Source organism: Bradyrhizobium sp. S3.2.6 (assembly GCF_040546885.1).
Lineage (GTDB): Bacteria > Pseudomonadota > Alphaproteobacteria > Rhizobiales > Xanthobacteraceae > Bradyrhizobium > Bradyrhizobium cytisi.
In genome coordinates, this window is record NZ_JBEPOS010000025.1 from 1 (window position 1) to 55,513 (window position 55,513).

Sequence of the window (55,513 nt, forward strand, 5' to 3'; positions counted from 1 at the left end):
ACGCTCAGCTTGTTGGCTGGGATTGATCTGCTGACTGGCAAGGTCCACGCTCTTGTCAAAGACCGCCACCGCAGTCGAGAGTTCATCGAGTTCCTGAGGCTTCTCGATGCCGCCTATCGCCGGACTGTTCAAGCGCATGGCCTTCGGAGGGGTGCGTATCGTCACGCTGTCCGAAGGCGACGTGACGCATCTGCATGTCGGTCTCAAGGGCACGATGAACGCGCTCTTGCTGAAGGACCTGGCCGACAAGACGCGCCGCGGACTGCGCGGCCGCGTCGAGGACGGCAAGTCCGGTGGCGGGCTGTGCTTTGGTTATGACGTGGTGAGAAGCAGTTCGCGGCAAATGGCGAACCGATCCGCGGCGATCGAACGATCGACGAGGCGGAAGCTGCCGTCGTGCGCCGTTTCTTCTCAGACTATATTGCCGGCAAGTCGTCGATCGCCTTTGAACTGAACAAGGAAGGCGTGCCTGGGCCACAGGGCGCCGAATTGGGGCCATCGACGATCCATGGGAATCCGAAGCGCGGCGTCGGCATCCTCAACAACGAACTGTATGTCGGTCGCCTCGTCTGGAACCGGCTCCGCTATCTGAAAGACCCGGATACCGGAAAGCGGGTGTCACGTCTCAATCCTGAATCCGAGTGGGTGATTCAGGAAGTGCCTGTGATGCGCATCATCGACCAGGAAGTCTGGAATGCGGCGAAGACCCGCCAACAATCGCTCGCCTATGAGACGTCTGAGCCCGGCGAGAATGCGCTCAACGAACGGCGGCGTCCGAAGCACTTGTTCGCCGGGCTGGTCAAGTGCGGCTGCTGTGGCGGCGGCTATACGATGATCTCGAAAGATCTGCTTGGCTGCGCGACGTCGCGGAATAAGGGCACCTGCGACAACCGGCTGAACATAAGGCGGGACGCCCTGGAAGCCTCGGTACTGAGCGGCTTGCGGACGCACCTGATGGAGCCCGAGCTATTCAAAGAGTTCTGCGACGAGTTCACCCGCGAGGTGAACCGCTTGCGGATTGAGCGCGGAGCGGGCCTCGCTGCCATACGAGACGAGCTCCCACGCATAGAGCGCGAACTCGGAAAGTTGCTGGCTGCTATCAAGGCTGGCGGTCCGATCGAAGCCATCGTCGGGGATATGAAGCGGCTTGAGGCCCGAAAGGCGGAGCTGAAAGACCAGCTTGCGAATGCGGAGGAGCCGCCGCCCCTCCTACATCCGAACATGGCGGAGATTCACCGCCAACGGATCGCGGCGCTCTACGAGAGCCTGCAAAACGAGGATGGCAAGGCCGAGGCGGCTGAGGTGGTCCGCACCTTGATCGATCAGGTGACGCTCGTGCCCGATACGGAAGAGCTGGGCATCGTGCTGCGCGGCGACCTGGCCGCGATCCTTCGGTTCGCTGCGAACAAGAAAAACCCCGACGTCCTTGCGGAGGCCGGGGTTTTGGGTGCCTTGCTTTCGCAAGAATCGTTGGTTGCGGGGAGGCGCAACACCCGATTCTCGCGATTGATTGAACAAGAGATTCCTGCGCTTGTTGCCTGAGTGGACGCCGGCCAAGCCCCTGATTGAGAGTTATCTGCGCACTGGGCATTATCAATGACTTGCTGGTCGCAGGCCGTGTTTTTTCAGGCCGTAAATGGAGATTCGTCGCACGATCACGATACCTCATTGAGCTGCGTATCGTGGGAGTGGCTGAAGCTAAAGAGCATAGCGTCGGGTGGGCATGGCCGACCTCAGCCCGCTGGCCGGGGCAAGCCGAGCGAATCGCGCAAGGTCGAGCCGTCGTACTCAGTGCGGAACAGCCCTCGATGTTGCAGCTCCGGCACGAGGCCGTGGACCAGCTCCTCCGAGCCGCCTGGCAGATATGGGACCTGCAACATGAAGCCGTCGCAAGCACCCGCCTCGAACCACTCCTGCATGCGATCAGCCACCGTGCTGGGCGTGCCGGCGAAGCCGCTGGTGGTTCTCCCCGCGCCGTAGCGCTGTCCTAGCTCAGCAAGGCTCAAGCCCGAGCGGCGCGTCAGCTCGGCGACCTCACGGTAGTGCCCTTCGACGCCGGGAACGTCGAGATTCTCAGGCAGGACCTCGTCCTGCGGGAAGCGCGAGAGGTCAACGCCGAGATGATAGGACAAAGTCGAAAGACCGGACTCCGGATGCGACAATTCGTGGAGCTGGTCGTGTAGCGCCTTGGCCTGCTTCTCCGTGTCGCCAATGACCGGAACGATGCCGGGCAACACCTTGACTGTATCAGGGTCACGGCCGAAACGGACCGCGCGGGCGCGCAAGTCGTTGCGGAATTCGACGGCGACATCGATGAGGCCCGGCGTCACGAAGATGATCTCGGCCCATCGCGCAGCGAAATCGCGGCCGCGATCGGAGGCGCCGGCTTGGATGAAGACCGGACGTCCTTGCGGGGGCCGGCTGACATTGAGCGGGCCTTGCACGTTGAACCATTTGCCGGAATGGTCGATCCGGTGCACCCGCGCAGGGTCGGCGAACAGCGGCGTCTGGCGATCCCGGACCAGCGCACCATCCTCCCACGAATTCCACAGCTTGGTCACGACCTCGAGAAACTCGTCGGCGCGCTCGTAGCGCCCCTCGCGCGAGAGCTGCTCGGTCAAGCCGAAATTGCGCGCCTCCGCCTCCTGAAACGAGGTGACGATGTTCCAGGCAGCACGGCCACCGCTGAGATGATCGAGCGTTGCGAGCGCCCGCGCCAGCACATAGGGCTGGGCGTAGGTCGTCGAAATGGTCGCCCCAAGCCCGAGATGCTTCGTCGCACCCGCGATGATCGAGAGCACCACCAGTGGATCGAGCCGCAGCGCGCCCAGCGCGCCGTAGCGAAGCTGGCTGTCCAGGCTGCCGCCCAAAGTGTCCGGGATCGCGAGGATGTCCGCAATGAACAGAAGATCGAAGCGCCCCTGCTCCAGCAGCCGGCCGATATTCTGGTAGTAAGCGGCGGACAGCAGGTCGCCATCCGCCTTCGGATGCCGCCAACCGGCGTGGCTGCCGGAAACCGGCCCCGCGGAGACAAAGGCGGCAAGGTGCAGTTTCTTGTCGGGCATGGGTCAGCTCACTGTCCATGAGATCTCGACGGGGCCGCCACGCTTCAGCGTGTTGTAGATCGGGCAGTTGGCGGTGAAACCGGCCACCAGCGTTTCAGCCTCGCCCTCCGTCACGCCGGACAGGCGCACGGCGATGCGAATCCATTCGTACTGCGTCGGATCGGTGGCGTGACGCCGGAACGAGACGTCGGATCCGGCCTCGCGCAGAACGATTCCTGATTCTTTCGCCGTCTTCTGGATGAGGCCGAGCGAGCAACTGCCGAGAGACGACAGCAGCAGTTCACCAGCCGTGATCGCCTCACCTGGGCCGCCGACGGCAACACGTTGGTCCGAAATGAAATGGTTCGTCCTCGCGCTGACTAGATAGCGACCGAACTGACCGATTGTGGCAGAGGTGATCGACACCGTCTCGGCGGTCTGAGCGTTCATCATGATTTCTCTGTTGTTGGTTTAGGCGTCGCCGCTTACGCGCCGAGCTCCAGCGCGACGGCCTTCTTCGCGGCGTCGAACTGTGTGCCGAGCAGGAATGATCGGACGTCGACCTTGTTCGGGAGCACGCCGAGCGCGTGGAAATTGTCGGCGAGATCCTGGGTCGACGCTGCTGCTGCTTCGTCGATCGGCTTCAGCGCAACCGCAGTCGACTCGGACAGCCTGGCCTCGCGGACGAGCTTCTCGTAGACGGCCTGCTCGGTCCCGTTCGACGGAAAGCCACCCTGCGAGGCCCAGAGCGCAACGGATTCAGCGGGATGCGCGAAGATATAGGCCTGGGTTTGCCGGATGATCTTCACGAACTTGGCGAAGAGCTGCGGATACTTCACAGCGACGTCACTCCGCGCCACGTAGAAGGCATAGTCATAGGTCTTCACGTCGGGCAGCAGACGCGCCTTGCCACCGAGCTTGGTCAGCGCGAGCGCCGTGGCCGGCTGCCAGTGAATCCAGCCGTCGATGCTGCCTTGCGCGAACGCCGTAAACGCATCCGCCCCGCTCAGGCTGACGGCCGCGACATCAGACAATCTTAGTCCGGCGGTCTCCAGATACTTGATCAGGCTGTAGGTCCCCGTTGTTCCATTCTGATGGGCGATCTTCTTGCCCTTCAGATCTGCCGCGGTCTTGATCGGGGAATTGGCCTGCACCAAGAAATCAACTTCGTCGACGGGCAACGGATAGGCCGCGAGCGGCACGATCGGGACACGCGCCGGAACAGCATTCACGACCGCGGTCGCGGTTGCGAACGTGAAATCGACCGAGCCGGCCTTGATCGCCTCCATCACCGGAAGCGATGCCGTGAAGCCCGGTTGCCAGACGATCTTGGTTCCGAGTTCCTGCTCGAGATTGCGGCCACCCACGCCTGCCTGCAGTGATGCCCAGACGCCGGTACGGCCGTCTCCGATGACCGCGACGGTCAGTTGCGGCGGCACTGCATCGGCAGCATTCGCGCGCGGCAATACGCGGACGCCTGTCGAGGCTACGGCAAGTCCCGCGCCAACCGACCACAGCGTTCGCCGCGAGATGCCAGCGCGATCGCCCGTCGAGTCAATAAACGTCATGTCTTCATCCTTTCGTCTGTTCATGCAACGGCGGCCAAGTCGCGCTCGGCCGTGAGCAGACCGTCGAGCAGCTCTTCCTTCAGGGTCGCCAGTGCCGGATCGCCGCGATGCCGGGGGCGCGGCTGATCGAAAATCAAGTCGCGCGCGATGCCGCCATCCTTGACCAGGAGCACACGATCGGAGAGCAGCAACGCTTCCTCGACGTCGTGCGTCACCAGCACGACGGTGCGGGGCCGCGCGACGAGCAACTGCTCCAGCAGCAACTGCATCGCGGCTCGGGTGATGGCGTCGAGCGCGCCGAACGGCTCGTCGAGCAGCAACAGGTCCGGCTCGTGGATCAGCGCCCTCGCCAGCGCCACACGCTGGCGCTGGCCGCCCGACAGCCCGATCGGAAACTCGCTTTCGCGTCCCTGCAACCCGACGGCGTCGAGGATGCGCCCCGCGTCCTGCTTCCTGCCCTTGATGCCCAGCAGCACATTGCGGAGGACGCTCCGCCACGGCAGCAGACGATCCTCCTGGAACATCATGCGCACGTCCGCCTTGCGGCCCGTTGCGCGGAGCTCGATGCGACCGCCCGAGGGCGCGTCCAGCCCCGCGACGAGGCGCAGGAGTGTCGACTTGCCGGCTCCGCTGGGTCCGATGATCGAGACGAACTGGCCGGCGGCGATGTCGAGATCGACATCGTCAAGGACCGTGCGGCCGGCGAACGATTTGCCGACCGAGCGCAGGCTGACGCTAGCTCCGCTCATGCCTTCACCCGATCCGCATAGTTCGGATGCCAGCGCAAGAGCCGCCGTTCGATCAAGCGCGTGATGAGATCCGACAGCCAGCCTGCGATGGCGTAAAGAATGATGGCGAGCACGATGATGTCGATGCGTAGTAGCTCACGGGCGTTCTGCACGAGATATCCAACCCCGTCCCGCGACGCGATCGTTTCACCCACGACCAGAGTGAGCCAGGCCACTCCGAGCGCATAGCGCATGCCGACCAGGATCGGCTGCAGCGCCGCCGGCAGAATGATCGACCAGACCAGTTCGGCGCGGCCAAGTCCGTAGGACTTTCCGAGTTCGATCAGTTTGGGATCGACATTGCAGATGCCCCCGACCGTGTTGATGTAGACCGGGAAGAGCGAACCCATCGCGACCAGAATGAGCCGCGGTTCCTCCCCGATTCCGAACCAGAGGATCATCAGCGGCACCAGTGCCAGGTGCGGAATGGTCCGGATCATCTGCAGCGAGCGATCGAAAAGATCGTGCAATGGCTCGAACAGCCCAACGGCCAATCCGAACAGCAGCCCACCGAGGGCGCCAATGCTGAAGCCGATGGCAACCCGGCGAAGGCTGATGAGGATATCGTGCTGCAATTCGCCGCGCTCGGCAAGCTGCTGCGCAGCGTCCCAGATATCGGACGGAGCCGGCACGATCGCCGTAGACACAATCCCCGTCGTCGAGAGGAACTGCCAGACGAAAAGCAGGCCGAGCGGCAAGAGCCAGGGCAGAGCGAACGAGCGCCATGACAGGCCACGTGCGCGCGCTCGTGACGGCTCCGACGGACGCGTAACGTCGGCCACAACCGTCACCACGGATTCGCCGGCACGGGGGAATGGTTCCGTGCGACCGGCCGCAGGCGACGCTGTCGCATCGACAGGCCTGGAAAGTAGCGACGCATCCGTCATGAAATCGAATTTGCTCCGTCTCACCTGAGACGGCGCCACCTTCGCAAACTCCGGCGCGCAATTCGATGGTAGCAAAATTCATTTTTCGCCGTTCGGCATCAGTGCCGTTCTACCGCGCGCGGCCATTTGCAGAATGTCTTTTCAATTTGGCGATGCGCCGCGCGACATCACGTACTCGAGAGGATTGTCTCGAAGCTGAATTCGAACTCATGCGCGACCGAGGCAGCAATCGTTGGCGTGTTCGGTCATGTGCCAACGTCGATCGAGCGCGTTTTATGTCGGAGACAAAACGACTATCGCGCTCATTGCCCCTATCCAGACGCATTTGTTGTCCGTCTCAGGCGAAATTTGGAATGGCCACGCCTCTTCATTTCGCTTCTCCTGTGCATCTTCTCAGATACGCAAACTGTGACCCGATCGACGCCGCCGATCATCAGGAGCTATCCATGACTGCACGCTTCTCCTCGTTCTCGCATTCCCGGCGACGGCTGTTAGTCACCCTCTCCGCGGTGACAGCCGCCGCCTTGACGGCAATGGCGGGATTGTCTCCAGCTCGGAGTGCCGGCGCTCAGAAGAATGTCGGTGACATCACCTTCCTCATCGACTCGCTCGGCGGCACCTGGATTCCGAACAACAGCTCCATCTCCAGCTTCCAGGGCCACATCTGGGGCCACGTGACCGACAAGCTCGTCTATGTCGATGCCGAGGGGAAGGTCAGTCCCTGGATCGCCGAGAGCTGGGAGCAGAGCAGCGACGCCACCCACTTCACCCTGCACCTCAAGAAAGGTGTGACGTTCTCCGATGGCAGCGCACTCGACGCATCGGCTGTCGTCGCTAATCTCGACATCTGGTACGCCGGACGGAAGAGCGAGGGCATCAACCCAGTTGGCCTCTTCCCGAAGACCTACGACCGTGCCGAGGCTGTCGACGCAACCACCGTGAAGGTTGTCTTCAAGGCGCCGACACTCGGGTTCATCCCGACGCTCGGCTACCATGGCTCCATCCTCATCTCGCCAAAGAGCATCGCGCAACCCGCCGCCCAGCAGGCTGATCTGGCCAAGACATCCGGCAGCGGCCCGTATCTGGTCGAGTCCTGGAAGGAGGGCGACTTCGTCAAGCTGGTCAAGCGCAAGGACTACAATTGGGGTCCCGCCGCAGTCGGTCACACCGGCCCGGCCTACCTCAATTCGATCACGTACAAGCTTGTATCGGAGCCGTCGCTGCGGGTCGCCGCTGTCCAATCTGGACAAGCTGATGTCGCCTACAGCCCCTCGCCGCAGGAATTGAAGTCCCTCAAGGACGCCGGATTTACGATTGCGACACCGCGCTATCTCGGCTTCGTGAACGGCCTGGCGATCAACACCAGGCTGGAGCCGTACAACGACGCGAAGGTACGGCAGGCCCTTCAGGCCGGCATCAACCGGAAGGAAATCATCGATACCGTCTATACACCTGACTGGAAGCTGGCGACGTCTTTTATCCAGAGCAACGTCCCCGGTGCGACCGACCATAGCGACCTCCTGGCCTACAATCCCGGCAAGGCCGAAAAGCTTCTCGACGAGGCGGGCTGGACCAAGGGCGCTGGCGGCATCCGGACCAGGGACGGCAAGCAGTTGACGCTGACGCTCTACTCCAATCCTTATCTCGCGACGGCGAAATCGATCGACGAGCTCATCGCCCAGCAACTCGGCAAGATCGGCTGGAAGGTCACCATCCGCGCCTACGACGTCGTGACGTTCGGCGAGAAGGTCAGGTTCGGCGGGCCGGCCGTGCCGGCCTACGAGGTGACGCGCAGCTTCATCGACGCCGGCACCGTGGCCAGCATCCTCACCGACGCCAACAACGGCGAGAACTGGTTCAACCTCGGCGACAGCGACAAGCAGCTCAACGAGCTGCGCGACAAGATCGCCGGCGCTGCCTCGACCGAAATCCGTGATCCGCTCCTCGACCAGCTCCAGACCTACGTCCTCGAGCAGGGCTACTTCATTCCACGCACGCAGATCGTCCAGCGTATCTACGTGCAGTCTCCGAAGCTCAAGGGAGAGGTCTACAACGGCATCGCCTACGCCAGCTATTACACGGCGACGATAGGCGAGTAAGGCGCAGTGCAACCAGGCAATTTAAGGAGGCAACCGGCATGAGAGGCGCCTACCTGTCCTATGCCGCGAAGCGCTTGACCCAGGCCATCGTCGTCATCCTGCTGACTTACGTCTTCACCTTTGTTGTCGTCAGTATTCTGCCCGGCGACCCCATCACCAACGTGCTGCGCGACCCGCAGAATGGGTTCACCGAGGACGAGATAAAGGCAATCGTCGCCGCCCAGGGCCTGGACCAGCCGATCCCGGTCCAGCTCTGGACATCGCTGTCCCACTTCGTGACAGGCGATCTCGGCCTGTCGATGCGGTCCAACCGACCCGTCACAACCCTGATCGCCGAGGTGCTCCCTTCAACGTTGATCCTCGCGTCCGCGGCCTTCGTTATCGCGCTGCTGCTGGCGGTGACGATTGGCTACGGCACGCAATTTCTTCCGAAACGGTTCGGCCAGGGCTTGCTGCGGGGCCTCCCATCGTTGTTCCTGTCGGTGCCCAACTTCGTGATCGGCCTGGCGCTAATCCACATCTTCGGGTTTCAGCTCGGCCTCTTCCGCGTGATTGCGCCGAACAGCTTTTGGGCCACTCTCTTCGCCGCGGTCGCGCTCGGCATCCCCGTCTCCGCGCGGATCGCCGAGGTGCTCATCGCGAACCTCGACAACGAATCCGAGCAGGAGTACGCCGCAGTCGCGCGCGGCCGCGGGCTCGGGCAGATGCGCCTGTTCGCAAAACACCTGCTCAAGCCGTCTTCGCTCCCGGTGGTCACCGTCATCGCCCTCGCCATCGGGGAACTGCTCGGCGGTTCGCTGATCACCGAGACGGTGTTCGGACGCACCGGTATCGGCAGCCTGGTGCAGCGTTCGGTGAGCACGCAGGATTTGCCTGTCCTGCAGGCGGTCGTCTCGCTCGCGGCGGTAGTGTTCGTGCTCGTCAATTTGATCGCCGACCTCGTCTACCCGCTGCTCGACCCGCGCGTGAAGCTGATCGGCGGTCCCAAGTATCGCCCGACCACCGCTGACGACAGCTCCACTGCCACGTCCCAGGCGGTGACGTCATGACTCTCGCATCCGTCTCCTCCGCGTCGCGCGTCGCGGCGATCAGCCGGCTGACGGGCCTCCGGGTGCCGCCGACCGTCGCGCTCTCGTTCGCGGTCATCGCGCTTGTGATCGCCTGGTCGCTGGCGCCGGGCTTGTTCACGAGTCATAATCCGGTCGTCGGTGTCCCCGCTGACAAGCTGCTTGGCCCCGGCACGACGCACTGGTTCGGCACCGACCATTTGGGCCGCGACCTCTACACGCGGGTCGTCTATGGCACGGCTTCCTCGGTGACGAGCGCGCTCATCGCCGTCGTCATCGCCACTGTTGCCGGCGGCCTCATCGGCCTGCTGGCGGGCTTCCTCGGCGGCTGGGTGGACATCGTGCTCGCCCGCCTGGTCGACGTGCTGCTGGCAATCCCGAACTTCCTGCTGGCGGTGATCGTCGTCACCGCGATCGGTTTCGACACCACGAACGCCGCCATTGCGACCGGCGTCTCGGCGGTGGCGGTGTTCGCGCGGGTGATGCGTTCGGAAGTCATCAAGACCCGGCAAGCGATTTTCGTCGAGGCGGCGTTTCTGATGGGCGGCTCACGCCGGCACATCCTGTTGCGACACGTGTTGCCGAACGCATCGCGCTCGGTGCTCCCGCTCGCGGTGTTGCAATTCGGCCTGTCGATCCTGGTGATCGCGAGCCTTGCTTTCCTCGGTTACGGCGATCCCCCGCCCGCCTCCGACTGGGGCCTGCTGATCTCGATCGGCAAGGACTACCTGAAATGGCCGTGGCTGGTGTACGCGCCCGCCTTCGTCACGATCGCGACAGTGCTCTCCGTGAACAGGATCAGCCGATGGCTTCGCACGACAGACTGACCACCAACACACTCACGCGCGCCGAGCTTGTCGCGCCGGTGCCGCTGCGCCCGATTCCGCTTCTCCGCGTCAACGGCTTGTCGGTCTCCTACGGGCCGAATGAGGTCGTGACCAATGCGGAGTTCGAACTGGGCCGCGGCGAGAGCCTCGCCCTCATCGGGGAGTCCGGCTCGGGCAAGTCGACCATCGCCCGCGCAGTACTGCGGCTGCTCCCGAGCAGCGGACACGCAACCGGCCGCGTCGCGTTCGACGGCCAGGAGGTGCTCGGGATATCCGAGCGCGGCTTCCGGCCGCTGCGGGGGCGAGCCATCGGATTCGTCCCGCAGGACCCCGCTAACGCGCTCAACCCGGTGCGCACGATCGGTGCCCAGGCACACGAGGCGGCCGCGCTCCTCGACGAGCCCGACAGGGCGGTCCGCAAGCGGCTCATCCTGGAGACGTTCGCCGAGGTCGGGCTCGACAACCCCCGGCGTGTCTACGACTCCTACCCGCACCAGCTGTCCGGCGGCATGCTCCAGCGCGTGCTGATTGGCCTGGCGATCCTTCCACGGCCGACACTGCTGGTCGCGGACGAGCCGACCTCCGCGCTCGACGTCACGATCCAGAAGCGGATCCTCGACCTGCTCACGCGGCTGCAGCACGACCTCAAGATCAGCCTGCTGCTCATTACTCACGACCTCGCGATCGCCGCCGAGCGAGCGAACGCGCTCGTCGTGCTCAAGGACGGCATCATCCAGGAGGCCGGCCGAACCGCTTCTGTCTTCGCCGCGCCGGCGTCGGCCTACGCAAGGAAGCTGCGCGCGGATGTCCCGGCCCTCAACCCCGACCGCTACGCCGCGCTGCGCGACACCGGCATCCGAGCCCTCAAGACCGGCGCCGGCGCGACACCGAAGATCAAGGTCAGCGCTGTCACCAAGACCTTCACTGTCGATGGCAAGACGCTGACCGCCGTCGACGATTTGTCGTTCACCGTCCCGGCCGGCACCACGCACGCGCTGGTCGGCGAGTCCGGTTCGGGCAAGACCACGGCGGTCCGGCTGCTGCTGGGCCTCGAGCAACCCGACACCGGGACCATCTCGGTCGCAGACGAGCAGATCACCGGTCGCTCGCCCGATGAGCTACGTTCGGTGTGGCGCCACCTTCAGCTGGTCTATCAGAACCCATTCACGTCGCTCGATCCGACCTGGACGGTCGAGCATCTTGTGCGCGAGCCGCTCGATCGATTCGGAATCGGAACCCGCAAGGAGCGCGACGAGCGGGTTCGCGAGGCGCTGGCCGACGTCGGGCTCGGCGAGCACCTGCTCTCCCGCAAGCCGCAAGCCCTGTCAGGCGGTCAGCGCCAGCGCGTCGCCATCGCCCGGTCGCTGGTCCTCAAGCCTGATGTGATCGTGCTCGACGAGCCCACCTCCGCGCTCGACGTCAGCGTCCAGGCTGACATCGTCGAAGTCCTGCTCTCGCTACAGGTCAACCTTGGCCTAACCTATGTGTTCGTCTCTCACGACCTCGCGCTGGTGCGCCAACTCGCCCACACCGTCTCGGTGATGCAGCGCGGGCGCATCGTCGAGCACGGGGCTGTCACCGAGATCTTCGACAATCCCCGGCAGCCCTATACGAGGTCGCTGCTGGCGTCGATCCCGTCAGGTGTCGCCGGCGCCGCACACCTGCCGCACCCGCGCCTTCGGCAGTTGGCGACTGCGGATTGAGTAACCGCAGAGGGCGCCTGCCCGCTTACTTCTCGTCATCCAGCGCAAGCACGGCAAAGCTCGCGAGCCAGTGCTCACCCATATAATGCTCGGCGATATGGGGAAGGCCCGCAGCCAGATGCTCGCGTGCCGCTTCGTGAGCAATGGCGCGACGGGGATCGCCTGCCGGCAACGCGTCGCCGAGAGAACGCCAGCACCAGGCCCGGCTGAGATTAAGTCCGTCGAGATGGGCGATCTTGCCGTCCGTGCGATCGGTGACGGTCGCGGGCCGGAATAGCGTTGCCGGCTGCTTTTCGACGAGCCGCGGCAAAAACCGATCGAACCAGGGCAGGAACGCGTCTGGAGGCAATAGGCGCCGCATGCACTCGGCCTCGATGAGGGCCGAGGACTGGAAGTCGTCGCCGCTCGGCTCGCCCCAGGCCGGGCAGTCGCGATCCTCGCCATACCAGCGCAAGCCGGTCTCGCGCAGCAGCCTGGCGAGCCCGTCATCGGCTTTGATACCGGCGTAGTCTGCCGCCATCCGCAAGCCAAACGCCGTATTGAAATGCGTGCCGACGCGCACGGGATAAGGCGACAGCGGCAGGAAGTCGCGAAAGCGCTGTGCGATGATTTCGGCCAGCGACGCGAGATTGCGGCTCCAACGATCATCGGCGTGGAGCATCAATTCAGTCGCGAGCTTCAGGAGCCAGCCCCAGCCATATGGCCGCTTGAAGCCGCGGGCAGTCGGGCGAGCAAAGTAGGCGCACTCGGCCGCGACCTTGTTGGGGACAAACTGCGCATCGAACAGCGCACGGATATCGGACGCCGCTGCGACATCCGGAAAGCGGCGCAGCAGTCGCGCCAGCATCCAGTAACTGTGGACGCAGGAGTGCCAGTCGTAGCTGCCGTAGAAGATCGGGTGCAGCTCGCTCGGCGTGCGGGCATCCGCAGGTCCAGCAAGCGCGTGGTCAACATTGTTGGGATATTCGCGCCCGACATGGCCGAGCGCGATACGAGCGAAATGCGCGGCGTGTTCGCGGGTGAGACGGGATGTGGTCATGCTCTGGCCCTTCGTTTGTCACGGCCGATCAAGGTCTCGATCAGACGTGGCAGGATGTAGATCGGCAATTGCGTCGCTGCAAAGTATAGGGCCATGCGCGGCGAGGCGGCAGCGCCGAGCGCCGACCAGACCAGGCCGACATTGCGATTGCCGAGGATGAGCCCGACGGTCAGTCGCTGGCCCAAATTGCCCGGCAACAGCACGGCACCCGCAGCTTGAAGGGCAACGTTGCAGGCAAAGGCGAGCCCAAGGCAGAGCGTGGCGGCCTGCGCATCCGCCGCGATCTGCGTGCGAATGCGGGCCATCGTCGCCACCGCAAAGACGAGGAGCGCGGCAACGATGACCCGGTCGACCACGCCGCCATGGGCCACCAGCACTGGCGCCGCATGCCGGCGGAGCAGAAAAGCGACGCCCTCCGCGCTTGATCAACAGCGCCAGACGAAGCGCCAGCTCGTAAACGGCGCACAGCGATCACACTCGCTCACGTCGTCGCGGTGCCGTTCGCGGTCGCAGGCACGGATCTCGTGGCGACCATGGCCGAGCGCGTCGCACGCCGCTTCGCTACAGCCGCCGGCGTATCCATCGTTCCAGTTCCCTACGATGTGGAGGCATTCACCATCGACCTCCTCCACGCGCGCCGCGCCGTGGCCGACCCGGCGTTGCGCTGGTTCATCGAATTGGTCAATCGGGTTTGCAAGGAATTCTGACAAGATAGTTCCAACAAAGGGCCACTCAACAGAGTGTCGCCACTCTTGATTTGCCGAAGAAGAGAATATCGCACTTGTCCGACTATCAACGCATTTGAGACGTAGAACCAATCGCAGTCCTGGGACGTTGACCGAACGATCAAAACGGGGGCGGCACGATGGGTCCGGAGGGGCGGCATGCGATCGTCATCGGCGGGGGCGCCAGCGGCGTCCTTCTCGCTTATCAACTCCTGAAAACCAACCCACCCCATGTCCGTGTCACGTTGATCGAGAAACGGCCCGAGATCGGCCGCGGCCTTGCCTATCATGCAGGCAATCCCGAACATCTGCTCAATGTGCGCGTGACGAATATGAGCGCGCTGCCCGACGATCCCGAACATTTCTGGAACTGGCTGTGTGCACGGCCCGGCGGGCCGCTGTGTCCCGATCCCTACTGCTTCGTACCCCGGCAGACCTACGGGGACTACCTCGCCGATTTGATCGCACCGCTGATGTCGGCGGCCGACCCGGCGCGAGGCTTGACCATCGTGCGCGGCGAGTGCGCAACCATCCGCGAAAATCCGTCCGACGTCGCAGTCACGCTCGCGGACGGAACTCGCATCACCGGCACTACGGCCATTCTCGCGACCGGCCATGATGCCGCAGCACCGCTGCTGGCTGGCCATGCCGAACCCTGGGCCTCACCCACTGACGCCGGCATCGACGCGAACGCGACCGTGTTGATCTTGGGAACCGGCCTCTCAATGGTCGACTATGTCTTGTCGCTGCTCCGACACGGACATCAGGGGCGGATCGTCGCCGTGTCGCGGCGGGGCCTGCTGCCGAGGGCTCATCGACGCGTCGATCCGATGCGCTTCGCCGAGAGCGAGATTCCGTTCGGCGCCGAAATCGGGCCGCTGTTGCGCTGGTTTCGTCATCGGGTCGAAATGCATGTCGCCGAGGGTGGCGACTGGCGCGGTACAATCGACGCGATCAGGCCCTTCACCCAGCGGCTTTGGCACGAGCTTCCGTTGAGATCCAGGCGCCGATTCCTCGAACACGCCCGCGCCTGGTGGGATGTTCATCGCCACCGCACCGCGCCGGAGGTCGAAGCTCGCATCACGGAGGCTCTCGCGACAAGGCGACTGACGATCATCGCCGGCAAACTCACCACCATCGCACCTAACCCCGGCGGCGCTATCGTTCGCTACCGCAGGCGCGGCCAAAGCGAAACGTCCGAGCTGCAAGTCGGAGCCATCGTCGACTGCACCGGCATCGTCCGGGATCCAGGCGCCAGCACCAACCCGGCCGTGCGCAGCCTGCTCGACGACGGCCTTGCCCGCATCGATCCGCTGCGGATCGGTATCGACGTCACGCGCGAGTGTGCGATCGTCAATCGTGACGGGTCTCCCTCTCGCCGCCTCTACGCCGTCGGCCCGCTGACGCGGGCCGCGTTCTGGGAGATCATCGCTGTTCCCGATATCCGGCAGCAATGCGCGGAGCTGGCAGCGCGACTCGGCAACCATTCGCTTTAGGTTCACAGAGGCGGTCAGCCAAATCGCTGTAAGCGCTCTCTATCGCGGTTCAATCACATGTGCGATCTCCCAGACATGACCAGAAGGGTCGGCAAAGGACGCGGTTCGCCTTCCCCAAGGGCGATCGACCGGCCCATTGAGCAGATCGACACCGATCTCCCGAAGGGTCGTGTACACTTGATCGACGTCACGAACCCTGATTGTCAACAAGACCCGCGCTCCTGCAGAAGACTTCCCAACGGGCAACGGCTCAACGAGAGGAGGCGCCTGAGACACGTCGAGAAGATTGATCAGGAGTCCACCAAATCTAAGCACGGATGAGACCGCATCTTCCCAGACGACTTCAGGTGCGAAGACCCTAGCGTAAAAAGCTTTCGACGACGCAATCTCGTCGACGAACAAGGTAATGACTTCAACCTCGTTTGGCAGACCATTAGCCATGTCGCCGTGCTCCTCACCGTTGTCGCGCCGGCTTGCGCGAACGAGACAAGCCGCTGGCTACAATATCTCACGATGTCACGGCGTGGCGCAATTCGGCGAGCCGGGCAACCGTCTCGCTCGGAAGCCTCGATCCTAGTTGAACAGATCCGGCTCCGCCTCGGTGATCCAGTCCCACAGCGGCTGGAAGCTGAAATAACCGCCCTTGTGCGTACCGACCTGCCGCGAGGTCAGGCTCGCGATCTCATGCGGGATCGGCTTTGGCGTGCCGGCGGCCTCGGCAAGCAGCTGGGCGCGTGCGACATTGTCCATCGCGATGTACCACCACGCGGCCGCCTCGATGGTCGGTCCCACCGTGAGCAGGCCGTGATTCTGCAGGATCGCGGCCTTCTTCGAACCCAATGCCTGCGCGATCTTGCGACCCTCTTCCGCCTCCAGCACGACGCCGGAGAAGGGATCGAACAGCACGTGATCCTCGTAGAAAGCGCAGGAGTCCTGCGTCAGCGGATCGAGCAGGCGGCCGAGTGCCGACCAGGCCTTGCCGTAAGTCGAATGGGTATGAGCGGCCGCGATCACCTCCGGATGCGCGGCGTGGATCGCCGAATGAATAACGAAGCCGGCCTGGTTGATCGGCTTGTCGCCGATCAGGATGTTGCCGTCGTGGTCGACGAGCTGAAGGTCGGACACCTTGATCTGGCTGAAATGCTTCGACAGCGGATTGATCCAGAACCGCTCGGGAAACTCCGGATCGCGCACCGTGACGTGGCCCGCGAGCCCCTGATCGAAACCGTAGCGCGAAAACAGCCGGAACGTCGCGGCAAGCCGCTGCTTGCGGTGCAGGCGCTCCTCCTCGAACGACGCGGCCGGCGTGCGCTCGACCAGGGAGTATTTCTTGGGCTTCTCGACGACCTTGTTCATTGTTGCGGCTCCTTTTCTAGTATTCGAGATTCTTGTCGAAGACGTCGGCCAGCGGCACGCCATGCGCATAGGCGTCGAGGTTGACCAGCGTCTTGTCGGCCAGCCGTTTGACGTCCTCTCCTCCCGTCCACGAAACGTGCGGGGTCAGGACGACCTTGGGATGGCTATAGATCGGATCGCCCTCCGGCGGCGGCTCGGGATCCGTGACATCGAGCGTCGCGCCGGCAATTTTTCCTTCGTCGAGCGCTTGCAGCAGAGCGCCCTGGTCGATGATCCGGCCGCGCGCCACATTGATCAGATGCAGCGAAGTCTTGGCGTGCGCCAGCACGTCGGCGTTGATGAGACGCGTCGTCTTCGTCGTCGCCGGCAGAGCGAGGACGAGATGATCGGAAACCTCGACCAATTGCTCGATGCTGTCGACCGGCTGGACGCCCGGAAGGACATATGGCCAGGACGACCGCCGCAGGACCCGGATGTTGACGCCGAACGGCTTGACGCGCTCGACGACAGCGCGGCCGATGGCACCGAAGCCTGCGATCCCGATCGTCTTGCCGCTGAGCGAGCCCAGCGGGGTGATCTTCCACTGCTCGCGGCTGCGCGGCCGGATGTCGTGGATGCGCTTTTCGAAGCCGAGGATCGCCGCAAGGACATATTCCGCGATCGGATCGGCCGAGATGCCGCGGCCGACCGTGACCACGGGACCGTCGAGCAGCCACGCCGGAAAGAAATCGACGCCCGTCGATGCGGTCTGGATCCAGCGCAGGCCGAACGGCCAGCCCGCGGGCTTGTCCGCAGGCGCCTTGTGCCAGCCTGCCAGCGGCCGCGTCACCAGCACGTCCGCCTCCGGGGCAACCTCCCATGGCGCGCGATCGGCAGGATGATCGATGATCAGCGGGCGCGACCAGTGATCGGCCAGCGCGGCACGGATGTCCGGGCCAAGCTGATTGACGATAATCGGCGATCGCACGCTGTTCAGGCGGCTCACGATGGCAATAACGCAGACATGCTAGGCGGTTGCGGCAAGATAGTCTTTTCAAAAATGGCTGGCCCCTTGCAACAACAGGACGACACGCCCGAGTGATGCATAAGAATTCGTCTCTACAGCCGGCTCGCAGACGCTACGTCCCGCGCACGCGCTTGACATCGGAGCGAGCGATCCGATCTTGAGTAGCGATCAAGGAGTTCTCCCATGAAAGTACTCAACATCCTGACCCGGCGTTGTCTGCCACTGGATCAACTGGATGCGGCCGTCGCTTTCTATGAGGCTCTGGTCGGTCAAAAGGCGCGCCTTCGCTTCGATTATCCCGAGTACGACCTGAGACTGGCGCAGGTTGCATCAATCCTGTTCATCGCCGGAACCGAGCAGAGCCTGAAGCGGTTCACCGCAACCCACATGACGTTCATGGTCGAGGATATTGACGCATTCGCCGCCCATCTCCCGACGGTCGGCGCGACTGTGCTGGAGGCGCCCAAGCCGGTGCCGACGGGGCGAAACATGCTGGTGCGACATCCGGACCATACGATCGTCGAATACGTCGAGCATCGCGACAAACATCCGGCGGACGTACTGCCGTCGATCTCTGTCGATCCGGCCATGTAGGATGACTTTTGCGAGCGGCCGCAGCCAGAGCGATTTATTTCCTCCCGATGATGCCAGGCGGCTCCGCTCTCGCCTGTGCCGCGGCCTCACCGGCACGACGGAACACCGTTTCCATGAGCCATTGCTCGTTCGGAAAGCGATCGGACCATTCGTCCCAACCGGAATGCTTGCGGTATTGGCCGAGACGGCCCGAGGCCACCACCTCTTCCGCAGTCACAGCGGCGCGTCGGTCGCAATCCGGCGCCACGTAGATGGCGTCAGCCTGGCAATAGAGCTCGCACATGAAGCAGGTCTGGCAATCCTCGACACGGGCGAGAACCGGCAGGCCATCTTGCCCGGGATCGAGCACGTTGGCCGGACAGACCTCGATGCATATCCCGCAATCCGTACAGCGGTCCGCGACGATGAGCTCGATCATGATGCCGCCTCGAGTTGACCAGTTTCGGTATTCGCGGACGGACCATCGGCGGCCACCCAGACCTTATCTAATCCGCCGCTGAGCAGTCGGGTTGCAAATCCGGAATCCTGCGAGGGAAAATCCTCGCGGCGGTGGAGACCCCTGCTCTCCTTGCGCGTTGCCGCCGTGGCGACGGACCAGCGCGCTGTTGCCAGCAGAGCCGCCGTCTCGCGCGAGGCGATTGTGCCAGTGTCCGCGTGATCGGCGAGCTCGGCCCACAAGCCCTCGAGCACGCGTATGGATGCCGCAAGTCCTTGTCTCGTCCGGAACAGATTCTTGTCGAACGGATGCATTTCGGCGCGCACACCATCTCGAATCGCAGCGAGATCGACGGTCTGCGCGCCGCTGCGCGGCTCGCGCCCGACGCGGCCAAGCGGCCGAAGCCGGCTCTTGCTTCTCTTCACGCTGCGCGACAGGCATGCCGCAGCACGTCCGGCGAACACACCCGACGAAAGAGCCCAGGCCGAGTTGACATTGCCGCCGCCAGAGATCGCCCCGGCAACCTTCTCGCGCGAAGCGTTGTCGCCGGCTACGAATAGCCCCGGAACAGATGTCGTGCCATCCACATCGTGCACACGCACCCCGCCGATCCCGCGAATGGTGCCGTCATTGTGCAGCGTGACCTCAAAGCGGTCGCGATAGGGATCGACGCCCCAGCGATCGAACACCAGCGGCACATTCGGTGAGATCGTGTGCAGCCGCGCCTTGATGTCATCAGGCAGAAGGTGCAGCGAGCAATAGACCGGGCCGCGCTGGAGCGCGCGGGCGAGGCCAATGGTCTGGTCGGGACCAAAGGGAAGATCGAGCTCGTGCCCGTCGGCATCGTAGTAGGTCGCGAATGCATAGGCCATGCTTCGCGTCATCGTCGAATGCGCCGGCGCAATCGTGTAGGCCGCGGTGAACTCCATGCCGGACATCTCCGCGCCAGCCTCCGCCGCCATCAGATAGCCGTCCCCCGTGTTGGTTCGCGATCCCAACAGATGGGACAGGAAGCTGGTCCCGCCGGCGGCGAGCACCACCACTCCCGCCTCAACCTGATACGCGCGGCCGCCATCCTGCCGGCGCTGGCCGCGGGCACCGCCGATCGAGCCGTCGGATCGCGCCAAAAGTTCAAGGACGGGCGAATGATCGAGGATGGTGACGCCGTGGCTGAGCACCTGCTGGCGCAGGGCGCGCATGTATTCGGGCCCCCGCACGGCGCGGTAGTTTACCCGCCCTTCGTCATCGGCCCCGAACTTGTAGTGGCGCGCCAGCGTCGGCAGCGTGCGCCAGGTCTGGTCGAGGATGCGATACATCCACTCCGCTTCGCCAAGACCAAGACCGCTCGCGACACGATTGGCCACGGCTGCATCGCGCGCCGCGGGAGGATCCGGCGGGACCCACCAATGGCCGGCCCCGCCGCGGCCGTGACGCCACTGGTCCCGCAATAGCCCTTGTCGACCAGCACGACTTTCGCCCCGGCCTGCGCGGCGGATGTCGCCGCCCGGCGCCCGCCATCCCGCCGCCGACGATCAGCACGTCGGTCGTTATCAACAGCTCTTCGGTTGGTGCCGACGCCATAATCTCTCAGACGATTCGTTTCACGCTGCTTTGCGCGCACCGGCGCCAGCGTCGGCAGCTGTCAGCGCCTGGCTGAGATCCGCCAGGATGTCGTCGGGGTGCTCGATCCCGACGGACAGGCGCACATAGCCGGGCGTGACACCCGCGGCCAGTTGCTCGGCCGCGGTGAGCTGCTGGTGCGTCGTCGACGCCGGATGGATAGCCAGCGATCGCGCATCGCCGATATTGGCGACGTGATAGAACAGTTTTAGCGCGTCGATGAAACGCCGGCCGGCCTCGACGCCGCCTTTCAGCTCGAAGCCGACGAGGCCGCCATAGCCGCCTTTCAGATAAGCCTCCGCCCTGCGCCGGTTCTCGCCGCTTTGCAGGCCGGGGAAGATCACGTTCGAGACCGAGGCGTGCTTGGCGAGGAAGTTCGCGACCTTGACGGCGTTCTCGTTGTGCTGACGGATGCGCAGCGGCAAGGTTTCGAGACCCTGGATGAACTGGAAGGCATTTTGTGGCGCGATCGACGCGCCGAGGTCGCGCAGCAGCTTGACGCGGGCGCGAAGGATGTAGGCGATCGGGCCGAGCGGCTTCGCGGCTTCCGTCCAGATCGCGCCGTGGTAGGCCTCATCAGGCTTGTTCAGAAGCGGGAAGCGGTCCGCATGTGCCGCCCAGTCGAAATTGCCGCCATCGACGATGGCGCCACCGATCGCGGTGCCATGGCCACCGATATATTTTGTCGTGGAATAGACAACCACCGCAGCGCCGTGCTCGAACGGACGCGCGATCAGGGGCGACGCCGTGTTGTCGAGAATCAGCGGCACGCCCAGCGAGCGGCCGATGTCGGCGACCTCCTTGATTGGAAAGACGTTCAGCTTGGGATTCGGAAGCGTCTCGCCGAAATAGGCCCGCGTCCCGGCGTCCGTTGCGCGGCGGAAGTTCTCGGGATCCGAGGGGTCGACGAACCGGACCTCGATGCCGAACTGCTTCAGCGTTTGTGAAAGCAGCGTCCAGGTCCCACCGTAAAGATCGGTCGACGACATGATGTTGTCGCCGACTTGCGCGATGTTGAAGATCGCGAACGCGGAAGCCGTTTGTCCGGAGGACACCGCAAGCGCAGCCGCTCCGCCTTCCAACGCGGCAAGCCGCGTTTCAAACGCATCCTGGGTCGGATTGCCGATGCGGGTGTAGATCGGGCCGATCTGCTCGAGCGCGAACAGGCGCGAGGCGTGATCGGTATTCTCGAACTGGAATGACGTGGTCTGGTAGATCGGAACCGCCACCGCGCCGGTGGCCGGATCGGTGCGATACGACCCTCCATGCAGCGCCAGCGTCTCGAAGTTCCGGGTCTCCAAAGCCATCTGCAACTCCTTCGATCTCTAGGGCACGCGCGGCGCTCGGTCCGCATCGCCAGTCGGTCGAAGGATGCGTTTTGATTTTTGCGCTGTCGAGCGGGTGCGAAAAATAGCGATGCGCGTGCTGCCTGATCGCGATTTCGGAATTCGTTTGTTCCCAATCGTTCGCCGAATTGGAAACAAACTCACTCGCGCAAAAGAGTCCTAAAGCGGGCGAGTTGCGCTCCCTCCAAACAAGAATCTGAAAAACAACTCCATGCACAGTAGAACCGCCACCGGCCGGTTGCCGGGGGTGGCGCGGCTTAAGCCGAGGTCAGGTTTGGTTGAATCGACACGCGGGCGCAGAACGCGAAGCAGCTTTCCGTGGCGAGGGCGAGCCACCAAACGAGCTTGATTTCATCAAGCTCAGGTCATTTGACCTGTCGGGCAAAACAGTGGCAAGACAGCATCGTGGTAATCAGGTTAGCGAACGATATTCTCGCCCAACCACAGTCCAGCGCAGCCTTTCCCTACCGAGAGCGATCACCGCGCAGCGAATGTTGCGAATTCGCGCATACGACAGTTTTGCGCTTCATTCGACCGCCACGGCACGATATCTGCGTCTGTATCGTAAAGTCACCGACGGAACGTGCCATGTCGCCACGCCAATTGCACCTGAACGTCAACCTGCTTCACTCCGGCGTCTATCCGTCGGCCTGGCGACTGCCGGACAGCGATCCGCGCGCCTTCTTCGATCTCGGTCATTATGTCCGTGTTGCTCAGATTGCGGAGCGCGGGAAGCTCGATGCGATCTTCCTCGCCGACTCTCCGGCCGTGAACGATCGCATCGATTACCGGTCGTTCACATCGATGGAGCCCACCATTGTGCTCGCAACGGTCGCCGCCGCAACCAGCCACGTCGGCCTGATTGGCACGGTGTCCACGACCTATAACGAGCCCTATAATATCGCGCGCCGTTTCGTGACGCTCGACCATGCCAGCGGCGGACGTTCGGGATGGAACGCGGTCACGACGGCAGACGCCGCTTCAGGCCGGAATTTCGGCCTCTCGTCGGTGACGGAGCACAAGGCCCGCTACGAGCGCGCCAAGGAATTCACCGAAGTCGTCCAAGCGCTTTTCGACAGCTGGGAGGACGACGCCTTCGTCGGCGACAAGGCGAGCGCGCGATTTGTCGATACGTCGAAAGTGCACCCGATCGCGCACCGTGGCCCGCATTATTCGGTGGCCGGACCGCTGAATGTCCCGCGCTCTCCGCAGGGACGACCGGTCACGGTGCAGGCGGGCGGCTCGAACGACGGCCGCGACTTCGCGGCGGCCTATGCAGAAGCCGTGTTCACGCTGGCGCAGAGCATCGAGGAAGGCGTCGCATATGCGCGCGACCTGCGTGCGCGCGCCGCGACTTATGGTCGTTCGGGCGATTCCATCGTCATTCTGCCGGGGCTTGCCACAGTCATCGGTAGCACCGAGGCCGAGGCGCAGCGGCGGCAGGACGAGCTCTGGGAGCTGGTGCCGATCGAATACAGCCTGGCGCGTCTTGCCGGCACGCTCCAGATCGATCCGGCGCTGCTCGATCTCGACAAACCACTGCCGGATCCGCTGCCGTTGCCGGTCAACGCCAATCACACGATGTTCCAAGGCACCGTGAATCTTGCCCGGCGCGGCAATCTGACGGTACGACAACTTATCCGCGCGCTCGGCGGCGGTGTTGGCCATCGCATCATCGTCGGCACGCCGGAGCAGATCGCCGACGATATCGAGGCCTGGTTCAGGGCCGGAGCCGCCGACGGCTTCAATCTGATGCCGGACGTGCTGCCGTCCGGGCTCGAAACCTTTGTCGATACGGTGGTGCCGATCCTCCAAAAGCGCGGATTGTTTCGGACCGAATACACGGGATCGACGCTCCGCGATCATTTCGGCCTGCCGCGGCCGGAGAGCCGCTTCGCGAAGCAGGCGCCGGAGGTGGCATCGGCCTAGTGTGAGGGCTGGACCAGCCTCTCGGCGGCTCCTGCCGATTGCCTTGCCCGCACGCGGGGGATCACCTCGTGTGCAAATCGCCGCATCTCGGCCTCGAACGGCTGGAATTGCAGCATGAAGAGCTCGATGCCCGCGGCATGGAACGCCTCGATGCGCGCCGCAACCTCGTCATAGCTGCCGACCAGCCCCGTGGCCGTGCCACCATTGCTGCCGACGCGCGGCGTCTTCTGCATGGTCTGCATCATCACGACCTTGGGGTCGGTATTCTGCTTCTGGATCACCTTCATCGGCGCATCCTTTGCGGCCAGGCTGAGCAGCCGCTCATGGGCGGCCTGCGCCTGCTCCCGGGTTTCACGCGCGACGACAAAGGCGGACAGGCCGAAGCGCAATGGCGCCGCCGCACCGCGCGGACGCGCCACGACATCGGCGATCAGGCCGACCACATCTTCCAGGGGCTGACCGTTGATGAACCAGACGTCGCCGTGCCCTGCGACCAGATCACGCGCCGGTTCAGATTCGCCGCCGACATAGATGGCCGGGCGCTTGCGGTAGAGGCTGGTCGGGCGCAGCGCATAATCGGAGACGTTGAAGTGCTGACCGCTGTAGTTGAGGCGCTCGCCCTCCATCAGGCGGGAGACGACCGAGATCCATTCCGTGCCATAGGCATAGCGGGCGTCATGTTCCGGAAAGCCGATCCCCGCCTTCTCCAGTTCCGGGCGATTCCAGGCATTAACCAGATTGATCGCGAACCGGCCACGGCTGATGTTCTCGATCCCGAGTGCCAGCTTTGCCAGCACAACGGGATGATAGAGATACGGCTTGATCGCGGCGATGATCTCGATGCGCTTCGTCAGCGCCGCAATCGCGGCCGCAGCACTCCAGGCCTCGAGCTGATCGAGGTCTTCCTGATGTGGATTGATCGTGTGCTGCGCGATCAGCGTGGAGTCATAGCCGAGCTCTTCGGCCGCCAGCACCAGATCCCGGTTGCGCTCCCAAGAGGCGTCATAGGGTTCTTCGGGGTCCTGGTGCGCGGCACGCGGGCCATGCACCAGCGCCCAGATTCCGAAGCGAAGAGGCGCAGTCGCCATCGTGCTCTCCCGTAACTTTCTCTCGATCAATCCGGCAATTGTCACGCGTTCTCGCCAATGGCCTGTGCGAGATCAAGCACGACCGAGATCAAAAGATTTTCTTTGTCGCGCACCGGCACTGTGACGACAGCAGATCACTCCGGAGCGAACGACAATTGAAATAGCACTCTATTCCTGTCGGCACGATTCCATGGGACATTTTATGCTGAACGAGGTTTCGCGTCTTGAGCAATATCGAGCTGAGCCAAATCGACCGTACCGTGATCGGTGCGGATAGCGGACCGCCATCGCAAAGCCGCGACAGATCGCTCGCATCGACAAGCAGACTTGGCGCTCGCGGCCTTCAGCTCCTCTCCTGGCTTGCACCCGTACTGCTGGTCATCATCTGGGAAGCGCTTGCGCAGGCGGGATGGCTCTCGCCCCAGGTGCTGCCCGCGCCAAGCAAGGTCATTCGGACGGCGTTCAAGCTGGCGACCACCGGAACCTTGCTGAACGATCTCGGCGTGAGCTTGCTGCGCGCCGCGGCGGGCTTCGCGCTCGGTGCAGCGGTCGGCGCCGCGCTCGGCATCCTCGTCGGCTTCTCGCGGATTGCGGAAGCTGTGATCGATCGCAGCGTGCAGATGATCAGGGCCATCCCCTTCCTCGCTGCGCTACCCCTGGTCATCGTCTGGCTCGGCGTCGGTGAAGCGGAGAAGATCTTCCTTGTGGCGCTTGGCGTCACGTTTCCGATCTACATCAACACCGTGCTTGGCATCCGTCAGGTCGACCCCAAGCTGCTCGAACTCGGCCGGGTCCAGGGCCTGAACTCGCTCCAACTGATCCGCCGCATCATCCTTCCCGGCGCATTGCCGTCGATCTTGACCGGTGTTCGTTATGCTCTCGCCACGGCTTGGCTCGCGCTGGTCGTGGCCGAGACCATCGGCGCGCAGTCCGGCATCGGCTTTCTCGCGATGGATGCCCGCGAATTTCTGCGTACCGACGTGATCATCCTGACGATCGTGATCTATGCACTGATCGGCATCGCGGCCGACGCCATTGCCCGCTTGCTCGAACGGCGTCTGCTCGCCTGGCATCCGAACTACGGAGCGGCACGATGAACGTTCACGTTGCTCCATTGTCCCCCGCATCATCCGAGTCAGGGCCGGCCGTCGTTGTCAATAATCTCGTGCGAAGCTACGGCCCTCGTGTCGTCATCGAAAGGCTGAACCTGCGCATCGAACGCGGCGAATTCGTCGCCCTGCTGGGCGAGAGCGGCTGCGGCAAGACCACGCTGCTACGGGCGCTCGCCGGCCTCGATACGATCCAGGGTGGCCGCATCGTGGCGCCCCGGCGGCCGGCAGTGGTGTTTCAGGAACATCGGCTGCTGCCCTGGGACAATCTGTGGCGCAACGTCTCGCTCGGCTTGCAAGCATCCAACGCCCGCGAACGCGCCGCCGAAGCGCTCACCGAGGTCGGCTTGGGCGATCGTCTCGACGACTGGCCGCGCAACCTCTCCGGCGGACAGGCCCAGCGTGTCGCGCTTGCCCGCGCGCTGGTCCAGCAGCCCGAGCTTCTGCTGCTCGACGAGCCGTTTGCCGCGCTCGATGCGCTGACCCGCATCCGCATGCATGAGCTCGTCCGCGAACTGGTTGCCAATCATCAGCCGGGCGTCCTGCTCGTCACCCACGACGTCGACGAGGCGATCGCCCTCGCCGATCGTATCCTCGTGATGCGCAATGGCGCGATCGCCTTTGAGCATCGCGCCGCGCGCGACGGCTCGACCTCCATCTCGCGCGCCGAGCTCCTCGGCGAGCTTGGCGTGATCTCTCATTCTCCCAACTAGGTTCTCCGGAAGGCCCACATGTCCGACTCCTCGATCGCCAAACCATCCCGGCGCGGCTTCCTCGGCTCCGCAGCCTTCGGCATCGGCGCGCTCGCCGGCATGGACATCAGTGAGTTCGCGCAGGCCGCGCCCGGCCGCACCACCGACACGGTCCGCCTGACCTGGGGCCTGGGCGGCCTCAACCTGATCGCCAAGGAGCGCGGCGAGTTCGAGAAGCTGCTGGCCAAGGACGGCATCAAGGTCGAATGGCTCGGGCCCTTCCCGAACCATGCACCGACCTTGCAGGCGGTCACCGGCGGCAGTGCCGATTTCAGCTTCGGCGGCAGCACCACGCCGGCACTCGCGGCCATCATTGCCGGCTCGCCGCTGGTGTTCACGCAGTTCGTGGTCTACGAGCCCCGCACCACGGCGATCATTGCCAAGGACGGCTCCGGCATCGACAAGATCGAGGATCTCGTCGGCAAGTCGGTCGCGGTCAACCGCTCGGGCCTCGGCGAATTCCTGCTGGTCGCCGCCCTTGAGAAGCACAAGGTCGACCGCTCCGCTGTGAAGTTCGTCTATCTCAATCCGCCGGATGCGGCACCGGCGCTTGCCTCCGGCAAGGTCGACGCCTGGTCGATGTGGAGCCCCGGCGTCGACATCGCCCGGCGCGAATACAAGGCGCACGACATCTTCCTGGAAGGCCGCGATCTCGAGTTCCAGATCGACTACACGTCCTACCTGACCACCCGGAAATTCGCGACCGACAATTCGGCGCTGGTTCGCGCCGTGAACGACGCGTTCCGCGCCGAAGGCAAATGGATCTCGGAGAACAGCAAGGACGCCGAGTACATCGCGCAGAAGGCCGGCAAGTACAGCGACGAGGTTCGCGACCAGTTCATCGCGCTGAAGCGCCAGTATCGCTACTTCGCGGTCAACGACGAGCAATTCATCGGCGAGCTGCAAAAGGCCGCCGACTGGCTCGTCGCTCGCAAGGTTCTGCCCGAGCCGGTCAAGGTGACCGACCATCTCGCCCAGCTCTAGGACCATTCCAACAGGCCAAGACAATGAACAAGACTGTATCCAGCCCCTCCCTGAACACATCCGAGCCGCTCAAGACCGGCTCGCCGGAACTGGAGGCTTTGCTCAACCAGATCAACGAGGGCGCAAGCGATCGCGAGCGCGACCGCGTGCTGCCGTTCGACGTAATTGACCTCATTCGCCGTGCCCGCCTGGGCGCATTGCGGCTCCCCATTGCGGCCGGCGGCGCCGGTAGCACGATCCGCGATCTCTTTGCTTTCGTCATCCGCCTCGGCGAGGCCGACGCCAATGTCGCGCACATCCTGCGCAACCATTTCAGCGTGGTCGAGCGGTTGGTGCGCAATCCCAAGGACGATCAGAGCCGGCAATGGCAGAAGGCGGTCGCTGAGGGTGCCATCATCGGGCTTGCGACGACCGAGCTCGAAAGCCCGCGCGTCGGCAATGTCACGCCGGGCACGACGTTCACACCCGATGGGAACGGCGATTACCTGCTGAACGGCACCAAATATTACAGCACCGGAACATTGTACTCGGACTATGTCCTGGTGCGCGCGGCCGATCCTGATGGCACCAGTGGCGCGACAATCGTCCCGATCAAGCGTGAAGGCATTGAACTGGTCGACGACTGGGACGGCCTCGGGCAACGGCTCACCGCCACCGGCACGACCCATTTCCGCAACGTCAAGGTCAAGCGCCAGGAAGTGGTGTTCGATGCGCCCGATATCGGCTACGGCGTGCCCTACTCCAACACATTCGCCCAGCTGTTTCTGACGGCGATCGTTGCGGGCATTGCGCGCGCGACGCTGCGTGATGCGAGCGCGCTGGTCCGCTCACGCAAGCGCACGTTCTATTACGCGCCGACCGAGATACCGACCGAAGACCCGCTTCTCCAGCAGACGGTCGGCCAGATCGCCAGCGGCGCCTTTGCGGCCGAGACGGTGGTGCTGGCGGCAGCTGAGGCGCTGGACATCGCAACCGACGCGTTCGAGGCTGGCGCCCCGAATGCGGCGGAAGCTGCCCACACTGCCGCGCTACTTTCCGCCAAGGCCAAGATCATCGCGGACGACTTCGCCATCCGCGGCGGCAGCCTGCTGTTCGATGTCGGCGGCGCGTCCGCGACCAAAAAGGTCACCAATTTCGACCGCCACTGGCGCAATGCAAGGACACTGTCCTCGCACAATCCGACCACCTACAAGGCCCGGTCGATCGGCGAATTCGAGATCAACGGCAGTCCGTTGCCCGCCAAAGGGTTCTTCTAGCGGAAGGATCCAAATCCAGTCCCGGCAGGCGCGACGCGAGGAGAGACAGATGGGAAAGTCGGACATTCATCTGGTCGGAGGCGGCAACGAAATCGAGCACCAGTTTCGTGCCGTCATGCGTCGTCTTGCGGGTGGCGTCAGCATCATCACCGCGGGCCGCGACCAGGACATCACGGGCATGACGGTGACGTCGCTGACATCACTGAGCGCGAGCCCACCCCGCGTGCTTGTCAGCGTCAATCGGCAAGCTTCCTCCTTTGCCCCGATCGATCGTCATCGGGTGTTTGGAGTCAACATCCTCGGATCCGACCAGCAGGAATTGGCCAACCGGTTCAGCAGCAGCAGGCTCAAAGGTGCGGAGCGCTTCGAAGGACTATCCTGGACCACCGGCACATCGGGCGTCCCTCTGCTCGGCCATTCGCTGGCAACGATCGAATGCCAGGTGGAGGAGATCATCGAGCGATATTCGCACGGGATCATCGTCGGCAGCATTTTGAGCTTCGAGCTGTCACCCCAGGTGTCAGGGCTGGTCTACTGGAACGGCCAGTACATCGAGATCAACCACGACGTTGACCTCGATCTGCTCGCCGAGATCAGTATTCCCCTGGCCCATGTCAGGTGACATTATCATCCGACATCACCCCGATGGGATTGAGGCGGCATGAAGCACGAAATCCCCCGCGAACCATCCGATGACGAGGCGCGCGCCCCCGATAACCCGGCGCAGAAGCGGTGGCAGCTCGAGCGAGTCGTCGCCGCGCTCCGAGCCTCCCGGGAGGAGACCCACAGCATCCGCCGGGATGGCGAGGCTCGCCGCGCCCCTTCGCGCGAGGCGCTTCAGGCGATCCTCGACGGCCTGACGGAGGCGCTGTTCCCGCGCCACTATGGCCAGTTCGACCTCGACAGCGAGAATATCGACTATTTCGTCGGCAACCGCCTCAGCATAGCGCTCGACGGGCTCTGCGACCAGGTTCATCGCGCCGCGCTCTTCATCGGCGACGAGCTGACGCCCGGCTTCCGGCGCGACGATGCGATCGAGCTGACGCGCAAATTTGCCTCGCAGCTTCCCGACGTGCGCGGGCTGATCATCAGCGATCTCCGCGCCGCGTTCGTCGGCGATCCCGCAGCCAGGAACTTTCCGGAAATTCTGATCGGCTATCCCGGAATGACCGCGATCATCCACCACCGCCTCGCCCACATCCTTCACGGGCTGGGGGCCCGGCTTGTCGCTCGCCTGGTCGCTGAGATCGCGCATACCCGCACTGGGATCGACATTCACCCCGGCGCCAGCATCGGCTCGGGCTTCTTCATCGACCACGGCACCGGCGTCGTCATTGGCGAGACCGCCATCATCGGCGACAATGTCCGCATCTATCAGGCGGTGACGCTCGGGGCGCGCCATTTTCCGACCGATGATGAGGGCAATCTGATCAAGGGTGACGCACGCCACCCGATCGTCGAAGACGACGTCGTCATCTATGCCGGCGCGACCATTCTTGGCCGGATCACGATCGGCCGGGGATCGACGATCGGCGGCAATGTCTGGCTGACCCGGAACGTGCCGGCCAACAGTGTTGTGACACAGGCCACGGCCGGAACGCGATCGGCCTAGCCTCTCGACAACTCTCATTGTCTGCTCGCGGCATCATCTCCATTCCGCAGCCTTTCCGCTAGATTCATGCTCGCATCGCGCACAACAACGTAAATCCATTTCATCGACAATTCTCTCACTGACGCCATAGAGTTCGCTCCAATCGCGCGGTATTGACGGCCGGCACCTGGACATCGAACCATGAGTAACCAACGGCAGCTTGTTCTCAACCTCTTCATCTATCCCGGCGGCCATCACGAAGCCGCGTGGCGATACAAGGGATCGTCGTCGGAGCGCATTCTCGACATCACCTATTACCAGGAGCTGGCGCAACGCGCTGAGGCGAGCAAGTTCGACGCGATCTTCTTTGCCGACGGGCCGGCGCTGGCCGACAACGTCCGTTACGCCCGGCGCTTTCGCTTCGAGCCGATCACCTGGCTCGCGGCGATCGCCGCGGTGACCAAGCGCATCGGCCTGATCGCGACCGCATCGACTACTTATACCGAGCCCTACAATCTCGCGCGCCTGTTCGCCTCGCTTGACCATCTGAGCCGGGGGCACGCCGGCTGGAACATCGTGACGACCAGCGCGCCGCAGGCGGCGCAGAATTTTGGCCTGCCGGAACATCCGCCGCATCACGAACGCTACGAGCGCGCCCGCGAATATCTCGACGTGATCTCGAGGCTCTGGGATAGCTGGGAGGACGACGCGCTCGTCAACGACCCCGCCTCCGGCGTCTTCGCCGACACCAGCAAGATCCACTGCAAGCATTTTCGCGTGCGCGGCCCGCTGAACATCTCACGCGTTCCGCAGGGCCGGCCGGTCTATGTGCAGGCCGGCGCTTCCGATGACGGCCGGGCCTTCGCCGCCCGTTTCGCGGAGGCGATCTTCACCGCTCATCAAACCCTGGAGTCGGCCAAGGCCTTTTATGCCGACGTCAAGCGCCAGGCGCGCACCTTCGACCGTGGTCCCGACGAGATCAAGATCCTGCCCGGCATCAGCCCTTTCATCGGCAGCACGCAAACCGAGGCGGACCGCCTTCAGGACGAATTCAACGAGCTGATCCAGCCGGAATATTCCCTGACCCAGCTGCGCCAGATGATCGGCGTCGATCTCACCGGCTACGATCTCAACGGTCCCGTCCCGCGCCACCTCATCGACACCGCGAGCGCGCGCGGCGTCGCCAGCCGCTTCAAGCTCGTGGTCGACATCGTCGATCGCGAGAAGCCGACCATTCGCCAGCTGGTGCAGCGCCTCGCCGGCGCGCGCGGTCACTGGGTCATTGCCGGCACGCCCGAGAAGATCGCGGACAACGTCCAGTCCTGGTTCGAGGGCGGCGCTGCCGACGGCTTCAATGTGATGCCGCCCTGGCTGCCCAGCGGCTTCGACACATTCGCCGAGCAGGTCGTCCCGATCCTGCGCAAGCGCGGCCTGTTTCGCCAGGACTACACCGGCACGACGCTGCGCGAGCATTACGGCCTCGCCCGTCCCGCCAGCATCTACTCCAACGCGGTCAAGGCGATCGCCTGACACCGCTTCCGCACTCACATTCCTACTCGAGACCAGTAAGAAGACATGAAGACAGCGTTGTTTCTCCTCTCCGGCCTTTTGGCTCTTTCCCCCTTCGCCGCCGGAGATTCTTTGGCCCAGCAATCCGCGAAGCCCGAGCTGCGGGTCGGCTTCGTGCCGGGGCCGTATATCGATGAGTTCAAGATCGGCGTCGAGCCCGGGCTGAAGAAGAAGGGCTACAAGATCCGCTATGTCGGGTTCTCGACCGGCCTTGAAGCCAACAACGCGGTGTTCAAGTCCGAGATCGACGCCAATGTGATGCAGCACACGATCTTCCTCGACTCCTACAACGAGCGCCAGAAGACCGATCTCGTCGGCATCGTCCACGTCCCCACACCCCCGATGGGTCTCTACTCGAAGAAGCACCCGCTGGGGATGCCGATCAAGCCGGGTTCGAGCGTCGCAGTGCCGAACGATCCCGTCAATTTGCAGCGCGCGCTGTGGGTCCTGCGCGACCTCGGCCTGATCGAGATCCGCGACAGCAAGCCGGTCGACGTCACCGAGCTCGACGTCCTGAAGAACCCCGGCGGCATCAAGCTCGTTCCACTCGAAGCCGCGCAGGCGCCGCGGGTGCTCGACGACGTCGATTTTGCCGCCATCCAGGGCAATTTCGCAATCTTCAGCGGGCTGAAGCTGACCAATGCCTTCGCGCTGGAGAAGATGACGACGCCCTACATCAACGTGCTTGCGGTGAAGAAGGCCAACGCCGATGCCGAATGGGCCCAGGACATCGTCGCCGGTTACAAATCGCCGACGTTCAGGACGGCGATCCAGGCCGACCATTTCTATGACGGCTTCACCTTGCCCGACTACATGAAGTGAGGGACTCGCGAAGCAGCGAGGCACGGCGCCCGCATGTTTGAATTCACTCTGGAATGGACCGGCCTTCGCTCTCCCACTGAGCGGGCGATCGAGGCGAGAGCGGTGGCGGATCGCATCGGCAGGCATCAGGCATTGATCCTGCCGCTGGTCCTGCTGATCGCGTTCCTGTTCGTGCTCGGCATCATGACGGGGGCGCACCTGCATGAGCGCGCCGACCGGAGCCTGCTCGATGCACCGTTCGGCAGCATGGGCATGCCCCTGCTTGTCGTGCTGCCAGACTCATGCCGCAAACCGCTTAACGTCGGTTCCACACCGCGCCTGCGGCCCGACGTGCTCGCGCTGCTCGCGAACGACTGATCCAACACCCCCGCGCCCGATGCCCCCCATGAAAATCGTCCCTTGCGAAACGGCGCCATGGAATTTTCTGCTCGGACCGATGACAGCTTCAGTACGATCCAACCAAACTGATCGTCGCCAACGCCCGGCGATGTTGAACGTCTTGTCGCCCGTGATAGCGTTGCCGGGTTCTCGCCCCACAATGTTGTCCGGAGTGAACATGAGCTACGTCGTCTCGCTGCATTCAAGCTTCGCCAGCTGGCTCGAACAGGCACGCGGATGGTTCCGGCGCTCGCTGCGGCCGCAGACTGGCGGTGAGAGCGGCGATCAGGACGACCTTTACGAGATTTTCCTGTTCGGGCCCCACGGCTGATAATTCTGCGTAAGTGCCGGCCGCGCGCCTCCCCTGACACAAAGGTAATGAGACATGACCGACGCTGCGTTGCAGCTCGCCGAGACTGGCCGCCGTCTCGACGCCATCGACCGCAAGATCCTGACGGTGCTCCAGGAGGACGCCTCGCTCTCGGTGGCCGAGATCGGCGACCGAGTCGGTCTGTCGTCGACGCCGTGCTGGAAGCGCATCCAGCGGCTGGAGGCCGACGGCGTGATCCTGAAGCGCGTTGCGCTGGTCGACCAGAACAAGATCGGTCTTGGCCTCTCGGTGTTCGTCTCCGTGGAAAGCTCCGATCATTCGGATTCGTGGCTGAAGCGCTTCGCCGCGGCGGTCAGCGCCATGCCCGAGGTGATGGAATTCTACCGAATGGCCGGCGACGTCGACTACATGCTGCGCGTCGTCATTCCGGACATGCAGAGCTACGACGTGTTCTACAAGAAGCTGATCCACGCCGTCCCGCTCAAGAACGTCACCTCGCGCTTCGCGATGGAGAAGATCAAGTCGATTACGGCCCTGCCGGTCCCGGCCGTGACGACAGAGTAAAACACAACGCTGTCTCGCAGGACGGCTGATTGACCACGACGCGACCACGTTCATAGATCCCGGGGCAGCGACCGCTCGGCCCGCGCTGGGCCATGGATCTGCACGGAGCGCTCGACGCCGGAGCGCTACGACCGGGCGCACGACATCGCGGAAAGATCGTGGATTTCCGATGCCGGTGGTGGCGCAGAAGCGAAATGCCCCTCCAACCGAACAATCCCGTTCTGGTTCTGCGGCGAGCGATACCCGGACAGAACAGGCTGTCCGTTCTGCCCGCCCTAGTATCCCATTCTACGACGAGCACGCAATCGGCCTGTAGCATTGAACATACGTGCTGTATCGCACGGCGCGAAGATACAGGAACCAACGGAAAAGGATAATCGCGCTGCAATCCGACGTACCGTCGTGCGACCACAAAAACATCGCACCATAGCCGTCTTGTTCTCGGCGACCACTCCCGTAAGTTATTGAACAGGAAGAGTTCTTGAGTGGTGGGCGCACCAGGGCTCGAACCTGGGACCCGCTGATTAAGAGTCATGGAGATCAACGGCCGTATCAACGGGATAGGTGCAAACCGGACCAATAAGGTCCCTTTGAGAACGTTGCGATATTGCCGGGCAAGCAAACCGGGGCCATAGCACTCGCTAGTGAAAGTTCGGACTGCGTCGCACAACGTGGGCACTCGTCTTTTAATCACGGGGTCCGCACCATAGTTGCCCCACAATCTGTCGAGAGGAAGTAAGCCGTGAGACCGCCACTCTTCCCGATCCAGACAGGCGGCTCGGCCTGAAGGCCGATTGGTGCAGGCCGTTGACCGCCTCGGCGACCGCTTCGACAAGTTTATGACCGGCACGGCAGGTAAGGCACAATGAGTGTTGCGAACCCCGGTCGTGCCGAAGCGCCCGCCTAGCTCGATGCCGAAGGCTATGGTGTCTTAGGCATCCAAAGGAGATATTTGTGCATCAACTCGGTCTGGGACACGCGAGCGCGAAGATCAGCGGGATTGGTTTCGAAGACATCGCGTATCTCCCGCACTGCGTCGGACGCGAGTTCGACGAGCTTCACCCGACTGATCAATGTCGTTGTATCAGGTCCCAACGTGGATGCTTGACCGTCCCAAGCAACATTCGGCAATTTGATGACGGAGCTTAGTTGCTCTTCGTGTCGGAACACATACCAATTTCCTCTTGTATCTTGATTGACGTACGAAGCGTCGTGCATCTGACCATTTCGGAATGCGTACAGATGTTGAGCTTCTGCGCTTGTAGCACTGATGCCACAAAAGTTTTGGAGTGTCCGCTTAATGCTATTCGTCCCGTTCGGCAACTGCGAAGATGTCCGGTCATAGCAAGTCCCGAGTTGGTCCAGAATTGCGAAAGCACACATGGCTGGACCGTAGAACTGAGAATTTGTGCGGCTGTTTGCGCTTCGCATCGAGCTAACGATTTGTTCAAGCGACGAAATCACAAGGAAGTCACTGGTAACTTCTTGCTGACGACCGGCAACGTGAAGGTACATCACCTCGTTTAGTGTGAGGCCGGCAAACGGCTTGGCCGATAAATCCATAATGCTCATCTTCTAATCCTCTCACGTAACCCGATTTCAATAATGCCGCCGCGACACCGAAGGAGATGGCGGCTTAAACCGCAGCGGGAGCCCCGGTCGATTGGGACAAGGCGTCCCCGCTCTTGATTACAGCCTCGGTTTCTCCGAGCGAATGAGCGGCTTCTTGGTTGGAATCGACCTTACGAAGTGCCGCTACTAGACGAGAAAAAACTGGCATCGAGCGTTTGATGATTGCTTCAAGACCGACCTCTGTCTCTGGATCGAGGGTGAGATTTTCGGTGAGGTGCGCAACGCCTTTGTTGATCATCTCACGCTCGTCCGGTGTTAGAAACGTTTCCCCTACATCGCCAAGCACGCTCTTCGCATCAATGCCAAGGTCAGAGGCAATTAGATTGTCCTTTCCCTTCTTCTCAGCACGAAGGAAATCGTCAACTTTTCGCAACGCTAGGAAGCTCTGCAAACGGGTCGCATCAGAAACAAGTTCAACCGATCTGTGCAAACCCCAAGCCATATCGTCGGGATCGGCGTGGCGGGCGAAGTCTTTGATGAAAATTTCGAAGGCAAAGCAGTGGTCGATGCATTCACAAATCGTTTCGATTTTAGCCGATTGCTCGCTCATGATCTTCTCCTGGCTCTAATAGTGTCACACGTTCCGGCGAGAGCTTTCCTGCGCGAGCCGCAAGCTCGTTCGCTTGATCGGCAAGAATGTCTCGCCGGTCGGCGAGCATCAGCAACATCTTTTCACGCTTGGGCACTTCTTCCCTGATCTGCGAGGACAGATTGCCTATTCCTTCGATTGCCTCTTTGATGTGCGGGTCCCAAAGCATAGCTGCACCCTCGATGGGTACCGATTTCATTGTCGTTTCCTCGAACAAGACATCGCCTATCCGTTGCAGGCGATTGACGACCGTCATCAGTCGGGGACCATAACCAAAGGGAGCGCTGGCAGCACTCTGGCTCAACGCATCGACGCCAATTCGGCGAGCATGGAGCAGCGCCTTGGTCCAACCATCGAGCCTTCCTTGCGGGAATTGCGCGACCAGCCGCCCGAGATAGCCGGAAGCGGTCTTCAGTGTGTCGATGTCGTAGCCAAGCTGATCGACTTCGGCGTTGGCCCGGAGGAAGTTCGCTTGAGCCAATTCGGCCTGCGCTTCACGGATTTGGATTTGCTGAATCGTCATCTGATCCCGAGCAAGAGCGATCTGGTTCTGAGCGAGAGCGATCTGACGCTGGGAAAGGACGAAAGCTCGCCAGCCGATGCCGACCGTGACAACCCAGCCGATGATTGCGACAAAGAGGTTCAGAATCTCCGCGCCCCCGATCTTTTGCCAGAGCGGCCCCCAAAGCCCCGTCCACATCGTGATCGCAAAGCTCAGCACGATTGCGGCGGCAGAAGCCATCCCGGCAAAACGCTCGAAGTTCATGGTCTCGCCCCCTCCCCGCAAGATAGCATACTTGACGCAACTCATTAGCGCTTAGCGGCGCACCTTAAACGTGATGCCGGTATAGGGTGGGTTGGCAACCATCAGGTTTGAAGGATTGTCCTTTGCCTGCCCAATAAGTTCCTCATCGCTTGGCCCTCGCATTCTCCGAGGGTCAAAGACGTGCGGGACAAGGAAGTCGTATGACGCGATTAGCTTGCCGTCGCGGTAGCAATCTACATAAACCGTGGTGCCGTCGCTCATTGCCTGCCCTATCATCTTCAAGCGCTGTAGATGACCAGTTTAGCGGGCGCGAGGTCTCTCAGCCTATCGGGACGATGCGGTTCTGCGCCGCCCACACACAGGACTTCTGCCCCTTCGGCCGGACGCACGCGAGAACCGAGTTGGGGACTTCCACGACGAAGACCTCCGTCCCCTTAGCCTGGGGCGAACAGCCCTCGCCCGCTCCCTTGGCAACAGCGGCATCAAAGTCAGCATCCGCCACTTTAGCACCTTCGCGACGCTGTCGTGGGTTGGATACGCGAGCACCGTCGAGGAAAGGTAGCCAGACTGACCGCGCTCCAATCGATCCGCCTGCGCTATGGCTTCTTCTTTGGATCAGACTTGGGATCGACCGTAAACGTAAAGACATCATCCTTCGTTTCGATCCGAGTTGCGCCCTGCGGCGCTCCTTCGCCCCGCTCGATCGCATCGAGCACTGGCCCTAGATGTTCCATCACCTTCTTGTTGATCTCCGGCGTCAGCTTGATCGGATTTCTGGCGTGCTCTCGCCAACCCGGCTCAAATTGATCGTACAGTCTGCTCGTGAGGTAGTCGCCTTCGAGCGGCGGGTATGCCGCGTACTGCATCGCTCCCGTTGCCCGGACCTCTTCGGGGAGCGCCAGGTAGTACGCATTGAGCTTAGCCAAATCGTCTTTTAGCTGTTGGCCTGGGACAAAGGTCTGATCTTCGCCCATGAACAACGGCGCGATTGACGCATGTAAACGGTCGAACGAAGTGAACACCCTACAGAATGGCAAGTAGAAGAGATAAGCCATGTCATTCCGGTTCGAGGTACGCACCGCATCGATCTTCCCCGTCGCAATCGCTAGGTGAAAGAAGACCTCACAACGGAACACATAGTCGGCGTAGGGCGCGAAGTCGCGCAGTGCCGGGCCGCCTTGCTCCTTCCAACGCCTCAAGATTGCTGGCCGATAGCTCTCCGGGATGTTCAGCGCATCCAGCGCGGCCTTGAAGACCGCGTACCGGCGGCCATTCGCCAGCGCTATGTCATCGGCCGCAGCTTTCGCCGCCGCTAGGTCCGAGAGTTTCAGCGTCCCGCGCGCCTGTGACGCCTTCCGGATAGACGTCAGATCGAGTTTTTCGAGCGCCTCGCGCCACGCCTTGGCATAGTCTCGTTCGACACCGAGGAAGTCCCCTTTTCGCCACCGCCTCACGGCGGCGCTTTCCGGCATTTCGCCGTAGTAGCTTGCGACGCGGCCCCCCGCTTGAATGATTTTCCCTTCAGGAATGACCGGCACCCGGAGCATCTCGACCGGATGTCCCAACAGATCGCCCAGCACCAATGTCCCGTGGTAGACATTCGGGAACGCGCCGAGCTGAGGCACCTTCTTCGATATCTTCGCAACCACGTCCACAGCCGTTCTACCTTCCGGTGGGGGCTTATGGAGATCCGCTAGCACCTCGGTCAGGAAGATCGGGACGACGTTCGCTCGATAGTGGATTCCAAGCCAGAACGCCTGATCCCCATTGAGGCTTTGGATCGTCGATTTGTCGCAGATGATGATCATGATGCAAGGTGGCGGTTGGGAGGCTTCGGACCTATTACGACGACGCGATGGGCGGCGCTGAGGCTATTATGTTTATAGGCGGTGCGGACCACGGCAAGTTGCTATCCTTGGACGCCATCGGCAATGAGTCCGCGGCTCTCATGATTACTAAGCAGGTTCGCTTTGTTGCGACCGATGTTTTGCCGTTCAACCCCGTCCACAAGCCGGCCGAAGTTGGTAGTCTGCTCCAAAATAACGACGGAACGCTAATTGCACGCAGCATGGTTACTCAGCCCGGCGGATTGGCCGTACCGGCCTTTGTCTATTTGACGAGCGAAACCACGAAATCTCCAAAGGGGACATGTGTTGGTTCTTTGAGCATGGTCAACATGCGAGGCATTTCTCGGTCATTCGCCTTGGAGCAGATACCAGAACCCGTGAAGGTATTAGCCCAAGGCTGACGTTTCTTGCCGCTAAGGCCGCAATCTGACGTCAACGTTCTTGCCAAAAGCCCGCAGGTGGTCCTCGATTCTCGAGACCACAGCCACCTGTTCGGGCGTCGCATCTTCTGTAATTGCATGAAGCGAGCCGATCATCCCTTCGATCATACGAAATGCTGACTCTTGGGGGTCCGGGGCTTCCATCGCCCATCTTGTGAAGAGTCCCCGCACGACCATGTCGAGCGCTTTGATGTTCGCAAGCAGGTCGAGATATCTTTCATCCTGGTCCATTTTTTCTCCTCAAAGCTCCGCCCGTGGCCGGGTCGCAGCGTGCCTGACGGCGCATCTCGTGCTAGTCATACGAAATGACGAAAGAACAGAAACAACACTACATCCCAGAGTTCTATCAGAAACAATGGGCAGGTCCCGACGGACGCCTTTGCGAGTATTCTATTCGCCACAAAGGCGTTGAAGGCCGCATGACCCATCCGGCCGGAAGCGGATACAAGCCGGGCGTCTATACAATCCGGGGCGTCGCACCCGAGATCGCGAACCACACGGAGACGGTATTTCTAAAGCGTGTCGATAATGGCGCATCCGCTGCCTTGACGAACATGCTTTCGGCGAACCCGGCGCCGTGGAATACTGAATTGAAGAGCGAGTGGATACGCTTTTTGATGTCCCTCTTGCATCGAACTCCTGAGCGCGTCGAATATCTCAAAGCTATCGTCGAAGCCGAATATCCGCGATTGATTGAGGAGTATCGCGCCAAATGGGCGGAGGTCCGAAAACCCGGCGACCCAGAAACGTTCGAAGAGTTTCAAGCGACCGCCGCTCCTAACCCCTCCGGACGCGCTCATGCATTGCTCTTGCAGAACTTGATGGATAGCAAACTCGTTGGTGAGCACATTGGCAAAATGCAATGGCGCGTCTTGACCCTCAGCAACACTCCGTATCCCTTTCTGACTTCCGACCGGCCGATCATCATGACGAACGGCCTGACAGGTCCCGACGCTCACTTCGGCTTGCCCATCGGCCCTCAGCACGTCTTTTTGGCTACCACCAACGAGGAGACGTTCCTCAAGATTCAGGCGATCGATCCCGCCCAGATACTTCACAATGTCAACGACAAGATCGCATCACAGGCGGTGAGATACGTTTATGGATGCAACGATTCGCAACTAGCATTCGTCGCCGACCGCATCGGGAAAAAAATACCGTCAACGCCTTTGGAAACACGGACGGCGCGCATCGTCCAACGCTGATGGGCTATCAGCGGCCCAAATCGCCGAGCGAGAGCTTAGGTCTTGCGCCACTGATCGGGCTTGCCCATGTTCGTGCGCTTCACCCGTTCGACAACGGGCTTGTGACTGGGGTTGAGTTCTTCCGCCCGTTTAATTGCTTCACGCTGCGTGGGTAACACGGCGCTGGCGCGTTTTGATCCCCCGCGACGAACGGCATAATCACCCTCGTCGCGGCGCTCAACGTAGTACTTGTCCTTGTTATTGCTCATCGGGAAAAACCTTTTGGGTTGGCACGTTGAACATGGGTGGGGGACCGCGGCCCTTTATGTGATGGGCCCCTCTTAGGCGCTTGGTCCCTGTTCTTGGGGCTGGAATCAGGCGAGCATGCATTATGCATGACATGATTCGTCCTGGAAGCAAGAGATGCCCGGAAAAGTAAAATCGAGCAGCACGAAACGCGTCACTAGACGCAACAGTCCTAAACGCGCGACCGAGCGTGGGAAGAGTGCCGTCATAGACAGATACGGGACCCTACCCATAGCCAAATCTGGCGCTGAGCGGAAACGAGACATCGATTGGCTGGAAAAGAACTTTGTCCAGGCGGTACGCTTGTTCGGCTCTGAGACGGTTCAACGCAAGTTGTGCGATCTCAAGGGTATCTATTTTGACGGATACGACGACCCGAACAACTGAATTTTCCAAACTGAGCGGCGGCTAGATCGGTTGTTCGAGAGCGATTCGCGCAATGGCGCTGACAGGTTATTGCGGCCGTCCACCTTGATCGGATCATCGAAAGGCGCCCCCGCCCGAAAAGATCTTTGCCAAAGCCCCGCCCCCACCGAGTATCCAGGCCGAGTGAACGGAATATTGCAACCAACTGCCTTGGCCGCGAGGCTCGACACCATGGTCCCGACGAGCCATGCTCCGCGCGCATGAAATGGGATCAGGGCCTCGGAGTCATCGGCTTGCTGGTGCTTGCGACGGTGCTTGCGCTGCTGCTGACGCTCGGCATTCCAATAGCTGTTTCGAAGGACACGGTCGAGCTAAAGGACTGGCTCGGTTTTGCGGGCAATGTACTCGGCGCCTGCGTTACCCTCTTAGCTGCGGTGATCGCCTGGCGTGCTGTCCAAGCGCAGATTGCTTCACAACGTGACGCCATGTTGCTTGAAGTCACAGCACGAGAGGAAAATCGTAAGCGTAGCGCCGCGGCCCTTTAGATTGTCTGTGCGCGATCTTGGGAGCACCGTTAGAAGAGTCATCTTCTGCAAGGGTGCTCACAATGGACGACCATTCGGACGACATAAGACGACCGTTGTCACCGCGCATAGAAGTGTACGCCGGCGGCGGCCGGAAACAGTGGCCAGATGATTTGAAGGCGCAGATCGTCGCGGACAGTCTCGAGCCGGGCGCGATCGTAACAGATGTCGCACGTCGCCATGGCTGCCGGCCCCAGCAGGTGCATGACTGGCGGCGCCGGGCGCGTTCAGGTCAACTGGTGCTGCCAGCTGCGGGGGGAGCACTGTCGTTTGTGCCGTTGGTGTCGGAATCGTCGCCATCGGTGGCTGCAGCTCCCTCCGGGTCGCCGGAAGCAGCCGTTGTGACGGTTGAGCTCCATGGGGCACGAGTTGAGGTGCGAGGGACGCCTGGCCTTGCCGTGTTGAGTGATGTGTTTGTTGCGTTGCGCCGGACAGGTTCATGCTGACGGCTCCCGCTGGCCTCATGATTTACGTTGCGACCCGACCTGTAGACTTCAGGAAGGGCGCGGATGGTCTGGCGCTGTTGGCGAAGGAGACGCTGGGCCACGATCCGATGAAGGGCGTGGCGGTGGTCTTCCGTGCGAAGCGCGCTGATCGGGTGAAGATCGTGGTCTGGGATGGTAGTGGCCTCGTGCTGTATTGGAAGCGGCTTGAGGGCAGCGCCTTCAAGTGGCCGCCGGTCGTTGACGGCGTCATGCGAATGAACGCCGCGCAGTTGTCCGCGCTTCTGGCCGGCATGGATTGGACACGCATGCATGCGCCTCGAATCCCGCAGCCGAAAGCGCTTGCGTAGAACATAAAATCTTCGCTGCATGGGGGCGCGAAGCATGGCAGACTCGGGCCAATGAGTGATTTGCCTGATGAACTGCCGAGCGATCCAGCCGAGTTGCGCGTCTTTGCCGCGGCTCTGCTGGATCGCTGCGCCAGGCTCGAGCGGTTGCTCAAGCTTGCGAACGATGCGCAGTTCGGTCGATCGTCGGAAAAGCTGGACGCTGATCAGCTTCAGCTTGTTCTGGAGGATATCGATCAGGCCGTTGCGGCTCTCGAAGCAGCCGAAGATCGCGCCAATCCCAGAACCTGCGAGAAGAGAACTGCCAAGCGCAGGGCCAATCGTGGCAAGCTGCCGGAGCATTTGCCGCGCATCATCGAGACCCTGATGCCCGCTGCAACCTGCTGCCCGTGCTGCGCAGGCGACCTTTTTGAGATCGGTCACGATGAGAGCCAGAGGCTGGACGTCGTACCGGCGCAGTATCGCGTTATCGTCACCCGCCGCCCCAAACTGGCCTGCCGCGCCTGTCACGGCGTCGTCCTCCTCCAGCATGCTGCTCCCGAGCGATTGATCAGGGGAGGACTGCCGACCGAGCGGCTCGTCGCGCATGTGATCGACGCCAAGTATCATTGGCATTTGCCGCTTTACCGCCAGACGCAGATGCTGGCGACGCACGGTATCGCCATCGACCGTTCCACGCTCGCCTTCTGGGTCGGCTACGCCGCCCAGGAATTGAAGCCCTTGTGGCATCGCCTGCGCGAGCTTCTACTCGCCTCTCCGAAGCTCTGTGTCGATGAGACCCCGGCGCCGGTGCTGGATCCCGGGCGCGGCAGGACCAAAACCGGCTACTTCTGGGCGCTCTCCCGCGATGACAGACCCTGGGCCGGTCCTGATCCGCCTGTGGTGATCTATGCCTATGCACCAGGCCGCGGCGCCGTTCATGGCTTGCGACTGCTCGAAGGCTATCGCGGCATCATCCACTGCGACGGCTATGAGGCCTACAAGACCATGACCCGGACGACGCGTGCGGACGCGCTGTCCGGCACGCTCGCCTTTTGCTGATCGCATCTACGGCGCCAGTTTGTGAAGATCGAGCGCGAGGCTTCGCCGGCGCCGGCGCCGGTTGCCCGCGAGGCCCTCGAGCGCATCGCCCAGCTCTACGCGGTCGAGAAAGCCCTCCGTGGCCGATCTGACGCCGAGCGCCGCGCGGGCCGGCAGGCGCATGCCCGGCCGTTGGCTGCAGCCTTGAAGCAGTGGTTTGAGGCGAAGCTTGGTCACCTCGCGCAGAAGAGTGAGACGGCGAAAGCTTTACGCTATGCACTGCGTCATTGGGACGGCTTGACGCTCTACCTTGATGACGGGCGCATCGAAATGGACACCAACGCAGTCGAGCGTGCGATGCGGCCGATCAAGCTCAATGCCAAGAACGCCCTGTTCGCCGGGTGTGACGAGGGTGCTGAGAATTGGGCATTGCTGGCGTCGCTCATTGAGACCTGTAAGCTCAACGGCGTCAGCGCCGAGTATTGGCTTGCCGACGTTCTCGCAAAGCTCGTCAATGGCTGGCCGGCGGCACGGCTGGACGAACTGCTTCCGTGGTCGTCGACCTACACCATGCATGCACACGATCCGAGGCTGGCGGCATGAGCCTCAACACGACCGCCGTGCGGATCAAGGTGACTCTCAAGGACGTGAAGCCGGAGGTGATGCGATGCCTTGTCGTGCCGTTCACGCTGCGCCTTGATCGGCTGCATCTGACGCTTCAGGCGGCGTTTGGCTGGACGAATAGCCATCTCTTTGAGTTCCTGGCTGGCGAAGGACGTTGGGGTATCCCTGATCCCGATGGAGATTTTGGCCCTCAGCCCATCGATGCTCGCAAGACGCGGCTCTCCAATATCGTTCACGAGACCGGCGCGAAGACGATCCATTATCTCTACGACTTCGGCGACAGCTGGGATCACGTGATCAAGCTCGAAAAGTGGTTCGACAACACGACAACGGAGGGACTTCCCCTCTTGCTCGAGGCCGCCGGCCGTTGTCCTCCGGAAGATGTCGGCGGTGCGTCAGGCTATACCGAATACCTCGACGCCATCCGCGACTCCACCCATCCGGAGCACGAACAAATGCGCCTCTGGGGCCCTGAGCAGTTTGATCCCAACGTCGTCGACCGGAAGGCGCTCGAGGCCGCCGTCAACGCATTGTCGGAAATATGGAAGCCGCGCCGGCGCACCACGCGTTCAAAATAGACGTCAAGCACCAATCAAATGGGCCTCAGAGCGACGCTTACGGAAAATCGGCTCGAAGCTGAGCTGCATGCGATTGAGGTATGCTATCAACTCGCGTCGAAAGCCATCCTGGAACGGATACCGACGGGCCGTGTGCCGCCAGTTAGGGTGTTGCTCGCCATCGGCCTTTCCCGGATTGAAACCGAGGTCCGAACTTCGATTCTTGCAAAGGTCGGAGGCCCAATTCCGCCGGTGATGCTCATCGAATTTGCTGTCATTCTTTCCAACTTAGTTAACTCCGCACACTATGTTGAGCACGTCGGAAATATGGTGCCGCCGCCTAGCAAGGGAGAAATTGAAGCGGCACAGCAAAGTTACCGAAGCGACGAACGGCGCTTGCAGGAAGCCGTAAACAAAGTACTTCGGCGGCAATCTGCGATCCTAAGTCAATTGCTTCCGGCGTGTCGACGCCGGATCGAATCCGGTTTTCGCGATCCTCAAGACTGAGCCTCCATGGCCGGTCCTGAGGCGGGCTGTCGAGTCTGATGTCGACCATGCGGCTAGAGTACTATCGCGAGTTCACCGCAGCCTGCGGGAACCGGTGCGCGTATTGCCTATCGACCGAAGGACTATTCACGGAACATATCGTTCCTTACGGACTTGGAAGCGATCTGGTTCTTCCCAAATCAAGCTGTGAGCCCTGCCGTAGAGCCACGTCCAAAATCGACGATTTCGTGCTTCGCCGATACCTGTGTCCGCTGCGCTCGTATCCAGGCCAGGTACCTCCGATCATGCGTATGACCTCGTCGGGGTCGATGTCTTGTTCGCCATCTCCGCGGCCTGGCGAAATTGACGGGCTGCCGATGATCAATCCGCTCGCGGTATCGCGGTACACAGTGCTCTGGCCGGCGCAGCGGGGGGCCCATGCGCAGTTCAGCGCAAACGGACAGACTTCGTCCCGCACCTAGGATGCGTTTATAGAAAGATTTTGGGCCAAAGAAGACAAAAGCCCCATACGAAGGGGGAGTTTCGCATATATAATCGATTCGACGACGCGGACTCAGGACAACATGACCACCGAGATTGATTTCAATGCACCTGCAACGTTGCGAAAATGGCCTTCATTAAAGAAGGAGCGGATCCCCACAACATGGGGTGCGGTGCCTTACTCTGTTGTCGAAGGAACGCTCGACGTCTGCATTCGGGCCTTTATGTCAAAGGAAGAACGCCACCTGTATGAAATCCACACCAAGGCCCAGCTACCCTTGGTAACTGAGGTCCTTCAGCACGAGCACATCGTTGAAATTGCGCGGCTGAGGGACTTTCTCTGATGGATGACCCACTGAATGAATTCTCGGGGGCATGTTTTGAGGATAGCCAAGTGTGTTGACGCCTGGATGAGGCATTTTGCGTTTTCTTTGCTTCTACCCCATCGTATTCGACCGCCTGTAGGTGCACTCGACGGGACTGACAGCTAGACCTAAGAGCTACCCTTCACTATCGGTGACATACTTTGCGTCAAGCAAACAGCTTGCGTCGTGAACACCTGAAAGGACACGATCTTAGTCAACAAAATCGTACTTCCCGGGGGAATAGTTCTAGCCCATTTGAACCCGTGCACGGCTGTAAAGCCATTTCTACAAGAAATCGCGCTGCGATGGAATAATCTCGTCATCGAAAGTGCGAACGAATCTAAGACGTCCATCGCTGAAGCTCAGCTCCATCTCAGCACGGAGTTTGCGAAGCTGAAACCTGGCCTCAAAACAATGTACTTCCAAGAAGGGATCGAAAAATTCAGAAGCGTTTGCGAAAGGTATTCGACCAGACTCTTCGGAGAGGCTGGGAATATAGAGAAACGCTATCCCGAGCATGTGGAGACAATACGAAAGGTAAAGCTTTATTAGAGATCAGCTTCGCTCGGTGGAGAAACCCAAAAGACTACGGCGATAAACGCGCGCTTCCACCACGCAGGTTGAACGTTTGACAACTTCCAAGTTGCGTTCCAATTCAGGGCTTTATCTTTTAGCGTCATCAAGTTTCTCCTTTTGCGGATTGCGCAGAGTTGAACTGCTGAGCACGCGGATGGCTATGGCATTCGCCGCCTCCGACGTTTAAGTTGTGGCAAGAATAGCAATCGCCTTGGACGGCGCCAAGTATTCTGGGTAGTTCAGAGTGCAATCGACTAGGTAGCGATGTCGGTAGCTAGACTGCCGAACAGCGCTTTCGAAAATGCAAGGGCGTTTCCATCATCGATCAGCAATTGTCGTACGGCGCTTTCGTATTGAGACCTTCCTTGGAAACCCAACTTCTCCGCTATGATTCCCAATGCTGGCGATTCCCGCACGGGATAACGGGCAATTATTAGACCTAGATCGCGGCCTGATATTGCCGCTCCAAGCTTCGCCTTTTCTTCAGCTACAATTTTAGGCACGTCTAGGCTGATGCCGATTGGAAGCGCCGTTGCGATGTCTCTTCGTTTTGGCAATTTCGTCATCAAATCGGCTCGTATCTTTGCTTCGACAACACGCTCGCTCAATCTCTGAACGTGTGGGCCGAGTGAAGCTAGCGCGCGGTCGGTCGCTTCTAAGATCAGCGCCGGTGCGTTGCCACCCGTGACCTTTGTTTGACGCTCACACACGCGTTGCTGAATAGTTGGATGGTAGTAGATGGCTTCAACCGAAATGGCGGGCGCTGCATACATCCCTCGGTCCTTCAGCTTGGCGATTTCCGCTGGATCGCGATTGTCACTATCAACTATACCGAACGCTCGCAGCCAATGAAGTTCGCCGGAGTCGCGGATGCCGGATACCGCATGCTCTACATCTCGGCAACTCTGCTTTGCAGATCACTGAAGCTGTTGGAAAGAGCAAGCTGTAGATTGGCCTGTCTAGGCTGTGTTCTTCTCCCTCGACGAACAGCAGGTTTCGCCGTGATCCCAAGATATCCTTCTTCAAGGTATCATCTATTTCATCAGGCGTAACAACAAGATCGGCATCCCAGCCGCGAATGGAATTTGGTCCGGAATAGGTGCACGACCGAAGCAATAGCGTCCTAGCACTTGGATTATCAATTGGGAGCAAGACATCATGTGTGGAGACGATGTAAGCACAATCGTTTCGCCGCTCGAAGAGGAGCGTAAGCAGCGGTGAGATTATGGACCTGTGGAGGTGGCGTTCGGGCTCGTCGATGATAAATATGATGCCCGGCGGGGGCTGTGAGCACATCGGCTGCAATAAGCAGCGCATTTCGCTCGCCGTCGGACAATTCCGCGACGCTGTACGGCGCACTTCCATTCTTGCTTGCAAAGACCTGTTCAGATTGCTGGACGGGTATTTCGATAGGCAACGCTGACAGCTTAAGAAGCTCATTTATGATCTTAATCGGGGCATCTTCTTTCGAGAGCGTTTTTGCTAGAGTCAAATTGTTCTTCATCAACGGCCGCAGCGATCTTTCGCGCTCGAACGTTTTCGGCGTCGAGCAAATCATAGATCGCGAGACTTGCGCGAGCGCCAGAATACTGATCGCGCCATCGCGAAGTTGGATCGGCATCCCATTGTTGCAGGTTGGTTTGTTGATCGCGCCTTTGCCGTCCGGTAATCTGTATTGCATTCGAATCGAACCACGTCTGCCGATGCGCTGATATTCGGCGGCTGTTCTGACGGTGTGCAGCGAAAAATTGATGCAGCAAGCTGGATTTGCCCGTGCCGTTCGCCCCCAGCACGAAAATGATCTCCCCGGCCTTTACTTTAAAATTGGGCGGCTGGCCGCTGAGGATCGAAACTGAAAAATCAAATGTCACGCCATGCCCCCGCAGAAATTTCAGGCTCTAGATGCGCGAGTCCGCTGAGTCCGCAGCTACGGAGAGGGGGCCTATAATTCGTGGGGTGAACATCGCCCCGCTTTTCGGCCCGCTATCATGCCGCTACTTGGCCCTTCCTGGTCAGAGTAAGGTTAACCAAAATACCAATCAAGATATGGCATTAGAGTTGGATGGTTGGTGCGCTTTTCGAGCGAACTCCCTCTCCGCCGCCATTTTCAGCGCGACTACTTGGCTCACTGGCTCTCATTCCCTCCCTATAGTGGGAGCCTCGGAAGCTCCTTCTCGATTTCTACGGTAGTCGTCACGTCCGGATGGCCTGTGCCCGGAGCTCATTCCTTTTCCACATCTTGATACAGCCAGCTCAAGCAGGTTCAGGCTCATGGGCCCTGTTGGCTTTGGCCGGGTTCAAGAGCGGAATCACCTCGCGGCCGAACGCCGGCAGTTCGTCGGTGAAATTCAGGAAGGCGCAGAGGATCATGTCGACGCCGATGGCCTCATAGGCACGGATGCGTTCCGCGATCAGCTCGGGGGGACCGAACAGACGGGTCTTGAAACCGTCGTTGGGCTGGACAAGATTGGCGTGGCTCGAATCCGCCCACATTCCGATCTTGTCCGCGGTCGATGCGCCAGCCTGCTTCACCTGTTCGGCGAAGGCCTGCACGATCTCGGGGTCGGCGCCCGCGATGATCGCTTCGAGTTGCTCGAGCGCTTCCCGCTCGGTCGGCCGCTGGATGATGAAGCCGTTGAGCCCGATCTTGACAGTGCGGCCTTCCGCCTTGGCGAGCGCGCGGACCTCGTCGATCTGCTGCTTGGCACCTTCCACCGTGGTGCCATTGAGAAAATACCAATCCGAATATTTCGCGGCCATCCGGCGCGCTGCCTTGGAATTGCCGCCCTGGAAAATCTCCGGGTGCGGCTGCGAGATCGGCCTCGGTTTCAACCAGGCGTCATTGATGCTATAGAAGTCACCTTTGAAGGTAAAACGGTCCTGCGTCCAGAGCCCCTTGAGCACCTGGATGAACTCTTCCGAACGGCGGTACCGTTCGTCATGTTCCAGCCAGGGCTCGCCAAAGGCACGAAACTCATCCTTGAACCATCCGGTGAGAATGTTGATCGCAAACCGCCCCTTGGAATAGACGTCGATCGTGGAGCCCACCTTCGCGATCATGGCCGGATGCCAGAAGCCGGTGTGAATTGCGCTGATGAGCTTCAGCCGCTTGGTCTGCGTGGAGAGCACTGCCGTGCAGGTGATGGCCTCCTGCTGCAACTCCCAGCCATGGCTCGCGATGAAGCGCGCCGGCGCCAGGCCATATTCGAAGCCGAGCTCTTCGGCCTCGCGCGCGAGCGAGGCATTGTAGTCGAGCGTCCAGTCGGTGCGCTGCGGAACGTTGCTGATGACGAAGCCGCCGCTGCCGAGCGGCATCCAATATCCGAAACGAATAGTCATGACGCGCTGCTCCTGCTCATACGACCTGGGTTTGGACTCGTTCAGCAGCCGCCGTTTCGGCCGCAGCGGCACCGAGATAGAATTCGGCAACGTCGTCCCGTTCGGCGAGAACGGCCGCCGTGCCTGACGCGGCGACCCTGCCGTTCTCGAGCACGTAGCCGTGATCGGCAAATCGAAGAACGAGATGAGCGTTCTGCTCGGCCAGCAGAAAGCTGACACCCTCGTTCCTGTTGAGATCGCGGATGACGTGGAAGATCTCCTCCACGATGATCGGTGCGAGACCCATCGAGGGCTGGTCGAGCAGCACGAGGGTCGGACGCGTCATCATCGCGCGCCCGATCGCAACCATCTGCTGCTCGCCGCCCGAGGTCAGGCCGCAACGCGCGCTACGGCGTTGTTTGAGCCGCGGAAACCAGGAATAGATGCGTTCGAGATCGTCGGCGAGCGCACGACGGCTCGGCCGGCGCACAAACCCGCCCGCGAGAAGATTCTCCTCGACCGTGAGTTGGGGAAAGACGTGACGGCCTTCGAGAACCTGAACCACCCCCCTTGCAACAAGATCGGCCGGATCAAGCCTGTTGGTCGCCTCGCCACGCCAGGTGATTGCACCACGGCTCAAGTGGCCACGCTCGGACCCAAGCTGGTTCGAGATTGCCTTCAGTGTGGTGGTCTTCCCGGCGCCATTGGCGCCGAGAAGAGCAACGATTGATCCCTCTTCGACCCTGAGCGATACGCCGCGCAAGGCCAGGATCGCGTGACTGTAGAGGACCTCGATGTTATCGACTTCGAGAAACTGCGACGTGGTCATGGCGATCCTTCAGGGTAACATCAGTTGATTGCATCGCGCGGCGTGATGCCCTTTTCCTTGGCGTAGGCGGCGGCACGCTCATAGATCAGGGGCAACAGCAATTCCCGGTCGGATTTCACCCAGCCGTTGGACACCACGTTCCACTTCTCGCCGTCCCACTGCAGCACCTTGCCCGCGCCACCGCCCTCGTGGTCTTTCGCCGAGAGCTTCAGCGGCTGCTGAAGACCGGTGGCACCGATTTCAGCAAGACGCTTCTCGGAGAGATCCAGATGCTCGAGGCCCCACTGCGCCTCCTCGCCATTGATCGACCGTACGCCAAAATGCGCCTGTGCAGTCCGGATCGCCTCCACCGCGATGATCGCCTCGTCGACGCCCGAATTGTAGTAGACCGAGCCGAAGCTCTTCGGGTCCTTGAGATCGCTGAGACCCTTGTCGAGAATGTACTTCTTGAGCTTCTGATGGATCTCGAAATTCGCGCCGGCGGGGAATGGCGTGATCGCCAGGTAGCCCTTGCCCACGGCGCCGGCGGGGCGGACGTCCTCCTCAGAGCCCGACCAGATGCCACCAATGATGTGATCGACCGGAAAGCCCACCTTGGCGGCGGTCTTGATTGCGACGGGCGTCATGACGCCCCAACCTCGCAAGAACACCCAGTCGGGCTTGAGCTGGCGGATCTTGGCCCACTGCGCCGACTGTTCATTGCCCGGATGCGGCACCGGAATCTGGATGTCCTCGAAGCCGTAGGTCTTGGCAAGATGGGCAAGCGGGACCTGGGTCTCCTTGCCGTAGGGCGAGTCGTGATAGACCGTCGCGATCTTGAGGCCCTTCAGCTTGTCCTTGCCGCCGACCTTCTCCGCAATGAAATTGACCGCCGAGGAGGCTTCGCTCCAGAAGCTGAAAACGACGGGGAAGCTATACGGGAACACTCGCCCGTCGATTGCCTCTGTGCGGCCGTAGGCGATCGTGACGAGCGGAATCTTGTCGGCCACCGACTTCTCGGTCAGCGCCTTCGAGATCGGATCGCCATGCGGCAGGAAGATCGGGACCGGCGACCCGTTCTTGCCCGCCTTCACCCGTTCATAGCATTCGATTCCCTTTTCGACTTCCCAATTGGTCTCGCACTCGTCCCAGACCAGCTTGATTCCGTTGATGCCGCCTTCGACCTCGTTGATGTAGCGGAAATAATCGATCTCGCCGGCCCAGACCGGAATGCCGCTCGACGCATAGGCTCCGACGCGAAAGGTCGCGAGCGGGAAGTATTGCGTCTTCGCATCTTCCGCCGAGGCCGGGGCGCCAACGGCGACTGACAGAACGAGCGCCGCCAGCCCGATCGCCCTGCTCGTGATCCGCTTCTGCTTCCGTATAGACATCCTGCTTACCCTCCATTTGATTGCAAAGTTCAAGTTCGACCGTGCGTGTGGCTCACGCCCACGTGTGATGAATTCGTTGTTTGCTAGCGCTCGAACCGCGAAGCCAGTTGCGTCCATGCTCGCGACAGCAACGCTGCGAGCCCTCTCGGCTCCTTGATCAGGAACCAGACGATCAGCCCGCCGAACAGCGCCTTCTGAAGATTTTCGAGTTGTCCGGGATCGATCGCGCCTCCGAACACTCCACCCCCGACATGATCGAGCAGGATCGGCAGCAAGATCATGAAGGCAGCACCAACATAGTTGCCACTGATGCTGCCCATGCCGCCGATGATGATCGCGAACATCACCTGAAACGAACGATCCAGATTGAAGCTCCGCGCATCGACCGTGCCAAGATAAGCAAAGGCCCAGAGCGCACCTGCGATCCCGATCACCAGCGAGCTCACGAAGAACGCCTTCAGCTTTCCGGCCGCCACGGGAATGCCGATGACGGAAGCAGCCGTATCCATGTCGCGGATCGCCATCCAGGTTCGTCCGGTCTGACTGCGCACCAGCCGGATCGCGACCACTGTGACGATCACAACCGTCGCCAGCGTAAGCAGGTAACGACCGGTCGGGCTCGACAGATCATGGCCGAGGATCGCAAGCCTCGGCGCCGAGATCGAACTCGATGTCGAGTAGTTCGAGAACCAGCCATATTGATTGAATAGCCACTCCAGCACGAACTGTGCTGCCAACGTCGAAGCGACCAGATAGAAGCCTTTGATGCGCAGGCTCGGCAGACCTGCGATGACACCGACCAACCCGGAAATGATGCCTCCGAGCAGCAGGCTGACCGGCAGCGGCAGTTCGGGCAGCCGCAGGAGGATGTTGTAGGTTGCGTAAGCGCCGACCGCCATGAAGCCGCCACTGCCCAGCGAAGCCTGGCCCGCATAGCCCATCAGCAGGTTCAGCCCCAATGCCGTCAGAGACATGATCAGGAATGGGATGAGGACAGCGTTCAGCCAATAGTCATTCGCCACGAGTGGAACAGCGGCAAGTCCCGCAAGGAGCGCAACCGCAAGGGCGATGCGCAGCCAACTCCGCGCGGTCTCGTCGGTCGAGCCAAGCCCTTCGATCGTATCGGTCCCGATCGCCGTCATGCTTCATATCCTTTCGATCGGCGTATCGCCGAACAGGCCGGCCGGGCGCACCAGCAGGAAGCCGACGGCAAGCACATAGGAGAACCAGGTCGACACGCTGCCGCCCAGCAGGCTGCCGAGATAGATTTCAGCGAGGCTGTCGCTGGCGCCGACGATCAGGCCGCCGACAATGGCGCCAGTAATCGACGTAAAGCCCCCGATGATCAGCACCGGTAGAGCCTTGAGAACGACAAGGGTGAGCGCAAACTGCACGCCTTGGCGCGCACCCCAGAGCAGGCCTGCTATCAGCGAGACGAACCCGGCGACACCCCACACAATCTGCCATAAGGTCTGCAGCCGAATTCCGATCGAGCGCGCAGCCAGCGGATCGTCGGCAATTGCCCGCAACGCAATCCCGACACGGGTCCAGTTGAAGAAGATCGACAGCGCGATGACGAGAACGCCGGCAGTGGCGGCCGCGACTAGGTCGAACTGGCTGACCTGGACCTCACCGACCGTGATCGGCGTATCGACGATGCCAAGATCGAGCTCGTGCACGCTCGCGCCCATCGCGATCTGCGCGATGCCTTCGATGATAAAGGAAAGCCCCAGCGTGGCCATGAACAGAGTGATCTGGGGCCGGTTGACGAGCGGCCGCAGGACCACGCGCTCCACCGCGATCGCGATCCCAACCATGATCGTTAGCGTGATCAGCCCCGCCAGCCAGAAATCGATCCCCCTGTCGCGCAAGGTCACGAAGGTCAGGCCCGCGCACAGCACCATCGAACCCTGTGCGAAATTGAACACGCCCGAGGCCTTGTAGATCAGGACGAACCCGATCGCGACCAGCGAGTACATCACGCCTGCCAAAAGGCCGCCGATGAAGGTTTCGACGAAAAAGCTCATCTCGACCTCAATGCACCGTGCCCAGATAGGCCGCGATCACGTCCGGATTCCTGCGTACCTGTTCCGGGGTGCCGTCGCCGACCTTGCGGCCGTAGTCCAGCACGACGACGTGATGGGAAAGGCCCATCACCACGCTCATATCGTGCTCTATCAGCACAACCGTGGTTCGGAAGGACCGGTTTGCTTCCAGGACGAAGCTGCTCATTTCGCACTTCTCGTCCTGGTTCATCCCGGCCATGGGCTCGTCGAGCAACAGAAGGCTCGGCCGGCCAACTAGCGCACGGGCAAGATCAACCCGCTTTTGCACACCGTAAGGAAGCGTCGACACAACCCTGTCGCGATGCCTGGCAAGATCCAGGAAACCAATGATCTCGTCCGCACGTCGGGCGAACGCACGTGTCTCGCTACGGTCGCGACCGAGGCCGAAGGCGTGTTCGATCAGCGTCGTGCGGCTATGCCTGATGAGCCCGGCCAGCACGTTGTCGAGTACGCTAAGATGCTTGAACAGCGCATTGTGCTGGAAAGTCCGACCGATCCCGAGATACGCGGCGCGCGCGGGGCGGATGCGTACGAATCTTTCACCGTCGAAGCTGACGCTCCCGCTGTCGGCGCGATAGATGCCGTTGATGATATTCAACAGCGAGCTCTTGCCGGCCCCGTTGGGACCGATCAGCGCACAGATCTCGCCTCGCACCACATCGAAGCTGAGTGCATTCAGCGCCTTGATCCCCTTGAACGACAGCGAGACGTCACGCAACTGCAGAATGGGCTCTGCCATCGCGCATCACGCTTCGACGGCTTGGCGCGGAGCCGCGACTGTCGCCTCGCCCGCGCGGGCGCTTCACCGCCTCGATGTCGCGATACGCTGCAGCCGGATGGCTCGACGGCAGATACGACCCTTCTCCGAACAGCTTCTCCCGCAGGGTCCCGGGACGATAGCTGGTCGGATAGACACCGCGCTTCTGCAGCTCCGGAACGAGCAGGTTGACCACGTCTTCGAAGGTCTCCGGCGTCACCGCATAAGCGAGGTTGAAGCCGTCAACGTCAGTCTCCTCCACCCACTCCTGCAGGATATCGGCTACCGTCGACGCCGAACCGACAAACACCGGACCAAGTCCGCCGATGCCGCCCCAGCGCGCGAGCTCCTCGATGGTCCAGGCCTTGCTGCCGCCCGCGAGATGATCGACGACGGAAACGATCGCATTCGTCTCGACCTTTTTGACCAAATCGGTCGGCGCATACTGTCCGAAATCGATGCCGCTCCAGCCGGACATGAACACCAGCGCGCCGTCATAGGAGGCGTATTGCTGATACTCCCTGAACTTCGCTTCCGCCTTCGCGTCGGTTTCATCGACGATCACC

Annotated in this window: 59 protein-coding genes and 1 pseudogene (1 of these 60 cut by a window edge); 30 read left to right on the forward strand and 30 right to left on the reverse strand. The window is 61.6% G+C overall.

Annotated elements, in window-relative coordinates; genetic code table 11:
- Positions 1-151: 151 nt before the first annotated feature.
- Positions 152-454, forward strand: a complete 303-nt coding sequence (locus ABID58_RS31140) for a hypothetical protein (RefSeq protein WP_354036662.1) — start codon at positions 152-154, stop codon at positions 452-454.
- The gene (locus ABID58_RS31145) at positions 397-1,542 is read left to right on the forward strand and encodes a recombinase family protein (protein ID WP_354036663.1); all 1,146 of its coding nucleotides are present in this window, start codon (positions 397-399) and stop codon (positions 1,540-1,542) included. Before ABID58_RS31140 ends, ABID58_RS31145 begins: the two co-directional genes overlap by 58 nt.
- Before the next feature lie 191 nt (positions 1,543-1,733).
- Here the strand turns inward: ABID58_RS31145 and ABID58_RS31150 are convergent, their stop codons facing one another.
- From ABID58_RS31150 to ABID58_RS31170, 5 genes are read right to left on the reverse strand one after another with little or no spacing between them, the layout of a single operon-like run.
- Entirely contained in the window at positions 1,734-3,065 is a 1,332-nt protein-coding gene (locus ABID58_RS31150) for an LLM class flavin-dependent oxidoreductase (protein WP_354036665.1), read from the reverse strand.
- A gap of 3 nt (positions 3,066-3,068) precedes the next feature.
- Positions 3,069-3,497 carry an OsmC family protein gene (locus ABID58_RS31155; RefSeq protein WP_246229777.1) on the reverse strand — a complete coding sequence of 143 codons (429 nt, stop codon included), beginning with the start codon at positions 3,495-3,497 and terminating at the stop codon, positions 3,069-3,071.
- A 32-nt stretch (positions 3,498-3,529) separates the two neighbouring features.
- The gene (locus ABID58_RS31160) at positions 3,530-4,612 is read right to left on the reverse strand and encodes an ABC transporter substrate-binding protein (RefSeq protein WP_354036666.1); all 1,083 of its coding nucleotides are present in this window, start codon (positions 4,610-4,612) and stop codon (positions 3,530-3,532) included.
- Positions 4,613-4,632: 20 nt separating this feature from the next.
- Positions 4,633-5,361, reverse strand: coding sequence for an ABC transporter ATP-binding protein (locus tag ABID58_RS31165; protein ID WP_148750611.1), 729 nt, complete (start codon positions 5,359-5,361; stop codon positions 4,633-4,635).
- On the reverse strand, positions 5,358-6,287 hold the full coding sequence (locus ABID58_RS31170; RefSeq protein WP_354036668.1) for an ABC transporter permease subunit: 930 nt from the start codon (positions 6,285-6,287) through the stop codon (positions 5,358-5,360). The genes ABID58_RS31165 and ABID58_RS31170 overlap by 4 nt, the downstream gene beginning before the upstream one ends.
- Positions 6,288-6,733: 446 nt before the next feature.
- On the opposite strand from ABID58_RS31170, the gene ABID58_RS31175 reads away from it, so the two are divergent.
- The 4 genes from ABID58_RS31175 to ABID58_RS31190 are packed head-to-tail and all read left to right on the forward strand — an operon-like array spanning position 6,734 to position 11,983.
- Positions 6,734-8,386: an ABC transporter substrate-binding protein gene (locus ABID58_RS31175; RefSeq protein ID WP_354036670.1), complete on the forward strand. Its 1,653-nt coding sequence runs from the start codon at positions 6,734-6,736 to the stop codon at positions 8,384-8,386.
- A 38-nt stretch (positions 8,387-8,424) separates the two neighbouring features.
- Positions 8,425-9,435: an ABC transporter permease gene (locus ABID58_RS31180; RefSeq protein WP_148750613.1), complete on the forward strand. Its 1,011-nt coding sequence runs from the start codon at positions 8,425-8,427 to the stop codon at positions 9,433-9,435.
- Positions 9,432-10,280 (forward strand): ABC transporter permease, encoded by an 849-nt coding sequence (locus tag ABID58_RS31185; RefSeq protein WP_148750614.1) that lies wholly within the window; start codon positions 9,432-9,434, stop codon positions 10,278-10,280. Before ABID58_RS31180 ends, ABID58_RS31185 begins: the two co-directional genes overlap by 4 nt.
- Positions 10,259-11,983, forward strand: coding sequence for a dipeptide ABC transporter ATP-binding protein (locus ABID58_RS31190; protein WP_354036673.1), 1,725 nt, complete (start codon positions 10,259-10,261; stop codon positions 11,981-11,983). The genes ABID58_RS31185 and ABID58_RS31190 overlap by 22 nt, the downstream gene beginning before the upstream one ends.
- Positions 11,984-12,008: 25 nt before the next feature.
- Here the strand turns inward: ABID58_RS31190 and ABID58_RS31195 are convergent, their stop codons facing one another.
- A complete protein-coding gene (locus tag ABID58_RS31195; protein WP_354036675.1) occupies positions 12,009-13,022 on the reverse strand; it encodes a DUF2891 domain-containing protein in 1,014 nt (337 codons plus the stop codon).
- Positions 13,019-13,399, reverse strand: coding sequence for a hypothetical protein (locus tag ABID58_RS31200; RefSeq protein ID WP_354036677.1), 381 nt, complete (start codon positions 13,397-13,399; stop codon positions 13,019-13,021). The genes ABID58_RS31195 and ABID58_RS31200 overlap by 4 nt, the downstream gene beginning before the upstream one ends.
- Positions 13,400-13,516: 117 nt before the next feature.
- Here ABID58_RS31200 and ABID58_RS31205 point away from each other — a divergent pair, with 117 nt between their 5' ends.
- Together ABID58_RS31205 and ABID58_RS31210 are read left to right on the forward strand one after the other, a co-directional pair.
- On the forward strand, positions 13,517-13,729 hold the full coding sequence (locus tag ABID58_RS31205; protein ID WP_354036679.1) for a type 2 periplasmic-binding domain-containing protein: 213 nt from the start codon (positions 13,517-13,519) through the stop codon (positions 13,727-13,729).
- A 158-nt stretch (positions 13,730-13,887) separates the two neighbouring features.
- The gene (locus ABID58_RS31210) at positions 13,888-15,243 is read left to right on the forward strand and encodes an FAD/NAD(P)-binding protein (protein ID WP_354036681.1); all 1,356 of its coding nucleotides are present in this window, start codon (positions 13,888-13,890) and stop codon (positions 15,241-15,243) included.
- 39 nt (positions 15,244-15,282) lie between these two features.
- Here ABID58_RS31210 and ABID58_RS31215 read toward each other — a convergent pair whose 3' ends face one another.
- The 3 genes from ABID58_RS31215 to ABID58_RS31225 all read right to left on the reverse strand — a co-directional run bounded on the left by ABID58_RS31215 (position 15,283) and on the right by ABID58_RS31225 (position 17,566).
- Positions 15,283-15,684 carry a VOC family protein gene (locus ABID58_RS31215; protein WP_354036682.1) on the reverse strand — a complete coding sequence of 134 codons (402 nt, stop codon included), beginning with the start codon at positions 15,682-15,684 and terminating at the stop codon, positions 15,283-15,285.
- A gap of 132 nt (positions 15,685-15,816) precedes the next feature.
- On the reverse strand, positions 15,817-16,599 hold the full coding sequence (locus tag ABID58_RS31220) for a class II aldolase/adducin family protein (protein ID WP_354036684.1): 783 nt from the start codon (positions 16,597-16,599) through the stop codon (positions 15,817-15,819).
- Between the two features lie 16 nt (positions 16,600-16,615).
- Positions 16,616-17,566: an NAD(P)-dependent oxidoreductase gene (locus ABID58_RS31225; RefSeq protein WP_354036686.1), complete on the reverse strand. Its 951-nt coding sequence runs from the start codon at positions 17,564-17,566 to the stop codon at positions 16,616-16,618.
- A gap of 222 nt (positions 17,567-17,788) precedes the next feature.
- Between ABID58_RS31225 and ABID58_RS31230 the strand changes: the two genes are divergently transcribed.
- Positions 17,789-18,199: a VOC family protein gene (locus tag ABID58_RS31230; RefSeq protein WP_354036688.1), complete on the forward strand. Its 411-nt coding sequence runs from the start codon at positions 17,789-17,791 to the stop codon at positions 18,197-18,199.
- 34 nt (positions 18,200-18,233) lie between these two features.
- On the opposite strand, the gene ABID58_RS31235 is transcribed toward ABID58_RS31230, so the two are convergent.
- From ABID58_RS31235 to ABID58_RS31245, 3 genes are all read right to left on the reverse strand, one after another.
- Entirely contained in the window at positions 18,234-18,617 is a 384-nt protein-coding gene (locus tag ABID58_RS31235) for a 4Fe-4S dicluster domain-containing protein (RefSeq protein ID WP_354036690.1), read from the reverse strand.
- Entirely contained in the window at positions 18,614-19,999 is a 1,386-nt protein-coding gene (locus tag ABID58_RS31240; protein WP_354036692.1) for an FAD-binding protein, read from the reverse strand. Before ABID58_RS31240 ends, ABID58_RS31235 begins: the two co-directional genes overlap by 4 nt.
- A gap of 237 nt (positions 20,000-20,236) precedes the next feature.
- Entirely contained in the window at positions 20,237-21,562 is a 1,326-nt protein-coding gene (locus ABID58_RS31245; RefSeq protein ID WP_354036694.1) for an O-acetylhomoserine aminocarboxypropyltransferase/cysteine synthase family protein, read from the reverse strand.
- Positions 21,563-22,189: 627 nt separating this feature from the next.
- Here ABID58_RS31245 and ABID58_RS31250 point away from each other — a divergent pair.
- A complete protein-coding gene (locus ABID58_RS31250) occupies positions 22,190-23,530 on the forward strand; it encodes an LLM class flavin-dependent oxidoreductase (RefSeq protein WP_354036814.1) in 1,341 nt (446 codons plus the stop codon).
- Here the strand turns inward: ABID58_RS31250 and ABID58_RS31255 are convergent.
- Positions 23,527-24,618: an LLM class flavin-dependent oxidoreductase gene (locus ABID58_RS31255; protein ID WP_354036696.1), complete on the reverse strand. Its 1,092-nt coding sequence runs from the start codon at positions 24,616-24,618 to the stop codon at positions 23,527-23,529. The two genes, ABID58_RS31250 and ABID58_RS31255, sit on opposite strands and share 4 nt — an antisense overlap.
- A gap of 224 nt (positions 24,619-24,842) precedes the next feature.
- On the opposite strand from ABID58_RS31255, the gene ABID58_RS31260 reads away from it, so the two are divergent.
- The 11 genes from ABID58_RS31260 (at position 24,843) to ABID58_RS31310 (ending at position 33,974) form a co-directional block, all read left to right on the forward strand.
- Positions 24,843-25,715: an ABC transporter permease subunit gene (locus ABID58_RS31260; RefSeq protein WP_502916444.1), complete on the forward strand. Its 873-nt coding sequence runs from the start codon at positions 24,843-24,845 to the stop codon at positions 25,713-25,715.
- A complete protein-coding gene (locus ABID58_RS31265) occupies positions 25,712-26,440 on the forward strand; it encodes an ABC transporter ATP-binding protein (protein ID WP_354036698.1) in 729 nt (242 codons plus the stop codon). Before ABID58_RS31260 ends, ABID58_RS31265 begins: the two co-directional genes overlap by 4 nt.
- Before the next feature lie 18 nt (positions 26,441-26,458).
- Positions 26,459-27,463, forward strand: a complete 1,005-nt coding sequence (locus tag ABID58_RS31270) for an NrtA/SsuA/CpmA family ABC transporter substrate-binding protein (RefSeq protein WP_354036700.1) — start codon at positions 26,459-26,461, stop codon at positions 27,461-27,463.
- 23 nt (positions 27,464-27,486) lie between these two features.
- The gene (locus ABID58_RS31275) at positions 27,487-28,719 is read left to right on the forward strand and encodes an acyl-CoA dehydrogenase family protein (RefSeq protein WP_354036702.1); all 1,233 of its coding nucleotides are present in this window, start codon (positions 27,487-27,489) and stop codon (positions 28,717-28,719) included.
- Positions 28,720-28,768: 49 nt separating this feature from the next.
- Positions 28,769-29,341, forward strand: coding sequence for a flavin reductase family protein (locus tag ABID58_RS31280; protein WP_354036704.1), 573 nt, complete (start codon positions 28,769-28,771; stop codon positions 29,339-29,341).
- Between the two features lie 39 nt (positions 29,342-29,380).
- A complete protein-coding gene (epsC, locus tag ABID58_RS31285; protein ID WP_354036706.1) occupies positions 29,381-30,331 on the forward strand; it encodes a serine O-acetyltransferase EpsC in 951 nt (316 codons plus the stop codon).
- A 180-nt stretch (positions 30,332-30,511) separates the two neighbouring features.
- Positions 30,512-31,840 (forward strand): LLM class flavin-dependent oxidoreductase, encoded by a 1,329-nt coding sequence (locus tag ABID58_RS31290; protein ID WP_354036708.1) that lies wholly within the window; start codon positions 30,512-30,514, stop codon positions 31,838-31,840.
- Positions 31,841-31,885: 45 nt separating this feature from the next.
- Positions 31,886-32,701 (forward strand): MetQ/NlpA family ABC transporter substrate-binding protein, encoded by an 816-nt coding sequence (locus ABID58_RS31295; RefSeq protein WP_354036709.1) that lies wholly within the window; start codon positions 31,886-31,888, stop codon positions 32,699-32,701.
- Between the two features lie 102 nt (positions 32,702-32,803).
- Positions 32,804-33,058 carry a hypothetical protein gene (locus ABID58_RS31300; RefSeq protein ID WP_354036710.1) on the forward strand — a complete coding sequence of 85 codons (255 nt, stop codon included), beginning with the start codon at positions 32,804-32,806 and terminating at the stop codon, positions 33,056-33,058.
- A 199-nt stretch (positions 33,059-33,257) separates the two neighbouring features.
- Positions 33,258-33,410 (forward strand): hypothetical protein, encoded by a 153-nt coding sequence (locus ABID58_RS31305; protein WP_187434769.1) that lies wholly within the window; start codon positions 33,258-33,260, stop codon positions 33,408-33,410.
- A gap of 54 nt (positions 33,411-33,464) precedes the next feature.
- Positions 33,465-33,974, forward strand: coding sequence for an Lrp/AsnC family transcriptional regulator (locus ABID58_RS31310; protein ID WP_354036712.1), 510 nt, complete (start codon positions 33,465-33,467; stop codon positions 33,972-33,974).
- A 921-nt stretch (positions 33,975-34,895) separates the two neighbouring features.
- Here ABID58_RS31310 and ABID58_RS31315 read toward each other — a convergent pair.
- From ABID58_RS31315 to ABID58_RS31335, 5 genes are all read right to left on the reverse strand, one after another.
- Entirely contained in the window at positions 34,896-35,546 is a 651-nt protein-coding gene (locus ABID58_RS31315) for a hypothetical protein (protein ID WP_354036713.1), read from the reverse strand.
- Between the two features lie 64 nt (positions 35,547-35,610).
- Positions 35,611-36,156, reverse strand: coding sequence for a hypothetical protein (locus ABID58_RS31320; protein WP_354036714.1), 546 nt, complete (start codon positions 36,154-36,156; stop codon positions 35,611-35,613).
- Positions 36,137-36,961 (reverse strand): hypothetical protein, encoded by an 825-nt coding sequence (locus ABID58_RS31325; protein WP_354036716.1) that lies wholly within the window; start codon positions 36,959-36,961, stop codon positions 36,137-36,139. The genes ABID58_RS31320 and ABID58_RS31325 overlap by 20 nt, the downstream gene beginning before the upstream one ends.
- Positions 36,962-37,012: 51 nt before the next feature.
- Positions 37,013-37,222, reverse strand: a complete 210-nt coding sequence (locus ABID58_RS31330) for a hypothetical protein (protein WP_354036718.1) — start codon at positions 37,220-37,222, stop codon at positions 37,013-37,015.
- Positions 37,223-37,557: 335 nt separating this feature from the next.
- Positions 37,558-38,769 (reverse strand): hypothetical protein, encoded by a 1,212-nt coding sequence (locus ABID58_RS31335; RefSeq protein ID WP_354036720.1) that lies wholly within the window; start codon positions 38,767-38,769, stop codon positions 37,558-37,560.
- A 47-nt stretch (positions 38,770-38,816) separates the two neighbouring features.
- On the opposite strand from ABID58_RS31335, the gene ABID58_RS31340 reads away from it, so the two are divergent.
- On the forward strand, positions 38,817-39,209 hold the full coding sequence (locus ABID58_RS31340; RefSeq protein ID WP_354036722.1) for a hypothetical protein: 393 nt from the start codon (positions 38,817-38,819) through the stop codon (positions 39,207-39,209).
- Between the two features lie 12 nt (positions 39,210-39,221).
- Here ABID58_RS31340 and ABID58_RS31345 read toward each other — a convergent pair whose 3' ends face one another.
- The gene (locus ABID58_RS31345; protein WP_354036724.1) at positions 39,222-39,479 is read right to left on the reverse strand and encodes a hypothetical protein; all 258 of its coding nucleotides are present in this window, start codon (positions 39,477-39,479) and stop codon (positions 39,222-39,224) included.
- A gap of 74 nt (positions 39,480-39,553) precedes the next feature.
- Between ABID58_RS31345 and ABID58_RS31350 the strand changes: the two genes are divergently transcribed.
- Positions 39,554-40,453, forward strand: coding sequence for a DUF4238 domain-containing protein (locus tag ABID58_RS31350; protein ID WP_354036726.1), 900 nt, complete (start codon positions 39,554-39,556; stop codon positions 40,451-40,453).
- Positions 40,454-40,488: 35 nt separating this feature from the next.
- On the opposite strand, the gene ABID58_RS31355 is transcribed toward ABID58_RS31350, so the two are convergent.
- Entirely contained in the window at positions 40,489-40,701 is a 213-nt protein-coding gene (locus tag ABID58_RS31355; protein ID WP_354036728.1) for a DUF2188 domain-containing protein, read from the reverse strand.
- Positions 40,702-41,364: 663 nt separating this feature from the next.
- Between ABID58_RS31355 and ABID58_RS31360 the strand changes: the two genes are divergently transcribed.
- The 7 genes and pseudogenes from ABID58_RS31360 to ABID58_RS31390 all read left to right on the forward strand — a co-directional run bounded on the left by ABID58_RS31360 (position 41,365) and on the right by ABID58_RS31390 (position 46,010).
- Positions 41,365-41,649, forward strand: coding sequence for a hypothetical protein (locus tag ABID58_RS31360; RefSeq protein ID WP_354036729.1), 285 nt, complete (start codon positions 41,365-41,367; stop codon positions 41,647-41,649).
- Between the two features lie 62 nt (positions 41,650-41,711).
- Positions 41,712-42,134 (forward strand): IS66-like element accessory protein TnpA, encoded by a 423-nt coding sequence (gene tnpA / locus ABID58_RS31365; protein ID WP_354036731.1) that lies wholly within the window; start codon positions 41,712-41,714, stop codon positions 42,132-42,134.
- Complete coding sequence (gene tnpB, locus ABID58_RS31370; RefSeq protein WP_091898177.1) at positions 42,128-42,481, forward strand: IS66 family insertion sequence element accessory protein TnpB; 354 nt, start codon at positions 42,128-42,130, stop codon at positions 42,479-42,481. The genes tnpA and tnpB overlap by 7 nt, the downstream gene beginning before the upstream one ends.
- Before the next feature lie 51 nt (positions 42,482-42,532).
- A pseudogene (gene tnpC, locus ABID58_RS31375) lies at positions 42,533-44,101 on the forward strand (IS66 family transposase).
- Complete coding sequence (locus ABID58_RS31380; protein ID WP_354036732.1) at positions 44,098-44,700, forward strand: plasmid pRiA4b ORF-3 family protein; 603 nt, start codon at positions 44,098-44,100, stop codon at positions 44,698-44,700. The pseudogene tnpC and the gene ABID58_RS31380 overlap by 4 nt, the downstream one beginning before the upstream one ends.
- An 18-nt stretch (positions 44,701-44,718) precedes the next feature.
- Positions 44,719-45,186: a hypothetical protein gene (locus ABID58_RS31385; RefSeq protein WP_354036734.1), complete on the forward strand. Its 468-nt coding sequence runs from the start codon at positions 44,719-44,721 to the stop codon at positions 45,184-45,186.
- Between the two features lie 563 nt (positions 45,187-45,749).
- On the forward strand, positions 45,750-46,010 hold the full coding sequence (locus ABID58_RS31390; RefSeq protein WP_354036736.1) for a hypothetical protein: 261 nt from the start codon (positions 45,750-45,752) through the stop codon (positions 46,008-46,010).
- Positions 46,011-46,861: 851 nt separating this feature from the next.
- On the opposite strand, the gene ABID58_RS31395 is transcribed toward ABID58_RS31390, so the two are convergent.
- From ABID58_RS31395 to ABID58_RS31435, 9 genes are all read right to left on the reverse strand, one after another.
- A complete protein-coding gene (locus tag ABID58_RS31395; RefSeq protein WP_354036738.1) occupies positions 46,862-47,380 on the reverse strand; it encodes a hypothetical protein in 519 nt (172 codons plus the stop codon).
- Positions 47,381-48,055: 675 nt separating this feature from the next.
- Positions 48,056-48,478 carry an ATP-binding cassette domain-containing protein gene (locus tag ABID58_RS31400; RefSeq protein WP_354036740.1) on the reverse strand — a complete coding sequence of 141 codons (423 nt, stop codon included), beginning with the start codon at positions 48,476-48,478 and terminating at the stop codon, positions 48,056-48,058.
- A gap of 382 nt (positions 48,479-48,860) precedes the next feature.
- Positions 48,861-49,946 (reverse strand): dimethylsulfone monooxygenase SfnG, encoded by a 1,086-nt coding sequence (gene sfnG / locus ABID58_RS31405; RefSeq protein ID WP_354036742.1) that lies wholly within the window; start codon positions 49,944-49,946, stop codon positions 48,861-48,863.
- A gap of 16 nt (positions 49,947-49,962) precedes the next feature.
- Positions 49,963-50,754, reverse strand: coding sequence for an ABC transporter ATP-binding protein (locus ABID58_RS31410; protein WP_354036744.1), 792 nt, complete (start codon positions 50,752-50,754; stop codon positions 49,963-49,965).
- A gap of 20 nt (positions 50,755-50,774) precedes the next feature.
- The gene (locus tag ABID58_RS31415) at positions 50,775-52,124 is read right to left on the reverse strand and encodes an ABC transporter substrate-binding protein (protein ID WP_354036746.1); all 1,350 of its coding nucleotides are present in this window, start codon (positions 52,122-52,124) and stop codon (positions 50,775-50,777) included.
- An 83-nt stretch (positions 52,125-52,207) separates the two neighbouring features.
- The gene (locus ABID58_RS31420; RefSeq protein WP_354036748.1) at positions 52,208-53,266 is read right to left on the reverse strand and encodes a branched-chain amino acid ABC transporter permease; all 1,059 of its coding nucleotides are present in this window, start codon (positions 53,264-53,266) and stop codon (positions 52,208-52,210) included.
- Between the two features lie 3 nt (positions 53,267-53,269).
- On the reverse strand, positions 53,270-54,151 hold the full coding sequence (locus ABID58_RS31425) for a branched-chain amino acid ABC transporter permease (protein WP_354036750.1): 882 nt from the start codon (positions 54,149-54,151) through the stop codon (positions 53,270-53,272).
- 7 nt (positions 54,152-54,158) lie between these two features.
- Positions 54,159-54,929, reverse strand: a complete 771-nt coding sequence (locus tag ABID58_RS31430; protein ID WP_354036752.1) for an ABC transporter ATP-binding protein — start codon at positions 54,927-54,929, stop codon at positions 54,159-54,161.
- On the reverse strand, positions 54,901-55,513 hold the 3' portion of the coding sequence (locus tag ABID58_RS31435; protein WP_354036754.1) for an LLM class flavin-dependent oxidoreductase. It continues 845 nt past the right edge of the window; 613 of the gene's 1,458 nt are visible here — the last part of the coding sequence; its start codon lies beyond the right edge, outside the window; the stop codon is at positions 54,901-54,903. The genes ABID58_RS31430 and ABID58_RS31435 overlap by 29 nt, the downstream gene beginning before the upstream one ends.

What these genes read in the sequence shown, in the direction of transcription:
- ABID58_RS31150 (WP_354036665.1), bottom strand. Translation starts at nt 3,065, where the DNA reads ATGCCCGACAAGAAACTGCACCTTGCCGCCTTTGTCTCCGCGGGGCCG.
- ABID58_RS31155 (WP_246229777.1), bottom strand. Translation starts at nt 3,497, where the DNA reads ATGATGAACGCTCAGACCGCCGAGACGGTGTCGATCACCTCTGCCACA.
- ABID58_RS31160 (WP_354036666.1), bottom strand. Translation starts at nt 4,612, where the DNA reads ATGACGTTTATTGACTCGACGGGCGATCGCGCTGGCATCTCGCGGCGA.
- ABID58_RS31165 (WP_148750611.1), bottom strand. Translation starts at nt 5,361, where the DNA reads ATGAGCGGAGCTAGCGTCAGCCTGCGCTCGGTCGGCAAATCGTTCGCC.
- ABID58_RS31170 (WP_354036668.1), bottom strand. Translation starts at nt 6,287, where the DNA reads ATGACGGATGCGTCGCTACTTTCCAGGCCTGTCGATGCGACAGCGTCG.
- ABID58_RS31175 (WP_354036670.1), top strand. Translation starts at nt 6,734, where the DNA reads ATGACTGCACGCTTCTCCTCGTTCTCGCATTCCCGGCGACGGCTGTTA.
- ABID58_RS31180 (WP_148750613.1), top strand. Translation starts at nt 8,425, where the DNA reads ATGAGAGGCGCCTACCTGTCCTATGCCGCGAAGCGCTTGACCCAGGCC.
- ABID58_RS31185 (WP_148750614.1), top strand. Translation starts at nt 9,432, where the DNA reads ATGACTCTCGCATCCGTCTCCTCCGCGTCGCGCGTCGCGGCGATCAGC.
- ABID58_RS31190 (WP_354036673.1), top strand. Translation starts at nt 10,259, where the DNA reads ATGGCTTCGCACGACAGACTGACCACCAACACACTCACGCGCGCCGAG.
- ABID58_RS31195 (WP_354036675.1), bottom strand. Translation starts at nt 13,022, where the DNA reads ATGACCACATCCCGTCTCACCCGCGAACACGCCGCGCATTTCGCTCGT.
- ABID58_RS31210 (WP_354036681.1), top strand. Translation starts at nt 13,888, where the DNA reads ATGGGTCCGGAGGGGCGGCATGCGATCGTCATCGGCGGGGGCGCCAGC.
- ABID58_RS31215 (WP_354036682.1), bottom strand. Translation starts at nt 15,684, where the DNA reads ATGGCTAATGGTCTGCCAAACGAGGTTGAAGTCATTACCTTGTTCGTC.
- ABID58_RS31220 (WP_354036684.1), bottom strand. Translation starts at nt 16,599, where the DNA reads ATGAACAAGGTCGTCGAGAAGCCCAAGAAATACTCCCTGGTCGAGCGC.
- ABID58_RS31230 (WP_354036688.1), top strand. Translation starts at nt 17,789, where the DNA reads ATGAAAGTACTCAACATCCTGACCCGGCGTTGTCTGCCACTGGATCAA.
- ABID58_RS31235 (WP_354036690.1), bottom strand. Translation starts at nt 18,617, where the DNA reads ATGATCGAGCTCATCGTCGCGGACCGCTGTACGGATTGCGGGATATGC.
- ABID58_RS31245 (WP_354036694.1), bottom strand. Translation starts at nt 21,562, where the DNA reads ATGGCTTTGGAGACCCGGAACTTCGAGACGCTGGCGCTGCATGGAGGG.
- ABID58_RS31250 (WP_354036814.1), top strand. Translation starts at nt 22,190, where the DNA reads ATGTCGCCACGCCAATTGCACCTGAACGTCAACCTGCTTCACTCCGGC.
- ABID58_RS31255 (WP_354036696.1), bottom strand. Translation starts at nt 24,618, where the DNA reads ATGGCGACTGCGCCTCTTCGCTTCGGAATCTGGGCGCTGGTGCATGGC.
- ABID58_RS31265 (WP_354036698.1), top strand. Translation starts at nt 25,712, where the DNA reads ATGAACGTTCACGTTGCTCCATTGTCCCCCGCATCATCCGAGTCAGGG.
- ABID58_RS31270 (WP_354036700.1), top strand. Translation starts at nt 26,459, where the DNA reads ATGTCCGACTCCTCGATCGCCAAACCATCCCGGCGCGGCTTCCTCGGC.
- ABID58_RS31275 (WP_354036702.1), top strand. Translation starts at nt 27,487, where the DNA reads ATGAACAAGACTGTATCCAGCCCCTCCCTGAACACATCCGAGCCGCTC.
- ABID58_RS31280 (WP_354036704.1), top strand. Translation starts at nt 28,769, where the DNA reads ATGGGAAAGTCGGACATTCATCTGGTCGGAGGCGGCAACGAAATCGAG.
- epsC (WP_354036706.1), top strand. Translation starts at nt 29,381, where the DNA reads ATGAAGCACGAAATCCCCCGCGAACCATCCGATGACGAGGCGCGCGCC.
- ABID58_RS31290 (WP_354036708.1), top strand. Translation starts at nt 30,512, where the DNA reads ATGAGTAACCAACGGCAGCTTGTTCTCAACCTCTTCATCTATCCCGGC.
- ABID58_RS31295 (WP_354036709.1), top strand. Translation starts at nt 31,886, where the DNA reads ATGAAGACAGCGTTGTTTCTCCTCTCCGGCCTTTTGGCTCTTTCCCCC.
- ABID58_RS31305 (WP_187434769.1), top strand. Translation starts at nt 33,258, where the DNA reads ATGAGCTACGTCGTCTCGCTGCATTCAAGCTTCGCCAGCTGGCTCGAA.
- ABID58_RS31310 (WP_354036712.1), top strand. Translation starts at nt 33,465, where the DNA reads ATGACCGACGCTGCGTTGCAGCTCGCCGAGACTGGCCGCCGTCTCGAC.
- ABID58_RS31315 (WP_354036713.1), bottom strand. Translation starts at nt 35,546, where the DNA reads ATGAGCATTATGGATTTATCGGCCAAGCCGTTTGCCGGCCTCACACTA.
- ABID58_RS31320 (WP_354036714.1), bottom strand. Translation starts at nt 36,156, where the DNA reads ATGAGCGAGCAATCGGCTAAAATCGAAACGATTTGTGAATGCATCGAC.
- ABID58_RS31325 (WP_354036716.1), bottom strand. Translation starts at nt 36,961, where the DNA reads ATGAACTTCGAGCGTTTTGCCGGGATGGCTTCTGCCGCCGCAATCGTG.
- ABID58_RS31330 (WP_354036718.1), bottom strand. Translation starts at nt 37,222, where the DNA reads ATGAGCGACGGCACCACGGTTTATGTAGATTGCTACCGCGACGGCAAG.
- ABID58_RS31335 (WP_354036720.1), bottom strand. Translation starts at nt 38,769, where the DNA reads ATGATCATCATCTGCGACAAATCGACGATCCAAAGCCTCAATGGGGAT.
- ABID58_RS31340 (WP_354036722.1), top strand. Translation starts at nt 38,817, where the DNA reads ATGGGCGGCGCTGAGGCTATTATGTTTATAGGCGGTGCGGACCACGGC.
- ABID58_RS31345 (WP_354036724.1), bottom strand. Translation starts at nt 39,479, where the DNA reads ATGGACCAGGATGAAAGATATCTCGACCTGCTTGCGAACATCAAAGCG.
- ABID58_RS31350 (WP_354036726.1), top strand. Translation starts at nt 39,554, where the DNA reads ATGACGAAAGAACAGAAACAACACTACATCCCAGAGTTCTATCAGAAA.
- ABID58_RS31355 (WP_354036728.1), bottom strand. Translation starts at nt 40,701, where the DNA reads ATGAGCAATAACAAGGACAAGTACTACGTTGAGCGCCGCGACGAGGGT.
- ABID58_RS31360 (WP_354036729.1), top strand. Translation starts at nt 41,365, where the DNA reads ATGAAATGGGATCAGGGCCTCGGAGTCATCGGCTTGCTGGTGCTTGCG.
- tnpA (WP_354036731.1), top strand. Translation starts at nt 41,712, where the DNA reads ATGGACGACCATTCGGACGACATAAGACGACCGTTGTCACCGCGCATA.
- tnpB (WP_091898177.1), top strand. Translation starts at nt 42,128, where the DNA reads ATGCTGACGGCTCCCGCTGGCCTCATGATTTACGTTGCGACCCGACCT.
- ABID58_RS31380 (WP_354036732.1), top strand. Translation starts at nt 44,098, where the DNA reads ATGAGCCTCAACACGACCGCCGTGCGGATCAAGGTGACTCTCAAGGAC.
- ABID58_RS31385 (WP_354036734.1), top strand. Translation starts at nt 44,719, where the DNA reads ATGGGCCTCAGAGCGACGCTTACGGAAAATCGGCTCGAAGCTGAGCTG.
- ABID58_RS31390 (WP_354036736.1), top strand. Translation starts at nt 45,750, where the DNA reads ATGACCACCGAGATTGATTTCAATGCACCTGCAACGTTGCGAAAATGG.
- ABID58_RS31395 (WP_354036738.1), bottom strand. Translation starts at nt 47,380, where the DNA reads ATGTATGCAGCGCCCGCCATTTCGGTTGAAGCCATCTACTACCATCCA.
- sfnG (WP_354036742.1), bottom strand. Translation starts at nt 49,946, where the DNA reads ATGACTATTCGTTTCGGATATTGGATGCCGCTCGGCAGCGGCGGCTTC.
- ABID58_RS31410 (WP_354036744.1), bottom strand. Translation starts at nt 50,754, where the DNA reads ATGACCACGTCGCAGTTTCTCGAAGTCGATAACATCGAGGTCCTCTAC.
- ABID58_RS31415 (WP_354036746.1), bottom strand. Translation starts at nt 52,124, where the DNA reads ATGTCTATACGGAAGCAGAAGCGGATCACGAGCAGGGCGATCGGGCTG.
- ABID58_RS31420 (WP_354036748.1), bottom strand. Translation starts at nt 53,266, where the DNA reads ATGACGGCGATCGGGACCGATACGATCGAAGGGCTTGGCTCGACCGAC.
- ABID58_RS31425 (WP_354036750.1), bottom strand. Translation starts at nt 54,151, where the DNA reads ATGAGCTTTTTCGTCGAAACCTTCATCGGCGGCCTTTTGGCAGGCGTG.
- ABID58_RS31430 (WP_354036752.1), bottom strand. Translation starts at nt 54,929, where the DNA reads ATGGCAGAGCCCATTCTGCAGTTGCGTGACGTCTCGCTGTCGTTCAAG.